Below are 48,011 nucleotides of genomic sequence, written 5' to 3'. Positions count from 1 at the left end.
ATAGCTTCGTAGAAGGCCGGCCGGCAAAATCTACCGGACCTTCCGTCGATGAAGATGCCGCTGTGAAAGAGCACTGGCAGGTCGAAGCGCGCCGCAACCTCGTACACGCGATGGGCACAGTCGTCGTACGGGAACCAGCCGGTTGGCACCATCTTCAGGCCACGAATCCCCGGCAGCCCGGCGGCTTCTTCAAGATCCTCGGCGGCCTGGGGGTGAAGCGGGTTCACGACAGCGAACCCCAGCAACCGATCGGAATGACCCTCGATGAGCCGCGACAGATACTTGTTTCCCTCCTTCAGGGAGTTCCGGTCGTCGAGCGAATATGGATCAGTCAGAAACGGCGCTAAAAGAAATGCAATATCCACGCCGGCATCATCGAGGGCTTGCAAAACCTCCCGGGACTTTTCCCTCCCGGACGTGTGAAGATGGGCGTCGATGATCATTGTCAGCTCTCCGTCTGCGCGACAACTTGCGCATTCGGAGACCGTTCCATGGTTGGGTCGCAAACCTGGAATAAAGCCCAGCCCGGAAGCACTATTCGGAAAGCTGCGAGCCTTCCACGACGTACAAGAGGCCATGCATCATGGGTCGGCTGAAATCACACTTCAGAGGCAAGGGTGTCGGCAAAGGCAACCCAAGGGTTGCAGGTCAGCCTCCAGATGGTGCATGCGAGGCGACCAAGGGGGCAGGCTCGCTCGATCCGACAGCGGGATGATTTCCGGCCGTGGCTTTACGCAATCTCGATTGGATAGGTGTTGATACCATCGGATGTCCATGCGGCTGGGCAAAGAACCAGCCTATCACGTATCGATGCTCGTCCTTGTAGCTTTGCGATCAGTGACCTTGGGTAAGCTTGTTATTGTGCAGTGCAGCAACGATTTTGCTTCCAGTGCATTGTGCTCAGGCTTCCGCCATTCCGGCGGTCTAGGATCTCGATTTGCGCAACATCTCAGATACGATCGCTCGTCTTTCGGCCCTGCGGAGCCGACCGGCATTTTCCCAACCGGGCCATCTCGACAGCCTGTCCGACCTCGCCGCGTTCGGGTCCAATCCAGGCGCCTTGCGGGCACGCTTCTTTGTTCCTGAAAACTTGCCGCGCGGAGCAGCGCTGGTGGTCGTCCTGCACGGCTGCACGCAGACGGCGGCCGGTTATGATCACGGGTCTGGCTGGTCGCGTCTGGCAGAAGAGGAAGGATTTGCGGTATTGCTGCCGGAACAGCGGCGCACCAACAATGCCAACCTTTGCTTCAACTGGTTCGTGCCCGAGGATGTCACCCGCGATCGCGGTGAGGCGCTCTCCATTCGCCAGATGATCGAAGCCATGGTCACAAAACATGGCCTGGACCGACGGCGCGTTTTCGTCACCGGCCTTTCCGCCGGTGGCGCCATGGCAGCAGTAATGTTGGCAACATATCCAGAGGTGTTCGCCGGCGGCGCGGTCATTGCCGGTCTTGCCTATGGCAGCGCATCGACAATCCCGGAAGCCTTCGATCGCATGCGTGGCCATGGCGGCCCCTCCGAGCCGGAACTCCAGCGACGCCTGGCGCAGGCGTCGCTGCGCAAGGGGCCTTGGCCGAAGATTTCGATCTGGCAAGGCACGGCCGACCATACGGTGGCGCCTGAAAATGCGGACGCCCTTGTTGCCCAATGGCAGGGCGTTCATCGCATCGCAGCAAGCCCGGCTCGAAAAGAGACCATCGATGGCCAAACGCGGCAGGTCTGGCGCGACGCCGATGGCCATGCGGTGATCGAGAAATACACCATTGCCGGCATGGGCCATGGCATCCCTGTGAAGACCGTCGGTGATGACGCCCTGGGGCATGCCGCGCCGTTCATGCTCGACGCCGGAATATCGTCGACACGCCGCATTGCGGCCTTTTGGGATCTAATAAGCCGGGATGCTGAGAATCGGGCGAAGTCTGAGCCCGCCTTTGCCCATCCCGCTTCAGACACCGCTTTGCGCACATATGTTTCGCAGGAAAAGTCGAGGCCAGTACGTGGCGAAGCTGCGGAACAATCGCATCCTGATGGCTCACGCGCCTCTGCGACAGGCATTGGCAAGGTGATTGAAGATGCACTCCGCGCAGCCGGCTTGATGCGCTAACCGGTGAACTCGAACTCCTCGGGAGAGGACCCCGCTGCCTGTCGCAGCGAGGCCCCTGTCGATCAGACCCGGTTCACATACCGAGGGCCATCGCGGTCCGTTTGGTTCGGGCGGTAATCCTCCGCGTCGGCGTCAAAGCCCGTCCAGCCGTCAGCCTCGTATTCGCCGCGCCGCTGTTCCAGGTTCACGGAGGTGGTCCGGCCAAGGATCCTTTCGGCCTCCGGCACCAGCTGGTCGTCGACCTTTGCCGTGACAAGCGTTCCGCCGCGGCGCACACCCTCCGCGTAGACGTGTGCATCGGTTTCAGACACACCGGACTCGGTAAGCGCGCCGACGATGCCGCCAGCGGCGCCGCCGACCACGGCACCACCCACGGCGCCGACCGCGGTGGCTGCTAGCCACCCGGCAGCCACGACGGGGCCGACGCCGGGGATGGCCATCAGGCCAAGTCCAGTCAGCAGCCCACCGGCTCCGCCGACGACGGCACCGAGACCGGCGCCACCAGCGGCATCTTCCGCAACCTTGGAGCTGTCAACGTCGTGCCTGTTATCGGCGTTGTTGGCGACAATGCTGATGTCGGAATGCGGAATACCAGAGGCTTCCAGTTCGCCAACGGCATCGGAAGCGTCGTTATAATTGTCGAATAGTCCGGTTACGGTTTTCATGTGTAATCTCCTTGATCGCGGTTGATTAGTTGGTGCCGGCAACAACGTTGCCCTGATAATCCAGAGCGACCGAAATGGTCTTTCCGGCCTTGGTTGCCTGACCGCGCCAGATGCCCTGGTCGTCCTTGGTCAGCTTCGACACATCGGCGAAGCCCGCGTCCTGAATGCGGCTCTTGGCCTGGTCCTCGGTGAAGCTGTTGGCGCCGGGGACGGGAGCCGACGGGGTCGTGCTGTCGGTGGTGGCCACGGCAGGTGTGGTCGAGGTCGTGGTGGCCGACTGGTCATTCGTTGTGGAAGCGATCTTCTCGACCATTTCCTGATGCATCTTGAGTATCGGCAGGGTCTCTTGCGCGAACGTCTTCAACCGCGCATTGTCGCCGTCCTTGGCATAGCTTTCAAACAACTTGACCGCCTCGGAATGGGCATCGCGCTGCATCTGGACGTAGGGCGCGTCGATCGGATCCTTGCCGTTCTGCAAGCTGTCGACATCGCCCTTGTGCTTGGCGTCCAATTCCTTGGGAACCGTCAGCTTCTGCTCGCCCGCGATCATCACCAGCTTGGCGTTGGCAGCGCCATGATCGTCGATCATCTTGTGAGCGAAATCCTTGATGCTCTGATCCTGCACCTTGGCTTCGGCGACCTTGCTCGAATCGACCTCGAACATGCCGCCGGCTGCGGCCTTGTTGACGAAGTCCTGCGCGCTGTCGGCGGCGAGTGCAGGCAGGGCAAAAGTCATGGCTGTGGCTGCGGCGAGTGAGGCTAGTAATAGGCGGGTTCTCATAGGGATGGTCCTTTCCATGCACACATGTGCTGTGGACCTAATCTGCGCCCGCGGTCTTTGTTCCTGACGATTTGCAATAAAGCGATATCGCCAATAACGACAAATGGAAGGTCGTTTCCGTACGTTGCCGAGGATGGACGAACTTCGCCGTCATGGTGAATTTGCTGACCAGATGCTGGTTCTGAACCCGGCGATCAAAGTCCACTTTACCGAGAGTCGAAATGTCACGAATTGGAATTATCGAGTCAGGGCTATGCCGTGCTTTTGCGTGGCAAGCGACATCAGGCGGCATTGGTGGAAATCAAGGAAGCCTCGGCTGCGGCCGCGCCGTCGCGGCGACGGGCGACTATGCCTCGCCGTCATGGCGATCGCGTGGTGGCAGGCGCGAGGGCCTTGTCGCAACATCTCGGCGATCGAATGGTGTCGTCGAGCCTGTTGGGGAGATCCGTCTTTGTCCGCGAAGTCATGCCACAAGATCTTAAGATCGAGATCGAGCAGCTCACGGCTTTTGAGACGGAGCCTATCGCGCGTTATCTCGGCGGTGTGCTGGGGATCGCGCATGGCCGCCAAATGCAGGCCTCGACCTGGAATACGTGGCGAGCCGAGCTTTTGAGAGCACGTCATGGAGATTTGAATGCGCCATCCTGGCTCTGGTCGAGCGTGGTCGAGCTGCTCTCCGTTCACGAGCTTGCCTATCTCGAGCATTGTCGACGGTACGCAATGCAGAAGCCACGGGGCTGAGAGTACCGGTTCATGGCGAAAATTCCATCGGCCGCCGATGCGGCATTGACCGAAGCGCAAACCGTGGTGTGGCGGTGCTGTGCGCCATGAGGGAATGTTGAATGTTTGCCCTACGCTACGTCGCTGGTTTCCTCGAAACCATACCAAACGTTGGAGCGGTTTGCCTCGGGCAGCGGAGCCACTTCGTATTGATTGCCTGGCCGGGTTCGCAAGATTTCAAATGCACCGCGCTGACCATCAATGACCAGATCAAGAACTGCATTCGCCACCTCGACAGCGGGACACCGCTGGGCATACCGCAGCTGCAAATCACCACCATCCGGAAACCGGCAGAGGATGGTCGCTGACGAGCCTCCACGATCTGATGGAGCAACTCGAATTGTCGCCCAAGCTTGATCGTCGATCGCGGACGGCCGATTTGCATGCGGCGGTGCCGAACGGGTCGCCAACCGGCGGCTGGCACAACACTCCTGCATTGCCGAGATCATACGTCCGAATCCCAACAGCAGCAGATGCCTCCCGCGCTCGCAAAGAACGCGATCATCCCGCCACCAGCCTGGACGATCCAACATAGGATGATCGACGCGCCCGGTCCTGACCAGATCTGCGATCGCATGCGCAACCGCCGTTGGCCGGGGTATTCCGGCCCGTGTGTCATACGCTCCGCTTTCGTAATACCCATCTTGTGCCGACAGCATTGAGTTCCAGTCGACAGCGCCGAACAACGACCATGCCGTGACGGCGCGCACGTCGACACCATCGTCTCTGGCTGCTTGCGCGGACCGCCAGCCTTCGACCAGCCAGCGCACCTGCTCGTCGCGCGTCGAACCATTATGCAATTCTGTAACGACGATCGGCAGGTGATAGCGGTTCCAGACTTCGTTGATCCTGTCGAACAGGCCTGAATCGCGTTGGTCCATGGACCGTGCGGCAGCGCTATCGATGTAGGTGTCTATGCCGTTCCCACCGGCCTTTTCATTCGGGTAGCGGTCGATCCGCTCGTCGAGCATCCGGTCGCTGGTGAGGTAGTAGTCAACACCGATGATATCCGGCGGGCAGGGCTCAGCCTGCAACTCTGCGAGATGCACCTTGGCAATCCCTGCACCCAGTAACCGATCGTGAAATGGGTGTCGGGTGTCGACGCGCCCTGCGAGAAGATCCAGTGCCAACCAGCGGCGTTCGTTTTCATGATCCGCCTGATAGGCGAGGCGCTCGGTCGCAAAGGCCCGTCCGACGTCTTCCGTCTGCACCAAATGGGCTGACGGAACGTGCGCGCGAATTGCCTTCATCGCCACCGCTGTCGCCCGACATTGCGCTACTGTCAGTCGAAGACAGGTCGCCTCGTCGGCGCCGTGTGGATACCACAATCCGTAAAGACCGCTGATGCGGGCCGTTGTCAGCGGCTCGTTGATGGGTGTGTAGAGCTCGATCCAGGGATAGCGTTGCGCGACCAACCCCGCATACCGCGCGAACAGCGCCGGGAAATCAGGATCGAGGATCTGGGACCATGACGGCCCGCTGCCATGATGCATCAGGCCGGCAATCGGTCGAATTCCCAATTCTTTGATGCGCTGCAAACGAGCATCCGTCCAGGTCCAGTCGCAAGCGCCAGCTGAGCGTTCGACCGTTTCCCAAAGCACGGGATATCGAAGCGTTTGGATGCCGAGTCCTGCAATCAAATCAAGATCGCCGATCCGATTCAGGTGACCGGTCTCTTCCAACTGGTCGCGCACCGTCGTGTGAATGCGGACATGGCTACATTCCACGCCGCCCCACATCTCTAGCGCGTCGTTCATTCGGCGGCCTCGTTCTCAATCGAAGCGGCGACCGGCAAGCTCTTCTGCATGCGGGCAAACGTTGCCAATGCCTGACCCACGACCTGGTCCATGTTGTAGTAGCGATAGGTAGCCAGTCGCCCGACAAACCAGACATCTGGAACGTCTGAGGCCAGTGCTTCGTAGCGCTTGTAGAGCGCTTCGTTTTCGGCCCGCGGCACGGGATAATAGGGGTCGCCCACATCGGTCGGATACTCGTAAGTGAGGCTGGTCCGCAGGCTCTGCTGACCAGTGAGGTGTTTGTATTCCGTGATGCGGGTATAGTCTTCCGTCTGCGGGTAGTTGACGACGGCTACCGGCTGGAACTGCTCGCAATCAAGCGTCACGTGCTCGAACCGCAGTGATCGGTAGGGCAGGCGGCCAAGGGACCATTCGAAATACTCGTCGACCGGCCCGGTGTAGATCATGCGGCGGAACGGTATGCTGGCCTGGATGTCCCGGTAATCTGTCTGCAGCATGATCTTGATGTTTGGATTGTCGAGCATGCGCTGGAACATCCTTGTGTAGCCGCCAGCCGGCATCTTCTGAAAGCTGTCGCCGAAATAACGATCATCGCGATCCGTGCGGGTTGGGACGCGTGCGGTTACGGATTTGTTCAGCAGCGACGGATCGACCCCCCACTGCTTGCGGGTGTAACCGCGAAAGAATTTTTCATAGAGCTCGCGGCCGACGGTGCTGACCACCACATCCTCGGCGGTGCGGATCTCATCCACCGTTTCGCGGCGAGAGGCGAAGAACCGCTCCAGCTCTTCGGATGTCAGATCGAGGCCGTAAAGCTTGTTGATCGTGTCGAGGTTGATGGGGATCGGCAGCAACTGGCCGTCCACCTATGAGAGCACCCGGTGCTCATAGTCGCGCCACGCGGTGAACTGTGAGAGATATTCAACGATCGATTGAGCGTTGGTGTGAAAGATGTGCGGCCCATACCGATGGATCAGGATTCCGGCTTCGTTGTAGCAGTCATAGGCGTTGCCGCCTATGTGGCTGCGCCTGTCAATGAGCAGGACACTTTCATTGCGCTGTGAAGCGATGCGTTCCGCGAGCACGCTGCCGGCAAAGCCGGCACCGACAATCAGCCAGTCGAACATGTTTACGCACTCCGCCGGAACTGCACGACATTTTTGGTCGACCGCACGCGCTGGATATGGCCCGCCATGGCGGTCCAGGTGTTTTCCCAGGACATGTCCACGAGATAGGCGTCTACTGCCTTGAGCAGACTGTCGCGGGGGTGAACCAGAAGTGCTCGAAGCTTGGCCTCGGCATCCTCGGCGTCGATGATGTCGACGAGGCCCTCCGCTCCATAGGTGCGTACGACGTCGACGATCGCGGTTGAAACAAGAGGAACGCCGGCGGCCAGGAATTCCGGCGTCTTGGTCGGACTGATGTAGCGTGTGGCGGCATTGAGCGCGAACGGCATCCATCCGGCGTCCCAGTGCCTGAGGTAGGACGGAAGCTCCGCGTAGCTCTTTGCGCCCAGCCAATGAAGGTTGTCAGCCTGGGGAAGACCGGCGGGATCGATCTTGACCACTGGCCCGATCATGACGAAATGGACGTCCGGCATGCTGCGCGCCATGCGTGCCACCAGGGATACATCCAGCCGCTCATCGATGACGCCGAAATAGCCCACTCTGGGGTGGGGTATCAATTGCTGGTCGGCCGGGTCGTGCCCTAGCCCCCTGGCTTGGTGAAAGTGTGTGAAATCGATGCTGCTGGGGAACGGGAACATCGACCCATGCATAGCTTTTTTGGCCTCATAGAGGCTTTGTCCCCCGGTGAATACGACATCAGCGCGTTCCAACAACCGCCTTTCCATCTCCACCAGTTCGGCCGGCGCGTTCTTGAAGGCGGAAAGCTCGTCCATGCAGTCGTAGACGCACACATCGCAAAGAATGTGGTCGCTGAACCGCAATGCCATCGGCGTGTAGTACCAGGTGGTCAACAGGTTTTGCGGCGTCGAGGCAACGAGAAGGTCGAGGAACCTGCGTTGCGTTTGATCGGCATCGGCTGCACCAGTTCCAATCGTGAGTACGGGCGTGATGACCTTGATGGACGGTGAGACGTCGTTTATGCGCATGAAGGCTTGCTGGACGTCTCCGAAAACCGGCTCTTCAAAATAGATAACCTGCTTCGACCGCGACGCCAGCGTTAGAATGTGTTGGGGGCGTTGGTAGACGAACTCCCATCGCAGGTGGGAGAAACACAAAAGCGTCGAAGGTTCTTCTATCGGGCGCCTCTGATTGGACTGGCTCATCACGCTTTCCATTAAACAATCCTTTGAGTTAGATCCCGGATAGGGGTGTACAACAAATGTTAATCCCAGCATTGAGATGTGATTATTTGCTATCGGGCTAACTTGCGTGTGCCTGACTCGTTCCGCGAAGAGCCAATCATTCGCCAGCACACAATTGTCCCCGGCGCTGATTGAGCAGAAACGGGCGCAGGCGGTTCGCTTGACCGCCCTCCCGGGAGCGGCTGGCGACGTTAAGCGGGTGTTCATCCGCAGTGCTACAAAGCTAATGATCGGTGAAACGATTCGGTGCCTCGCAGGACTGGCCCGCGAATTTTTGTCCGACCTTTGATTGAGTGAAGCGATGTCGATCAAGTTCGAAACGAACGTTTTCCCGCTGTTTGACCCCAAGTCCGTTGATGATGTGAAGGATCCATGCCCTGTGTTCGATGGGCAGCTCTGGCACATGTTCGGATCAAGCGGCACAGTCACCAGCGAAACCTGGAGCATCCTGCACGCCACCGCGGCTGATCTCTTTGGACCGTGGACGGAGCACGACGCAATTGTCCTGCCCGTGGGAGGGTCAGGTGTGGCTGCACCCGGGGTGATTTATGATGGCGGCGTCTTTCACATGTTCATCCAGACAGAGTTCATGAAATCAGGCGGCCGCTGTGAGCACGTCGTTTCGGACGACGGGTTCCATTGGGTGGTTTTGAAGGCGGCGCTTGTGGCGCTGCCCGACACGGATGAAGATGGGATCTACGATCCGCACCCCGCGATCATCGGCGGACAGCGGTACATCGCCTATTCGGGCATGCCAAAATTCACGAGGGTGCCGCAGGCCGACATTTATCTTGCACGCAGCCAATCGGACTCATGGTTTGGACCATGGAAACGTGTGGGCAAGATCCTCGATCATGCCGATCTGCCTCACCACAACTCGCGCCAGCATCCGGACTATGAATGGGGGATCGAAGGGGCGCAGCTCGTTGAACTGCCGGACGGCCGCATCCTGTTGAATGCGACCTGTTTTCTTCCCGATGGTCCTCGCGGCAGCCGGCAGCGTGTCTTTTTCGCGGTTGCGGACCGGGTCGAAGGGCCATATCGAACCGTGGGGCCCGTGCTCGACCCGGACGGGCCGGGTGAAAACGGCCATTCGACGGTGATGATCGAAGGCGGCCAATTACTGCTTTTCTACCAGTCTCGCCGCGCAGCCACGAACCACCGCTGGCGTTATGGGGTGGCCAGCTGCGACTTGTCCAAAGTTGCGTAGCAACCCAGGTTTCAGTTGGCTGATTTCTTCTTTGCGGCCGCCGGGTTCTGACCCGTAGCAGCAGAGGTTTTTGCATCCTTTGAGTGGACGGCGATGGCAGGGCCTGCGCCGGTAGCCTTTCGCATGTCACCACTTTGCTGCTTGTCGGCCGGTTCTTTCCGACCGATGCCGGAGAAGTACTTCCCAAAAAAGCCCATAGCTCTAATTCCTTGCGCATTCCCATCCAAGGGCGATTCATAATGTGTGGCGTGAGGCGAGCCCTGGTGTGACCACCAGGGCTCGATTGCCAATAGCGACTATTCAGCCGCTTCCGCAGCCACGTTCACGGCCGATTCAGCCAGCTTGGTCAGAGCCACGTCGGTCTTCTTCTCTTCCGCAAGCGTCAGGTCCAGAAGCTGAACCGCCTCGGTCAAACCAAGTTCCGACGCCCAGGTCCGCATGGTTCCGTAGCGTGAAATCTCGTAGTGCTCGACCGCCTGCGCGGCGGCCAGAAGGCCAGCGTCCAGGGCAGGGCTGTCTTTGTACTCCTCCATGATCTCGGCGCCCTCCTCGGTGATGCCCATGATGGCGGCACAGGTCTTGGCGGCCGGCTTTTTGCCGATGACCTCGAACACCTCTTCGAGGCGCGCGACATGCTCCTGCGTCTCCGTGTGATGCTTCTCGAAAGCGGCCTTCAGGTCCGGGCTGTGGGCTGCCATTGCCATCTTCGGCAGTGTGGCGAGGATCTTCTTCTCGGCGAAGTAGATGTCTTTGAGGGTATCGTGGAACAGGCCGTCGAGACCCTTGGGTGTTTTGTTGGTAGCCATTCGTCTATTCCTTCTCATTCAGTGTTATCGCCCGAATTGGAGGCATCGGTTGGACGTCACCCGGAGTGTCATTCCGGGCGAAGGTCTTTCGGTTACGCGTCGTGCAGTTGAACTTCGTCGTAGGAACAAGTCGCAACGATATCACCGCTGGAGTTACGAGCCCTGACCGCCCAGCCAACCGGGGCGACGGCGTTGTCGAGCGCATCCCTCCACAGATCTTCGGCTGACCGCCGCACTTCCTGTTGAACGGCATGCAAGTCGGGAAGCGAGATGCCCAGCATGACCCGGACGACGCCCCTGTCCTGATATTCAAACGTGTAGAGCTCGGCGCTTTCCTCGCCCCTGCCGGTATCTTGCCGATCGAATGCGATGAGCTGGGCCATCATCTGCTTAGCAGTCTCGATCAGCTCTGCGTCTTCTTTTCCGTTGGCAGAAAGAGAAACACTGATTGCTTCGCCGCCTTCACCAACAAATTCGACCACGTTCACAACGGTGTTGCGATGGACCGTCGTTTCTATGAGTTGCATCCGGATTCTCCTGCATTGTGACGAACCAATTTCCCGCTCGACGCGACGTTCCCGAGCAAAACAAAGAAACTCGTTTGTGGCACCCTGCTATGCCGCGATTAGTCGAGCCGTGAACGGGAGATGAGGTCTGCGGCCATTGACTGCCGGGCGTCAGCGTTCAACCGTCTCTCACGTGCTTGATCGCTAGAGTGCAATCGGCTTGGACGCCACGGATTGAGAGCTTGTCTCAAGCACATTGAATCTTCAGCCTATGCTGGGGCGCTATGCATTCGCGCGCTTTCGCGACCCAGTTGTTGCAAGTGGAGAACCCCCACCACGTTGGCCGCGGTTCTAAGTTTTGTACCGGTATTGCGACTTGAGCTAGCCTAGATTCCGGGTGTGTAATAAAACTGGGCCGGCAACCAACCTCTCCGTCGCAAGTTGAACTTCGCTGGCTGATCCCAGCACCCTGGCCCGCTGCCATGACCTCTCCGGCAGCGGGCTTTTTTACCGGACAAGATCTCCCGGCGCAGTTCACCTGAGGAAACGAGGACAACTCCATGAATAAAACATATGAAAAGCCGGTTTTGACCAAGAGGGATCGCCTCTCCCGGGTGGTTGCCGGGCCGTCGGCGCCGCCCGTCAACAACACCTGACGTCTACTGGACAGCTCGCTGGCTCACGCCAGAGGGCTTTCTTGTTTTTTGGGCCACCCATTCATAAGTCTTCGACCGGTGGAACCGCGGCACCACGCGAGGATTGTAGTGGTGAACTGTTCTCCTCAGACAGAGCTCCCCAAGCTAGCCCACTGCTTTCTCAGGAATGGGGCCTTCTTCGACCAAGGTTCAAACGCCGGGAAATCTGTGCTCGCCAAGAAGCGCGCTCCCATCAACGCCCGAGAAACCATGTCTTATATCGTGACGATTTGCGCCCCCCGTTCCGCCGCATTGCGACCGCACGGGACGATCGATGGGATTTCAGACCTTTAAGGGAGACCTTACATGAGCTTTCAAAAAGCCATAGCCGCCGTGCTGATGACAGCGGCACTTGCCGGCTGCGCGCAGACCGAGAGCCAGCAGAGAGCCGGAACAGGAGCGCTGATCGGCGGCGCCGGCGGCGCCCTTGTTGGCCAGGCGATCGGCGGCAACACCCAAAGCACGCTCATCGGCGCCGGTGCCGGCGCCCTGCTGGGCGCGGTTGTCGGCAGTTCGACCACGCCGCAGCCGCGTGGCGAACAGATGTGCCGCTACCAGGAGCGCAGCGGCCGCATCTACACCGCGCCTTGCGACGACCGGTATTACAACGGCAATTATTGATCGTTAGCCGCTTCTCCCCGTTCGCGGGGAGAAGATCCCGGCAGGGGGACGAGGGGCGCAACCAGGGTTAGGAATGCTGGCACGACCCTCAGCGCCTCCGCCCATTCCTTTTCTTCGTCGGTCTCCTCGTGATTCATCGCCGCCGCCGACAGACCATGCCATTTTTCCGACTGAGGAATGATCAGGCTTTCGAGCCCGGTGGCGAGGCGATTGGCGGCCGAGTTGATGGTGTTGGCGTAGACGCGTGAGCCCCGCCGCTCCTGCCGCTCAACCTGGGAATCCGGACCGCCGGTTCGGCGCCCGCTCCCAGATTTCAGGCGCATCGAGGTCGCAAAACTCCACCACCTGCTCCGCAACATCAGAATTTTGGTAAGGCCGCGTTCGTCGGCGACCGTCACGGAATGGATGCCCGGGTCAAGGCGGAGGATGACAAACCGAGAGGCGACCCACCCCTTGAGCGGTTCAAAGGTCGTGCTCAGTCTAGGCTTTTGGCTTCGCCTTCCTGACTTCCTCGATGGCCATGTTTAACGCCGTTTCAAAGGCGTGCCTTAAGCCAGAAATCTTGTCTTTCCTCAGCGCAGCGGTCTGTTTTGAAATAGGCGCGAGCTCCCGAATGAGCGCGTTGCCTGTCTCCAGCAGGTGAGCCAGAGCTACATCCGTTGCCTGGCTGGTTTCCAAAAGGTCGCGCGACTTCCCAATGTTCATCTGCAAATGACGCGTAATGCCTTTCACGTTGCCCGCTTCCGCATGGATCGCCTCCCTGCGCAACTTATGCAGGTACTCCACCGCTTCTCCAATTGGCACTTGTTCCTCCCTTGCCGTCGAACTCTAACGGATCATCGTACACCTCATTCTGAAAGAGGCCGCGCGATATCGTGGGTTTGCCGACTTGGGCGAAACCAACCAGGTCCGAAACTCAAGAATGTTGGTAATTCGCTGGTCGAGCTGGCAATCGATCTCGGAGCGGTTTTCCTGGCGTAGCCTGGTCCTCGTCCTCAGTTGGCTGATCGTCTTGCGGAAAGCCTCTTATATCGCACCCTTCTAACGCGAACAGGGCCTTCGCGCCTTGCAAAGCCGTAATGCCGGCCAGCGCTGCCGCAACACCGCGTGCCAGTTCTTCCGGCGTTGCACCTTCAATGTTCAAGCGAAGTTCCATTGTTCGCCTCCAGTGACCATTGCCAATAGTGAATAAAATAAAAACCGTTAAATCAATAAGCCTTGACGGTTTAGGGAGATATTCCTATTTTGGGATGGTTCGGGGGGTCGGCCCAGCTTAGTGCGATGTTGGTGTGTGTTGGAGGCCTCCGCTCCAAAGCCACGGATTAGTTAGGCGCAGATGTTTTGTCCAGTTGATCGAACGAAGCTGTTCGCCTACCGGGGCATATGGCTGGTCGGGCTGGAAATGGGCGAGTTGCTACACATTGAGGGGCTGAAGCGATGCAAGACCTCATCGATTTCTTCCAGACCAACTCTGTGGTGGTGCTGGCCAATCCCATGGTGTTTGCTTCGTCTGCCGTGCTTTTTGGCAGCAGCGGTTTCATGGTGGGACGCTATTTTTTAGCCGAGCGTATCGCCAACCTGGAGAGCCGTATCGCGCGGCGCGATGAAGAGATCAAGGAACTGAAATCTCGTCCTTTAACGACGAACGTGGAACCGCCGCTGATCCCCATCATAGGAACCTCCGCGATCGGCGAAAATGTCTGGACGCCCAGGCAGAATGGAGAGCCGGCGTCTTATGCGATAAAACGTCGGGGAGCTTTTGAGATCACGCTCGGCGTGGGTCAAAAACAGGACCACAAAGAGAATCAGCAAGGCAGAGACGATTCCGGTGACCATCGGCATTGGACGCTCGTTGAAAGTCGAACTTCGTCTTGAACGTGATGCTGAATCGAACGGCGCCGAATGCCTTTAGCCTGATCGCATGACGCCCGGCTCTTCGGTGGGGAGATCGCTGATCGCCGGCTGTTGGGAACTGTCGAGCATCACGTCTGAAAAATTGACAGTGGCGACCAGATAGCCTGTCTCATCATAGACCCTCGTGACGGACCCGGATTGATCGAGACCGGTGGGCGCGCCCGCAAGCAGCGCCTCGTGAGCCTTTTCGATTGCTCGCGCGCTGGCTAAATCCGGGCTCGCCAACGCCTCCTGCGAGATGGTGGTCTGGTCGAACTCGGTGGTCTCGAAGCGGAATTTCGGCATGGACATCTCCTGTTTCCAAGCAATGTCCATGAAGGCGTTGTGTTCCAACAAGCGGCTGGCCGCGGCTGCGGTAGATCAAATTGTCATACCATCTTGAATGACGGCCAGGCCGGCTGATGGCGGGTATCCATTCGTCTGGTCACTTTTCGAGGGGCCAGATGCCGTCCAAGGCTTTGAGCCGTGGCCAGCGCGGTATGCCGGTGAAGACAAATGCCTGAATGCCCGCGCTGGCCTTGGCGGCAGTTGGGGTTGCCGCCAATGGCAATTTAGGGATATCTAAAATGTATGAAATGGCGCGATCGCGGAACCTTCACCCGTCGCACGGTGGCGATCCATCAACCATATGGACCGCTGCGGACGGGGACAGTCGGTCCGCGTCCCGTCCTGCCGCCGGCGCTATGCTGACGCTCCTACGGCTGTCCTGTTAACCGCCCGCGGCGGGGGCGAATTTCCTCCATCCCGCGCGCGGCAATGTCCGCATTGCGGACGCGCGCTGGACTGCGGTTTATGCGCCGTTTTTCATTTCGGCGCCGGCAGTCGCCGGCACGCTATCGTAGCCTTCGACCGTTTCGTCCGTCGGCAAAATGAACCCATCGATGCCACCAGGGCTGCCGCGCGACAGACATGTCTTCCGCAGCGCCACCTCGGCATGCCATTGACTCTTTATTAGAAAGAGAACAAATGAGGAACATGCTATCAGCATTTCGCGTTCAGGGGACAGATGAGTGCATCGACGCCAAACGCTGCTATTTCCGATCTCCGAGATCGCATTGCGCGTCTCGAGGGCGGCAATGCGCGCGAACGAGTGGTGCTCCCTTTCGGTATTGCCTCTATCGACAGCCACCTGCCCGGGGGCGGTGTGGCGCTTGGCGCTCTCCATGAGGTTGCCGGTGGTGGCAATGGTGCAATCGACGGCGCCGCCGCGTCGCTCTTTGCGGCGGGTATTGCGGCCAGAACGCAAGGCAAGGTCCTGTGGTGCGTGACACGCCAGGATCTGTTTGCACCCGCAATTGCCCATGTCGGACTGCACCCCGACCGGGTGATCTATGTCGAAGCCGGTGACGACAAATCCTTGCTTGGCTGCTTCGAGGAAGGTCTGCGGCACGCGGGATTGGGGGCCGTGGTTGCCGAGGTTGCCCGTCTGTCGATGACCGCTTCGCGACGCTTGCAGCTTGCATCGGAAGGCTCCGGCGCGATGGGCATCGCCATCCGTCGCTGGCGCCGCCAGACCGAGGCTGCCGATTTCGGGCAGCCAACGGCTTCGGTCTCGCGCTGGCGGATTTCTGTGCTGCCGTCGCGGCCGCTGCCTGTGCCAGGCGTTGGCCGGGCGCGATGGCAACTTGAACTGATCCGGTCTCGTGGAGGGGAAACGCTCGATATCGAAGTGGAGGCTTGTGATGCCAAGGGTCGTCTCGCTCTTCCTTCCAAGCTGGTCGACCGACCGGCTCAGAAGGAAATTGGGCGACGTCTCGCCGCCACCGGATAAGCCGTTGGTGCTGGTCGGGCGGCAAGGCAACCGCCGCCTTGTGACCGCGGCCGATCGCGCGGCACTGGAATTCGGCTTGCGCATCGGAATGCCGGCGACGCAGGCGCAGGCCCTGGTAAAGGGGCTGGCGGTTATGGACGCCGAGCCCGAGGCCGACACGGAGGCATTGGAGCGGCTGGCGCTATGGGCATTGCGCCGCTACGCGCCGATCGTTGCCGTGGATCCTCCCGACGGACTGGTCATCGATACCACCGGCGCCGATCACCTTCACGGCGGCGAGAAGGTGATGCTGGCCGATATGGTCGAGCGTCTCGGCGAGGCCGGCATCACGGCGCGGGCAGCGGTTGCCGACAGCTGGGGTGCCGCCCACGCTGTCGCGCGCTACGTCAGGCAGAGCGTCGGCGTGGTCGCCGTCAACGCAAGCCGTGATGCGGTTCTTCCTCTACCCGTCGCGGCACTGCGTTTGCCCGATGCGATCGTCAGCGGTTTGCGGGTTTTGGGCTTCGGCACGGTAGGCGAACTTCTCAAGCAGCCGCGCGCGCCACTGACGCTGCGCTTCGGGCCGGAACTCGGGCGCCGTCTCGACCAGGCTTCTGGACGACTTGCCGAACCGATAGAACCGGTGCGGCCAGCCGATGTGCTCGAGGTAAAACGGACCTTTGGCGAACCCATCGGTGCGGCCGAGACGATCGCGCGTTACGTCGGCAAGCTCGTGCAATCGCTGTGTGCCGAACTGGAGACCAAAGGCCTCGGCGCCCGTCGGCTCGACCTGCTGCTCTGCCGCGTCGACAACAGGATGGAAGCCATTCGCGTCGGCACGGCCTTGCCGGTCCGCGATGTGAAGCGGCTGACGCGTCTGCTCTGCGACAAGATCGAGACGGTCGATCCGGGCTTCGGCATCGAGCTGATGCGGTTGTCCGTCGCGCTGGCCGAACCATTGATACCGAGGCAGACCATTTCGTCGCTTGTCGAGCAACCGGACGCGGAGATCTCCGACCTGATCGACATACTCGGCAATCGCGTCGGTGAGGAAAGGCTGTATCGCTTTGCCCCAGTGGCCAGCGACGTGCCGGAGCGATCGTTTCGACGTGTGGCGCCGGCTGCGATGGAGACCGGCGACGCTTGGCCGGACCATTGGCCGCGCCCGGCCCGTTTGTTTGCCGTGCCGGAGCGGATTGAGGCCATAGCCTTGTTGCCGGATCATCCGCCGGCAAGCTTTACCTGGAGAGGCATCCGTCGACGGGTCAAGCGCGCCGATGGTCCTGAGCGGGTCTTTGGCGAGTGGTGGAAGCGTGACGTCGAGCTTGCCGCCGTGCGTGACTATTTCCAGGTCGAGGATGAATCCGGCGAGCGGTTCTGGCTCTATCGCGCCGGCGATGGCGAGGATGCCGCGACCGGTTCGCATCGCTGGTTCCTGCACGGCATCTTCGGATGACTGCACCTTACGTCGAGTTGCAATGCACCTCGCATTTTTCCTTCCTGCGCGGCGCCAGCTCCTGCGAGGAATTGTTTGCGCAGGCCGCCATCATGGACATGCCCGCACTTGCCATCTGCGATCGCAACAGCCTGGCTGGCATTGTCCGAGCGCACGAGGCAGCAAAGGCGACCGGTGTCAGGCCGATCGTCGGCTGCCGGCTGGACCTGGTAGAAGAGATTTCCATCCTGGTCTACCCGACCGATCGTGCGGCCTACTCCCGACTTTGCCGCTTGCTGTCGCTGGGCAAGAAGCGTGGCGGCAAGGCGAAATGCGTGCTGCATTGGGCCGACCTTGTCGCCTATGGCGAGGGCGTCGTTGCGGTGTTCGTGCCGGGCCAGGCAGACGATACATGCTCACTCTGGCTGCGGCGGGTCCGCGAGGCATTTGGCGATCGGGCTTACGTGGCGCTGACGCTGCGGCGCCGTCCCAATGACGCGCTGCGGCTGCACGATCTGTCCAACCTTGCCGGACAGGCAGGCGTGCCAACGGTCGTCACCAACGATGTCCTCTTCCACGAACCATCGCGGCGGATCCTGCAGGACGTTGTCACCTGCATCCGGCACAATGTCACCATCGACGATGCCGGGTTTCGGCGCGAGCGGCACGCCGACCGCTACCTGAAACCCTCCGATGAAATGGCCCGCCTGTTTGGTCGCTATCCCGAGGCGATCGCTAGGACGGTTGAAATCGCCGAGCGCTGCCGGTTTTCGCTGGACGAACTTGCCTATCAATATCCCGAGGAGCGGATGCTGCCAGGTCTGACACCGCAGCAGGCCCTAGAGAAACTCACGTGGGAAGGCGCGACGGAGCGCTTTCGCGAGGGCGTGCCGGACAAGGTCGTTGGCACGCTCAAGCATGAATTGCAGCTCATCGAGAAGCTGCAATACGCGCCGTACTTTCTGACGGTCAATGCGATCGTTCGCTTTGCGCGCAGTCAGGACATTCTCTGCCAGGGCAGGGGGTCGGCCGCCAACAGCGCCGTCTGCTATGTCCTGGGCATCACCTCGATCGATCCCGACCGCAACGATCTGCTTTTTGAGCGCTTTGTCTCGGAGGAGCGCCGCGAGCCGCCTGACATCGATGTCGACTTTGAACATGAGCGGCGTGAAATCGTCATGCAATGGGTTTTCGACACTTATGGCCGTGAGCACGCTGCCCTTTGCTCGACCGTTATCCGGTATCGCTCCAAGGGCGCCATGCGCGATGTCGGCAAGGCGCTCGGTCTGCCCGAAGATCTCATCAAGATGCTGTCGTCGCAGGTCTGGGGCTGGTCGGACGAGGGCGTCCAGCCCAAGCACGCCGAGGAACTGAACCTCAATCTCGGCGACCGTCGCCTGCGTCTGGCGCTCGACCTGGCCAGGCAATTGCTAGGGGCGCCGCGTCACCTCTCGCAGCATCCGGGCGGCTTCGTGCTGACCCGCGACAGGCTGGATGACCTGGTGCCGATCGAACCGGCCGCCATGAAGGATCGCCATGTGATCGAATGGGACAAAGATGACATCGACGCGCTGAAGTTCATGAAGGTGGATGTGCTGGCGCTGGGCATGCTGTCGTGCATGAAACGCGGCTTCGATCTCCTGGCTGAGCACAAGGGTATCACGCTCGATCTCGCAACGATCCCGGCCGAAGATCCGCGCACCTATGCGATGATCCGCAAGGCCGACACGCTGGGGACTTTCCAGATTGAATCCCGCGCCCAGATGTCGATGCTGCCGCGCATCAAGCCGCGCACTTTCTATGATCTGGTCATCGAGGTGGCGATCGTCCGACCAGGACCGATCCAGGGCGACATGGTGCACCCCTATCTGCGCCGGCGCGAAGGCAAGGAAGACGTCGTCTATCCCAAACCCGAGCTCGAAAAGGTGCTGGGAAAAACGCTGGGCGTGCCGCTGTTCCAGGAGCAGGCGATGCGGGTGGCGATAGAATGCGCCGGCTTCACCCCAGGCGAGGCCGACCAGCTGCGCCGCGCCATGGCGACGTTCAAACACACAGGCGGTGTCTCCAGCTTCGGCGCCAAGCTGATCGGCGGCATGGTGAAGAACGGCTATGAGCGCGAATTCGCCGAAAAGACCTTCAAGCAGCTGGAGGGCTTCGGCAGCTATGGCTTTCCCGAAAGCCATGCGGCAAGCTTCGCGCTGATCGCGTACGCCTCCTCCTGGCTGAAATGCCATCACCCCGATGTCTTTTGCGCTGCCCTCCTGAACGCCCAGCCGATGGGGTTCTACGCGCCGGCGCAGATCGTTCGCGACGCGCGTGACCATGGTGTCGAGGTGCGGCCGGTCTGCGTCAACGCATCACGCTGGGATTGTACGCTCGAGCCCACTGCGGATGAGGCTCGTTTCGCCGTTCGCCTCGGCCTGCGCATGGTCCATGGTCTGGCCAATGCCGACGCTGCGACCATCATCACCGCACGTGCCGACCAGCCCTTTACTACGGTCGACGACCTCTGGCATCGCGCTGGTGTTCCCGCTGCCTCGCTGGTCGAGCTTGCTCAGGCTGACGCATTCCAACCATCCCTATCGCTGGCGCGGCGTGAGGCGCTGTGGGCGATCAAGGCGCTGCGCGACGAACCCCTGCCGCTGTTTGCCGCCGCTTCCGCTCGTGAACATCGGTCGGTGCCAGAGATCCACGAGCCCATCGTTACGCTGCGTGCCATGACATCAGGGAGCGAGGTTGTTGAAGACTACGGGCATGTTGGGCTGACCCTGCGCGATCACCCTGTTTCCTTCCTGCGGGCCGATTTGCGCCGCAAGCGCATCGTCTCGTGCCGTGAGGCCATGCAGGCGAGCGATGGCCAATGGCTGGAAGCGGCCGGCCTCGTATTGGTGCGGCAACGGCCCGGCTCGGCCAAGGGCGTCATGTTCATCACGCTGGAAGACGAGACCGGGATCGCCAACCTCGTGGTGTGGGTGAAGGTCTTTGAGAAATATCGCAGGGTCGTGCTCGGCGCCGGCATGATCGGCGCCTATGGGCGCATCCAGCGCGAAGGTGACGTGGTCCATCTCGTCGCTCATCGTTTGAGCGATCTCTCAGCGAATCTGGCCAGCGTTGGCGATCGCGACGCTGCCTTCCCCCTGCCGCACGGCCGCGGTGACGAGTTCCACCGCGGCAGCCCGACGCCGGACCCGCGCGGCCTGCCTAAAGGGCCGCGGCCGCGCGATATCATCGATCCCTATCTGCACATCGATCAGCTCAAGGTAAAAACGCGGGATTTCAAATAGGTTCGGGTCTCCGCATTGCGGGAAATGCGGACGCTGGTCCGGGTCGCTCGGCATGCTGCAAAGCAGAGGGGGCCGACCGAAGACTGATGGAGCAACCATGCGGCAGCGCGCACGTTGGACGCACGCATCGGCAGCGTCATTCTTTGGAGAGAAAAAATAGATGAAGACGTCAGCGACGGACGATCATGTCGGCGATAAACAGCCTGCAGATGACAACAACGATCAAGCGATTCCACCAGACTTGGTTTTGGATACGGGTTCCGATGAGGACACCATTGCCGACCTTGTCGGGCGTACAGAGCGCATCGCTTTAGTCGTCGTTGTAGGGATGGCGGTTGACCTCATCTTTTTACCGATCGTCTGTCTTGCAATGTCGTACGGAATATAGCCAAAGCCTGCTCGGTGCGACGGGCCAACAGATCGACGAGGCTGCGCCTAGGCAAGCATAAGTGCTTTCCTATTTCTCTCGTCGGAATTTTATAATCTTCGCTTCAAGTTCCCGCCCAGCGGCTCGTGCTCCCGTTCCTCATGATACAACAAGTGGCGGCAGCGGCGCTGCCCTTATACGTTCGAACGGGGAAGGCCGTGCTTGGAGTTTAGATCGAGAAGCTAAAGTTGCTCCCGTCTACTTCGACCATTACGGCTCTTCGCGCATTTGCATTGTGATCCGACGGTTCGTGCGGCATTCAGGTCGGTCTCCGAATGATAAGCGTCAGCGTGTCGTCGTCATCGCTCATATGCCTGTTCCGCCTCCGGCATAGAGACCGGCAGCCGGCTTTTCTCAACCAAGGCGCCAAGCCTGCCTCACAAAAAAGGAGACGTGGCCGATGGAACATTAGGAGGCGCTAAGTGTTCATTGTCGCGGTCCGGAAATTCGTCCGACGCCAAACCCGTGAGGTCAGGATCCTCTGGGCTGAAATTCTGAGGAGAATGATTCATGAATAGCATTATCTATATTGTTGGACTCGTCGTCGTTGTCCTCGCAGTATTGAGCTTTTTTGGACTCCGGAGATAGGCGCCGTGGTGCTCCGGGCGACCGCGTGATCTCAATATCGAGATCACGCGGCCCGATGCTTCAATACCCGTCAGGGCAGCTCGCAACGTAGACATTTCCGTGGCGATCCCGGTAGCGGCATTTACCGGCTTCGCTGGCATGCCCGATGACCGCACCAGCAATCGCCCCTGCTGCGCCGCCCACGATGGCGCCTTGCACGGGGTTCCCGGCCACAGCCGCTCCAATCGCCGCTCCGCCCAGACCGCCGACTGCAGCGCCCTGCTCCGTGCGTGAGCACGCCGCAACGGGAATCAGAAGGCTCAATATGATCAGTGTCTTCTTCACGATTTGTCCTCCAGCAGCTCGAAATGAGCCGGGCATTAAATGCGCGGGATGCGATTTCGATCCATCCATTGGCTAGATTAGATATTGCTGATGTTCTTGAAACCTTTTGGTTGGTAAGCCGTTGTGGGCCGAATGCCGCAAGCCAAATCAAAATCGAAATCGGCCGCTAGAGCCAATCCACGCACTGCGATCAAATCGCGCTTGGAAAAGGCGACGGTGGAGGTTGTGTCTGAGGCGGCGGATGGAGTTGCGCCGCCACCGGAACTCCTCGACCCCAAGGCCAAGCACACGCCCGAGCAGGTCGAGCAGGCCCGCAAGAAATACCTGCTGAAGCGCTTCTGGATCAGCGCGCGCGCCTACTGGAGCCGCAACGGCGACAGGCTCGCCTGGCCATGTACGCTTGCGCTGTTGGCGCTGATCAGCATCAATGTTGGCTTCCAGTACGGCATCAATGTCTGGAACCGCTCGATTTTCGACGCCATTGAAAAGCGCGATGCCCACACCGTCTATTTTCTCAGTGTCGTTTTTCTGCCGCTCGTAGCCGGAAACGCAGGGCTCGTCGTTGCACAGGTCTTCGTTCGCATGACAATGCAGCGGCGCTGGCGTTCCTGGCTTACCACTTCCGTGATTGGGCGCTGGCTGGCTAACGGTCGCTATTACCAGTTGAACCTGGTGAGTGGCGACCATCAGAATCCGGAGGCCCGCATCGCCGAGGATTTGCGGATTGCCACGGAGTCGCCCGTCGATTTCGTCGCCGGCGTCATCTCCGCTTTTTTTGCGGCGGCCACCTTTATTGTGGTCCTCTGGACGATCGGTGGCGCTCTCACCCTGTCGATCGGTAGTTCGACATTCACCATTCCAGGCTTTCTCGTCATCACCGCAGTGATCTACGCCGCCATCACCTCGACCTCGATGGTGTTCATCGGCCGCCATTTCGTCGAACTCTCCGAGGAGAAAAACCAGGCGGAAGCCGAATTCCGTTACACGCTGACCCGGGTGCGCGAAAACGGCGAGAGCATCGCATTGCTCGGCGGTGAGGAGGAGGAGCGCAGTGGCATAGACAGCAGGTTCGTCCGTGTCCTCAAGCAATGGGCGCTCCTGACGGGCCAGCACATGCGCACAGCTTTGGTATCGCAGGGATCAAGCCTGTTTGCGCCCGTGGTGCCGGTTCTGCTTTGCGCACCAAAATTTCTTGAGGGCAGCATGTCGCTTGGACAGGTCATGCAGGCTGCCTCCGCCTTCGCCATCGTCCAAGGCGCGTTCGGATGGCTGGTCGACAATTACCCACGCCTTGCCGACTGGAATGCCTCTGCCCGGCGTATCGCCTCGCTGATGATGTCGCTCGATGGGCTCGAACGTGCGGAGCAGAGCGAGGCCTTGGGGCGCATCAATCGTGGCGAAACGGACGGCGATGCGGTGCTCAGCCTGAACGATCTCTCCGTGTCGCTTGATGATGGTACCGCCGTGGTCAAGGAAACCGAGGTCGCGATCGGGCCGGGCGAGCGAGTGCTGGTCGCCGGCGAATCCGGTTCAGGCAAAAGCACGCTGGTGCGGGCGATCGCGGGGTTGTGGCCGTGGGGTGGTGGCAGCGTCAATTTCCACCCGGACAAGCGAATGTTCATGTTGCCGCAGCGTCCTTACATCCCCTCCGGAACGCTTCGCCGCGCAGCGGCCTATCCAGGCGCTGCCGACCGATGGACGGTGAAAGAGATCAGGGCCGCCCTCGACAAGGTGGGACTCGGGCATTTGGGTGATCGGATCGATGAGGATGCGCCGTGGGACCAGACCCTGTCTGGCGGCGAAAAGCAGCGCCTGGCATTTGCGCGCCTGCTCCTGCACGCTCCCGATATCATTGTGTTGGATGAAGCCACCGCCGCGCTCGACTCGAAGAGCCAGGACACCATGATGGAGGCCATCATCCATGAACTGCCAAAGGTGACCATCATCAGCGTTGCGCACCGGGTCGAGTTGGAGGCCTACCATAGCCGAAAGATCACCCTGGAGCGGCGTAAGGGTGGCGCAAAGCTTGTCAGCGATATCGATCTGATCCCACGCAAAGGCGGGCGGAAACTGCTTGCGAGCCTTCTCAGGCGCCGACGCTCCGGCTGAGGCTGTGTGGGGCTTCACCGCCTAGCTCCGTCAAAGGACAATATATCCGAATGAAAGGGATGGAATTCCAATACCCTAGTACTCCAGACACTCGCCCGCCGCTTTTTCGATCTGACTGAGAAACTTTTTCCGACAAATGAAGTTGCTTCAACAAGCTGCCGCCCTTGGCAGCCTCAACCGGAGGAATTTCCCATGAACTTCAAGACGCTCACCATGGGCGCAGTGGCGCTTGCAATGATGACTGGCTCAGCTTTGGCCGGCGCGGCAAATGGAACGTCGGCGCTTGATGATCCGGCGAAGATGCAGCCCTTCTACACCGATTCCGGCATGAAGACGATGCAGTCGGATGACGCGTTCAAGAAGGCCTGGCTCGCCTTGACCGATGACGATCGGGCGTCGATTACCAAGGACTGCGGCGACAACGTTATCGCCAAGTCGCATGACAACTACTGCGCAAAGACGAAGCAGCTCGGCGGCGCAAACTAGCTGGAGCCACGCTATTTGCTGAATGAACGTGGCGCATGGCCCGCTGCTGAAAGGTGGCGGGCTTTCGCGTTAGGAGTTCTTACGCCCGGTCGCAAAGCCGCGTAGCTGAAGGGCTTTGATGGCGAGCCCTCGCCTGTGCGAGTCGATTGGCGACGCGAGGGGAACGACAGTCGTCGAAGCCGCGTCACCGGCGTGCTGACAATCGATATACATTGATACGCAAATTTCTCTTTTTCACGCTCTCACCGACCCAACCCGACTTCGCATCGTCAACGCGATGAAGACCGGGGAGTGCGCAGTAGGCGACATCGTCGAGAGCATGGACATCCACCAGTCTGATGTCTCTCGGCACCTGCGCATTCTGTGGAAGGCAGGGATCGTGCAGATGCGCCCGGACGGACACAAGCGCCTCTACTCACTGCGCAAGGAAGCGTTCGAGCAGCTTGACGCCTGCGTGGCGGAGTATCGACGCCACTGGGAGGCGCGGCTCGACAGGTTCGGCGTCGCACTCGAGAAGCGACCGACGGCTATTGATCCAGACTCCCAGGAGAATTCGTAATGACCACGTCGCCGGCACGAGCTCGATTCTCAATCGAGCGTGCCTATGCCACCTCAATAGATGACGCCTGGGCCCTTTGGACCACAAAGGACGGTATTGAATCCTGGTGGGGACCAGAATGGTTCGACGTCACCGTTAGCTCGCTCGACCTGCGGCCCGGCGGCGAGCTGGTCTATCAGATGACCGCCACGGGGCCGCAACAGATAGCCTTCATGAAGCAAGCCGGCATGCCGTGTCACCACGCAGTGCCGGGTCACCTACACGGAAGTGTCGCCGCCCGGTCGGTTGGCGTACAAAACGTTGACCGATTTTGTGCCTGACATAACACCATAAGAAGTGGCCACGGTCGTTGACCTGCGGGCCACGGCCGATGGCGTGAAGGTCACCATCTTCTTCGATGCCATGCACAACGACATCAGGACCGAGCGAGCCCGCGCCGGCCACGAAAGCCAGATGCGCAAGCTCGACGCACTGCTCTCGGCCCAAAGCAACACGGTGCACGAATGAGATCCTGGCTCGCCGGTGCAGGCGCTATCGTCGCCGGCTTCGTCGTTACGGCTGCCGCGTCGACTGCGATGGACGCGGTGATGCAGGCCGCCGGGATATTTCCGAGCGCGCCCCAGCTCATGGCCGCTCCGATATTTGCTTTGGCCTCTGCTTACCGCGCGGCCTTCACTGTCGCTGGCGGCTATACCACAGCCCGCCTGGCGCCCAACCGACCCATGCGCCATACTTGGATACTGGCATGGATCGGCCTCGTCGTAGGCATGGCCGGGCTCATCGCCTGTTACATGATCGGTGGGGAAAAACTCGGCCCGGCCTGGTACGCGATCTCTATTCCGCTCGAGGCCGTCCACTGCGTTTGGCTGGGTGCTTGGTTGGCTCTCAGCCTGCGACGACGGGGGACAATGACATGACGCTTAAGCGGCGCCGTCCCTGGAGTAGAATTGTCTGCGCTAATCAAGCATGCGCCATCCGTCTGGGCCATGCCGAAAGGAATATCTCGCCGAGGTTTCGAACCCGCCTCGAGGAGACCGCCAGCTTCGACATTCCAGGGATATTTCCGGACGATGGATGCAAATAATGTTGAACGAATTTGCGGCCTCGCGACGTCTCGAAGACACCGCCGTTCCCGCCTGAATAAGCAATGCCGCATAGCCGTCGATAAGGTAACGCCTGGCGCTCGAACCGGCGCGATGAAGATGCTGATGGCCAGACAATATGATGTCAACGCCGCTACGCGAGAAGGCGTTCATTGCAAGACTTGCCCGACCGACGATACCATCGTCGCCTTCGAAATCCAGTCCCTCGAATGGATGATGGGTGATTACGATCCGGGTAATGTCATCGGACAAATGTGCGAATTTTTCAGCCGCGGCCTCAAGCTGACGGACATTGATCCTGCCGTCCTTGATTGTCAGGGATCGCGCAGTGTTAATACCGACAACGGCGATTTCGGCATCGGCATAGAATGGATCCGTGTCCGCCGCGATGTAACGCTTGTAGCGAGCCAGTGGCGTTAAGGCACGGGCGAAGACATTCCAGAGCGGTACATCATGGTTGCCGGGCACCACAAGGCGAGGGCCGGCGAATGAATCGAGGAACGCGCGTGCCTGCAGGAACTCATCTTTGCGAGCACGTTGCGTCAAGTCTCCGGACACGACGAGCAAATCGGGACCTATGGCGCGAACCTCAGACGCAATGGCTTCCACGACCTGGCTATCCGTTTTTCCGAAATGCAAATCCGAGAGATGGACGAGGGTCTTCACCAAATTGCTCCGGCTACGGGGCTGGCCATCAATCCGAATCCGTTTCGGCGGTTGCCAGGACCTGCAAGGCCGCCGGTCGAATCCGAAAATTCAGGGGCATGTCCATACTGATGGCTTCGCCATCCAGCGAAACCAGCATTGCTGCGCGATGCGACGTGATCTGGAGGTTTTTTGTTCGATACGACTCCACGTCTCGCGTCGAGTCGACGAGACCAAACGCGATCTTGAACGGGAGCAACGCCAGTCCAAACCATGACTGCTGTTTGACGACATAGGCGCAGAGCTCATGTGAGGACAGGCTCTTGCGGCGGCCAAGATCGGCGATGTCGTAGAAGTTGTTTCCGACAAACACGCAGGGCGTCAGCAGCCGTTTGCGGTTACCTTGAGCCGCAACATGGACAGCCTGCCAGGACGCGGACGTCACTGTTCTTGCAAGAGCAGGACCGATGGCTGCAAGTTTTCCCAACCCGCGCCGGTCCTGCTCGGCGGAGCGCTTTGCAACAAAGAAGGGATAGATGCCAATCGACGAGTTGTTGAGGAAAACGCGACCGTTCACCTCGGCCACATCGACTGCCACGGGCTTGTTCGCTGCGATCCCATCCATTGCCGCATCGAGTTCGATCGGCAGGCCAAGATCCTTGGCGAAGTGGTTGAGTGTGCCTAGGGGCAGGACGCCCAGCGCTACCTTGGTACCGGCGAGCGCCGACGCCGCGCTCCCAAGCGTGCCATCGCCACCACCTACCACCAACACTCTTCGATCGCCGGATTTCGGGCCCTCAGAGACAAACCTTTGGGCGATGTCGCCGATCTGGTGCCCAGCCAGCAACTTCACGTCCGCGTCGATGCCGCGTTTCTTCAACCCATCACGGACGAGTTTTTCGATGTCGCCGCTACGCGCGGCGGCGCCAGCGCCTCTATTGATGATCGCCAAAGCCCTCAAGGCTTTAGCTCCTGCTTAACGCTGGGCCCCTCGAACCACGACGCAACCGTCCAACACAGGATTGCCCAGCCGCAACCTATGCACCATCCCGCGAGCACATCCGTGGGATAGTGGACCGCGAGATAGACGCGGCTCACGCCAACCACCATGGTGAAGAATACAGCAAGCCCCATGAAATAGCGTTTTAGGCGCGGGTCCTCGTTTGCGCGCGCAAGCAGGGCGCCCACTGTGAGGAAGGTGATCGCTGAAAGCATTGCGTGTCCGCTCGGGAAGCTTGCGGTGAACACCTGTGTGACGTGCGGGATGTCGGGCCTGGGCCGGTCAAAGCTCTTCTTCAGGATCGTGCTGAGCATTTCGCCGCCGACCACCGAAACAGCCATCAAGATCGCGAGAGCACGCTTATGGATCAAAAGAAGATAGCCGACCCCTGCCAATAGCACGAATCCAAGAAACACCACGCTGCCGATGGATGTTACATCCCGGGCGGCTTCGTGAAGCCACGGCGGTCCAATCGGTTTGGCAGGGTCGGCTGCGCTGCGGAAAACCGAAAGAACGGCAAGATCGAACGCGGTGGTGTCGCCGTCTAGGACTTCTTCAGCAAGCGCGCCGAACACGAGAATGAGGGCTGCAACAACCAAGCCTGCAGCAACCGACAAAGTCACGCCAGGCCAAGCCGCGCGCGATAGCGGACCCAGGCCGCTACGCCCAAAGGATTTGCGCTCGTTTGTTGGGGCTAATTCACGCAAGCGCATGACCTCATCTCCGAGGCCACAACGGGATTGTGAGGGCGAAGTTCCCTTGTCGTCGGTGCGCTAATAGGACACGAGTTCGGAGCGGCTGCGCGCCCGTGCTCCGCGGCACATCGAGGACATGCTCCAACGCGACCTGCCGACCGTCTGGAGAGACCACGATGCGCACGAACTTGCCGAGACAGGCAGCGCGGCGCCGGGAAGGCCGCGCTGACGCGCGCCGGCAAGGGCAGGCAGCGAAAGATCCGACAAAGACGAAGGGAGATTGGCAAAGTTTGAGGATGGGAGGCGTTCGAGGATCAGGGGTTGCCGCCAGGCCGCGGCAACCGCTCGATCCTTCAGATGGCGCCTGTGCCGCCATTGGCTCCAAAAACGCTGCCATCGGTGTAGGTGATTTCGCCTGAAGCCAGCAGGACAAAAAGCGGCGCAAGTTCTGCCGGCTGGCCGGCACGACCGATGGGTGTATCTTGGCCAAATTCGTTTAACTTGCCTGGCAACTGACCTCCGGCAACCTGCAGCGGCGTCCAGACTGGCCCGGGGGCAACGGCGTTGACACGGATGCCTTTCTTGGCCAACTGCTTGGCCAAGCCTTTTGTGAAGATCGCAATGCCGCCCTTCGTCGTGGCATAATCGAGCAATTCCTCGCCAGGGTTGAACGAGTTGACCGAGGCCGTGTTGATGATAGCTGCTCCAGGCTTCATCAGAGGGAGAGCCGTTTTGGTAATCCAGAACATCGCGTAGAGATTGGTTTTCAGCGTGCGGTCGAATTGTTCGAAGCTGATATCCGCAATCGACACCTTGGATTGCTGGTAGGCCGCGTTGTTGACGAGAATGTCGATGCCGCCAAGTTCGCGGTGCGCCCGCTCCACGAGGTCAAGGCAGAACTGTTGGTCCGTCAAGTCTCCAGGAATCAGGATGGCCTTGCGCCCCGCGGCACGGACAAGCTCGGCCACATCCTGCGCATCGGGCTCCTCGCTCGGAAAGTAATTGATCGCCACATCCGCGCCTTCGCGCGCGAAGGCGATTACCGCCGCGCGTCCGATCCCCGAGTCCCCGCCGGTCACAAGGGCCTTGCGGCCGGCCAGCCGGTTTGAGCCGCGATAGCTTTTCTCACCGCAGTCAGGAACGGGATCCATGTTGCGCTGGAGAGCCGGCCATTCCTGGCGCTGCTCCTTGAAGGGCTCGCTGGTGTATTTCGTCGTGGGATTGGTCATGTGCTTCTCCGCCGGCCTGGCGCTTGCCGGCTCTCTCAAAGATCGACTTTTGCGTTATCGCCCACGTTCGGCTTGGAGCCGGTGACGGCCGCGAACACCATTTTCGCGGTCGCGACGACCAGTCCCGGGCTGTCCCACAATTCGCCTTGGTCCGGTTTCACCGTTATCAGACGAATTTTTGGATCGTCAGCGTTGTCCCACCATGCTGCGTCAGTCTTCTCCCAGAGTTCTGCTATCTTTTTCCTGTCATTTGTCACCGAGGCCGGGCCGGAGATCGTGACGTATTTGTAGTGGCTGCTGTCACTCCAGGCCAATGTGACCTTCGGGTATTTCGACAGCTGCTTGTTCTTGGCGCTATCATCATTGACGAGGAAATAGAAAGCGTTTTCGTCGCGGAAGACCCGCGCGGAGAGCGGCCGAGCGCGATTGTATTCGCCGTCCCATGTCACGAACATGCAGACGTCGATTTCCTTGGCGAGTCCCCAGATGCGATTTGTGGCCTCGGCTGGTGTGAGGTCCGTCTTTTTCTCTCGACGCTTGGCCATAAAATGTTCTCCATGGAGTGGATTGCGCTCGTACAACTTGTGAGGGGCTCCGACGTTCCAAGTGGATGCGCTTAGCTGTAGCGCGGATGTGACGGGATCCATCCGCGCCAATCCTCAATGGAAATCGAGGGAGCCTTCGGCAGCCAAAGGCCCTGCAATGCTCAGCCGGTCAAGCAGCGGCAACCGCTTTCTCAATCTCCTGCGCCGAATGCCCGGTAAGATCCTTGGCGATCTCGCCAACAAGCACGGCCGGAAGTTTCTAGTGATAGTGCTTGCGAAGCTCCCCAAGCGTCCGAGGGGCGGCGATGATGATCAGGTTGGCGATTTGACCGCCGAGGACCTGTCGATTGAGCAGGTCCGCTGTGCCGGCCGCGAAACTGTCTTCCTCGATCTGGCTGCTATCAGGGTTGGCTGAACTGCTCTGGTGACGGGCGCCGGACCCCTTGTTGTCGTTCGTGACGTCGTCAACCATTGACGCCGTCAACTTTGGATTGGCTTCGTGTCCAGTGTTGCGAAAAACGGGTAGTGTCTCATTTTGAAATTTGCGGCTGGGCTGGCTTACGGGCAAGAGCGCGACGTCAAGCAAACGCTACCGGCACGCCCAGCCCTTCCATAGGCTTGTGCAATGCCACGGTGACGGCTGCTAGGCGATCTTCCGGTTTGTCTCGCGTACCGACCTTCTGAAAGCCTCGCGGATGATATCAAAGGAGAATGCCGAACAGTGTCCGTCCTCATGGCTCTGGTCCATGATCTAGCTCCCGAGTACGCCGTCGAAGAGAACTTTGGCGCGGATGTGGCGCACATGATCGATATGGTCGCCCAGCGAAGCAAGTAATACGGCTGCGGTCTGCATCTGAACTTTGCACGCAATCTTCTCTTCGCCGCAGGGTTCAACGGGAATCGCCTGTACGTTTTTACCAAGGGAAATGAGCTACTGCCGGATCGTAGAAGGCGAGCCTTCGCTGGCATCACGATTTTCCAGTTCCCGATAGACAAGGATACGCATCAACATTTCGGCGCTGCCGGCAGCACGTCGCACGCTGAACGGTGAACGCCACCAGCTCACCATGCGATGCAGATGCGCCGCTTTACGCGCCTGACCAACGCGTTCTCGAAGAAGTTCGAAAATCACATGCACATGCTGGCGCTGTAACCTGTGGCAAATCCAGTTCCGTCTGACGAGTGGGAATGTCGAGCGCCAACGATTGCATCATCCGGCAATATTCGGCCCAGGCGATATGCTGCTCGTAGTCATTGCACATAGCTGCCCCATGTTCGGTCAGTTGCAGAGTTATGCCAAATAGCGCGGTCGGGCCGATAGGCCCCGCCGCAGGTTCTCTGCTCACGCCCCAAAATCTTGCGCGACCCGTTCGAGAACTTTGCGGGGCTGCTTGGTGATGACGTCGCCATGGCTGACGATGATGCATCCAAGATCCGGTTCATCAGACCATTTGCGGAAAGCGGCACCCATCGCCTTGCCGTCCTTTACAAAAAACCATCTTGCAGCACGGGGCATCCTGGGCCGGTCGACGCCAAAGCCAAGCACGTGCGCCATGATGTGAGCGCCAATCCCATGCGGGTGGCGCACATTGGCAAGGATGTCATTGACGATGAGGGTGGTACCGCCGTCACGGCGCACGAACAACGCAGCCTCCTTTTCCGCCACACCCGGCACCGTCTCCATCCGAACGGAAGGGTCCTCGAAGATATCCGCAGTCGAATCGACTTTGACAATCTTCTCCACCGCCTCCCGCGCGCCCGGCGGGCAGACAATTTTCGCACGGGGATAGCGGAGTTTCCAAGGCTTGATGTCGAGCCGGTGGCCGGCGCCTGGCACGATGAGAAAGGCTGGATCACCGAGCGCTTCGATTTCCTGCATCTGCGGCTCCGCAAGGGGAATGCAGCTCCAGATCGCGGTGCGGTTTCCGCCCAGGCCGATCACAGTCATACGACGGGGAAAATGGCCAAGCGGCATCTGAATCTCGCCGCTGACCGTCAAGAGACCGTCAGCGATCGATTGCAAACGGCCGTGCGGCTCGACTTGCCATGTCTCGTGGACCTTTGCCATGAAAATACCCACGCGTGGTTTGCATCGATAATTGCGGTGGGGGATTTTCGTTCCAGGCGCGCAAGGTGGTCGAGCACCGATCAGAGCCAAACATTGGTGAACACCGCCGATCCAGCCACTCGCGAGTTCCACTACCGGGCGACGTTGGTCCTGAAGCCCCGCCATGCGGGTCTTCGCCCTTCCGATTTTCATCCCTGACGCGAAATAGATTGAAGCCGCCATGCCCCGCGGTCGAATGCGAGGTGATGCCCTCGGCATAGACCGTACCGCCCTGAGAGCAGCCCCATGGGGTGTGCACGCCGCCGGGAATGTCGTGAGGCCACGCATTGGACCGCCCCGCCGCATCGCGTGAACCGTGACCTCAGCCGTTACGCCAAAGATCGCACCGAGCGGGCACGCGAGGAGCTCATCGCCGAGCTCGGTAGCTGTTTCCTCTGCGCCGATCTTGGCATTGCACCGGAACTTGAGCCACGTTCCGATCACGCAAGCTACATCGGCTCCTGGCTGAAAGTCCTCGGGGACGACAAGCGGGCGATCTTCGCCGCTGCAGCACACGCCCAGCGTGCCGCGGGATTTCTACATGGTCTCCAGCCGACGGCCGCGCAAGTCAGCGAGGCCGCTTGATGACGGCGCTGGCGAAATCGGCCCTATTCCAGATTGCGCTATCCTCGCCGGCGCTGCGGGGCTCCAACCTTGCCCGCCTTGATCACCGGGTGCGTTCATCGGGAAGTCAGAGGTCCGCTTCCCCTTGTCATGATGTTGTTGCGTCAGATCTTGCCGGTGCTGCAGATCGGACGCGAGCACTGCAAGCACCTTCCCGGTGTGGCCGCTCGAGTGGCCCTGGAGACTGATTCCAACCGCAATGGCCTCTGCGCTCGCTTGGCCGGGGGCACGAGTTCGGGTCAGCACCGCCACGGACGTCGAGGGCTGGCCGGAAGGCCAAGGCCTATTCCTTCCACACTTGCGACAGGCCGACCCATCGGCGGCTCGATAAGGCACGTCTGACCGGAAACCGGCTTCGCCTCGATCGTTCTCCCGCAACGCCCGTCCTCAGCTTTCTTCCCCTGCCGGCTGCGCCGTCATTCCTCGCGCTAGCCAAGAAAGCCGCGCCCGGCCGCCCTCCACGCTGTTTCGGCCCCATTGGGGTGCGGTCCGATCGTCTCCGGTCTGTCGACTGCTATCGAGGCCGCGAAGGGCGCGGCCCGAGAACAAGGAAAGGAATATCACCATGGCCACCATCGGCACCTTCACCACCACCCCCAACGGCTTCACTGGCACGATCAAGACCCTCAACCTCAACGTCAAGGCGCGCATCGAGCGGGTCGACAATCCCTCCGACAAGGGCCCGCGCTTCCGCCTCTACTCGGGCGCAGTTGAACTGGGCGCCGCCTGGCAGAAGACCGCCAAGGAAACCGAGCGCGACTACCTCTCGGTCAAGCTGGACGATCCGAGCTTCCCAGCGCCGATCTACGCGACGTTGATCGAAGTGGACGGCCAGGAAGGTCTCCAGCTCATCTGGTCCCGGTCCACCCGCGACTGAGGGGCACCGCAGCGGCCCCGTCTACCAGGCGGGGCCGCTTTGCATGTCGCGCTGCAGGCCTGGGGCGATAGCCGCGCATCCTCTTGGCTCTCAGGAGATCAAGAAACAGCTCGACAGCTTCACGCTCATCATCGAACGAATGCTGGACAATGCGGCCGCGCGTACCAATCCTGCCCCAACGCCGGACAAGGCAGACCTGACCGAATAATGTCTCTTCGATCGACAGAGCATAGAAACGGGCCATATTCTGGTCCGCGTCCTTGCGTTCAAAATAGAGGCGATAGTTCTGCGCGATCATGCCGACAGAATCGCGCAGTCGGCGTCAGGCGTCCAATGACAGGTTTGAATCCTGCGACCCCAATCGATTCATTCCGGTGATGGATCGCTGTCGAAGCGTCTGCCCGAAGGGCCGCCGCTGGCGTTTGCCGGCGGCGATGCGGAGGGCTGAACGCGCCATCCAAACTGCGCCGAAGAGAAGCCCGGGAGCCACCTCAAGGACGGAAGGTCATGGCCGGCTTGGTCATGTCATTTCTTCTTCGGGCCGAACCTGTTCGCGCCAGCGATTGCGACCATCTCCTTGCGCCGGAAATAGATCGCGCGGCCACAACGCAGGGGCCGATTGCCGGCGGTGAAGACGATCTGTTCGTCGCTGCGCATTTGCAGGACTTCGTGTGGAAGGATCAGTGGGCGTCGGGCGAGTTGCTTCGAGCGGGTTCTCGACGTTCCGTTCATCCGCGATGACGTGCTTGTCTGTCCGACCTCGACCGTCGTGTCACCGCAACGCTTCGAGATGTATTCGGCTGTTTCGGGATCATTGATCGCTGCGAATGATATCCACGAGGCGGACTCGAACCATTTTGAGGAGGCGTCGCGGCCGCCATAGGCTTCGCGCATCTGGCCGAGCGACTGGAACAGCAGCAGGAGACTGATGCCGTATTTGCGGCCGGCGTCGCGGGCGGTTTCGAGAATGCGCATGAAGCCGAGGCGTGCCACCTCGTCCAGCAGGAAGAGGGTGCGGTCTTCGAAATCCCCATTGCGATTGTAGAGGGCATTCATCAGCGAGCCGATGATGACGCGAGCAAGGCCTGGATGGTTTTCCAGCGTCTTCAGATCGAGGTTGATGAAGATGTCGGCTTTACCCGCCGCGACCTCGTCGGTCGCAAAACTTCTGCCTGAGACAAGCGCGGCGTAATTCTCGTAGGACAGCCAGTGCGTTTCCTTCGACGCGGCGCCGTAGATTCCGGAAAATGTCTCCGGCGTCATGTTGATGAACGGTGCCACATTCTCGCGGACGAATGCGCTTTGCGATGAGTCGTAGATTTCCTGCAGCCGGGTTCGCAATTTTGGCTCCGGTTCGGCAAGATTGGTGCGGACCTGGCGCAGCGTCTGGTTACCATATGGCGTATGCCCGGAGAGGCAGACGTCCGCGATCAGGGCCGTTACCAACTGCTGCGCCGACCCGCGAAAGAAGTCGTTTCGCCCGGCATCGAGGCGCGGATTGTCGGTCATGATCCAGGATGCCACAGCGCTGACATCCTCCTCCTTCGTGCCTCCGAATTTCCCTAACCAGTCGAGCGCGTTGAAGCCCGTGCCGTCGCGCGCCGGATCGATCACATGGACTTGGCGGTTGTGCGATCTGCGATGCGCAGCGACCATCGGTGCGACCTCATTTGAGGGGTCAAGGACGACGAGCCCACCCTTCCATTGAAGTGCAGTCGGTATGGTTGACGACGTCGTTTTGAAGCCGCCAGACCCGGCGAAGACAATCGCGTGGCCCGATCCGAAGTCGCCGTCAAAGCAGAGCAGGGGCGCGCGCCCTCCGCTTCCCCAGCTTTGCGGATCGCTCACCTTGAACCGAGAGGCGGCAACTGTGTCGCGATCGACGCGGTAACGCTCGCCAACGACGATGCCACCCTCTTTCGCAAACAGTTTTGCGGCTTGGCCCAACGGCATCCAATCAGCGTCCCCATGGATGGCGCGCTTACCGACGATGCGTTTTGGCGATCGGGACGCGAAGGCCCTGTTGCCATGCAATGCAACACGGAGAGCGAAGATACCGACGAACAGCGTGATGGTCGCGCCGCTGATCATGAATGGGTCGGCATAGGATAGCAGGGTTCCCTTAGCGACCCGATCCGCGAATGAACGGAGCCGGGCGGCTTCGTTCATGGCGGCGATCCCGACCACGACTATCGCGCCGAGAAACGCGCCGAAGCCAACCGACCTGATCGATCGCGAGCCAGCCGCGGCAAACAGAAAGATCAGCCCAACGACGCCAGACGCCGTATACGGAAACGCCAGTCCAAGCTTGCCAAGAAGCAGATGGGCCGCGTGTGATGTTGCGAGGCCAGCTAGCCAGCCCTCACTCCCGATCAGACTCCACAATGTTGCGAGCATAAGTGCTGCCGGCGCGATCACGAGCCCGAGTCTCTTCCATGTCATGGTCGAAAGCAGCCTTTCCGATTGTGCGCAGGCGCGCCCATTCCGTCTGGTTGTCAGTGCGTCGCGCCAGCTCGACGAGAGCGCCCAGGATCACGGCGCGGTCGGCCATGCGAAGGCCGGCCTTTACGACCAGACCGCCTAGCTGAATTTTCTCGCGAGTGTCGCGCTTGCGCTCCTCCAATGACTGTCGGCGCTTCACGTTCATCACCCGCTTAAGCATCGCTTTCAGCAGGCCGAGCCGACTTCGGCGCGGCCGGCCGACGCTTCTCGCTTCCTGCTTGAAATCGTCCTGCAAGCTCGGCGAAAAGCTCGCCGAGCCTCGCCTCGTCAATGTCGAGATCCCCCAGACCGGCCTTGACCGCGATGCGTCCGATCCGCTCGGCTTCCTTGGCCTCGGCAGCCTTCAGTTGATCGTGCAGGCGCTCGATCTCCCCGCGGATCTTCGACGATGATTTTCTCATGGTGTTTGCGCTTTCTCATGACGCTCGTTTTCAGAAGCCCGATGATGGTGGTAATGCGGGGCACCAGCACCTGTGGATTTCCGAAGATGTCGTGTGGCAAGCACTGACGCAGTATCCCGCCGAACGAAGAGAGAATTGAAGGGCGCACTTATACGTCGCTTGCGCGACGTTGGTGCTCCCGGCGGGAGCCGGAGAGCCGGATGGCGATCTACCACTTGCATGCGCAGATCATCGGACGGGGAGAAGGCCGTAGCGCAGTGGCGTCGGCAGCGTACCGGCATTGCGCGCGTATGGAGATCGAGGCCGAGGCACGGATCGCCGACTATTCGAACAAGAAGGGTCTTACCCATTCCGAGTTCGCGTTGCCGGAAGAAACGCCGGCATGGCTGCGCGTCCTTGTCGACGGTCGTGACGCAGTAGGGGCTTCCGCTGCTCTGTGGAATTCCGTCGAGGCTTTCGAGAAGCGATCCGATGCGCAGTTCATGCGCGAGATGGATCTGGCGCTTCCCGTCGAGTTTTCACGTGAGAAGAACATCGAATTGGCGCGCGCGTTCGTGGCGGAACAGATCCTTCCGCGGGGCATGGTGGCGGACTGGGCCTATCACGATAGTCCCGGCAATCCGCATATCCATCTGATGACCACGCTGAGACCGCTCACCGAGAACGGGTTCGGACCGAAACGGATCGCGGTGCTCGGCAGCGATGGTAAGCCGCTGCGTATAAAATCGAAGCTGCATCCTCATGGTAAGATCTTCTATCGGCTATGGGCCGGCGACGAGAAGATGCTGAACGAATGGCGCGAAGCCTGGGCGGCTCTACAAAACCGGCATCTCTCCAAACAAGGGCTCGACATTCGCGTCGATCATCGCTCGTTCGAGGAGCAGGGCATAGACCTCGTGCCGACCGCCAAGATTGGCGTTGGCGCGACGCACATTGCGCGTGAGGCTGAATCCCGAGAGCGCGAGGTGGCGCTCGAACGGCTCCGTCTCTTTGAGGAGCAACGACAGGAATCGGCCAGGCGTATCGACCGCCGACCGGAGATCATTCTCGAGATGATCGCGCGTGAGCGCAGCGTCTTTGCCGAGCGTGACCTGGCAAAGCTGGTGCATCGCTATGTCGATGATCCCCGCACGTTCTCGAATGTTATGGCGCGGCTCATGGCGAGCCCTGGATTGGTGCGTCTGCAAGGCGACACGTTGGACTTCGAGACCGGCGAGCGAATTCCGGAAAAGTTTGCAACCAGAAAAATGATCCGCATCGAAGCGGACATGGCGCGGCAGGCGCTGCATCTGTCTGGGCGGGAGACTTTTGCCATCTCGCACGACGCGCTTACGGCCACGTTCCAGAAACACTCCTATCTGCATGACGAGCAACGCGCGGTGGTCGAATATGTGACTGGTGCGTCCCGTATAGCAGCGATCGTTGGCCTGGCAGGCGCGGGAAAAACCACCGCGCTGAAAGCGGCGCGTGAAGCTTGGGAACGCGAAGGTTTTCGTGTCGTCGGTGGCGCGCTCGCCGGCAAGGCGGCCGAAGGCCTGGAGAAGGAGGCGGCGATCGCGGCGCGCACACTGGCGTCATGGGAGCTTCGCTGGGGCAGGGGCACCGACCTTCTCGACGCGAAGGCTGTTTTCGTCATGGACGAAGCCGGCATGGTTGCGTCGAGACAAATGGCGCTGTTCGTCGACGTGGTCGCCCGTGCCGGCGCCAAGCTCGTCCTGGTCGGCGATGGCGAGCAGCTTCAGCCGATAGAGGCAGGCGCCGCATTTCGCGCGATTCATGACCGCGTCGGCTATGTCGTGCTCGAAAACGTCCGCCGCCAAAAACAAAACTGGATGCGTAGGGCAAGCGTGGATTTCGCGCGCGGCAGGACGGCTGATGCGATCGGCGCGTATCAAGCTCGTGGCAAAGTCCTCGGCAGCCAGACCAAGGCGGAAGCGATCCAGGCGCTGATCGCCGACTGGATCCGCGATCACGATCCGCAAGAATCGTCGATCATTCTGGCCCATCTTCGCCGCGACGTGAGGATGTTGAATGAGCAAGCGCGCGCCGCACTCGTTGAGCGCGGCGCGATTGGCGAGGGGTTTGGATTCCAGACGGAACAGGGGCCGAGAAACTTCGCCGCTGGCGACCAGATTGTTTTTCTGCGCAATGAGAATTCTCTCGGAGTGAAGAATGGCATGATCGGCCGTGTCGCCGAGTCGAAGCCGGGTCGCATCGTTGTCGAAATTGCCGGCAACACACGCCGGGTCGAGATCACGCAGGCTTTCTACCGGGATGTCGATCATGGCTATGCGACGACGATCCACAAGTCGCAAGGCACGACCGTCGATCGGGTGAAAGTGCTCGCCTCGCTCTCGCTCGATAAGCATCTTTCCTATGTTGCCATGACGCGCCATCGCGAGGATGTCGCGCTCTACTACGGGCGTCGTTCCTTCGAAAAGGCGGGCGGCCTGATTCCACTGCTGTCACGACGGACGGCAAAGGAAACGACACTCGACTACGCGGGCTCGCGGGCGTATCTCGAGGCGCTCCGCTATGCGACGACCCGTGGCCTTCATGCCTTCCGGGTCGTGAGAGCGTTGCTTGACGACCAGCTACGATTCATCGCGCGCGCCAAGGAGAAGGTCGCAAGGCTCGGCTGGAAGCTTGCCGCAACTGCCTCGATCAGCGGTCTGCGATCGGCAAAACAGGCTCAGGTTTCGAGGACTGCACGGTCGTCGTTGAAGCCTATCTCCACCGCCAACGCGTCCATCGAAGTAGCCGACCCACTGCTGCGCGGTGTGACGCAATGGGTGCGGTCGATCACCGACATTGTGAAGGAGAATGCCTTGTCCGAACCTTCAGCGAAGCAGCAATGGCGTTTGGTGTCGGACCGCTTTGCTCAAATCTACCAGTACCCACATGCGGCCGCAAACGCCATGAAGATCGACATGGTCGTGGACACGTCTGATCGCTCTCGCGCCGTGCTCGATCAGCTGGCAACCAACCCGGAAATCTTTGGCCAACTGCGCGGCAAAGTCGGTCTGTTCGCCTCGAAAGCCGAAAAGCACGAACGGCAGCTGGCGATCGAAGGGGGCGCCGATCTCAAGGTCGAGATCGAGCGCTACATCCGCGTTCGGTCTGAGGCATCAGCCCGGCTCCAGGCGAAGGAAGCGGAGAAACGGCAGCGCGCGTCGATCGACATACCGGCATTATCTCCGTCGGCAACCGTCGTCATGGAGCGCGTGCGCGATGCGATCGACCGCAACGATCTCTCGGCCGCGCTCGGCTTCGTCCTCGCCGACCGTACGGTCAAGGCCGAGATCGATCGGCTGAATGCCGCGCTGTGCCAGCGTTTTGGCGAGCGTGCGTTGATCGGACTGGATGCACACAAGATCGATGGCCCGGCTTATAAAGCGCTGGCGGCGAGCATGCCCGCTACCCAGAAGCTGAACCTTGCGGAAGCCTGGCCAGTGTTGCGCGCGGCGCAGCAGCTCGCCGCGCACGAGCGGACCGTGCAGGCGCTGAAGCATACAGAAACCACAGATCTCATTCAGCGACATACCCTTGTGCCTGGACGGTGATGATGCGGAATCAACGTCGAAATGCTTTGAATATTGTTGGCGCAGGGGCCGCGCTGGTTTTGTCGATAGCTGCGTGCGGCGCTTGGGGCGGATACCGACTGAACATGACACGGAGCTATCCGCTCGGTCTTTGGCGGATCGAGACCTTGCATCGCGAGGTGGCGGTGGGCGACATCATCTTCATCTGTCCGCCCATCACACCCGCATTCAGCGTTGCGCTCGAACGCGGGTATATCCCACGCGGTCTCTGTCCAGGCGGGACGGGTCCTTTGATCAAGAGGGTCGCTGCACTCGCGAGACAACGTGTAACGATCGATAGCCGTGTGAATATCGACGGCCGCCGTCTCGACCAATCTGAAGTGCAGGCAGCCGACTCCCAGGGCAGGGCGCTTACGGCCTTCGCCGGTGGCGTGGTGCCACCAAGCCATGTCTTCCTTCACTCCAGATATTCAGGTTCCTATGACTCGCGCTATTTTGGACCGATTTCGGCCGCCGGCATTCTCGGCTTTGCGAGGCCCGTTTTCACGTTCGGGCCGTGACGCGGCACGTTCGATCGCATTCATCGCCGGTTCTATCGCCGTCGGCGCGATCGGCTGGAGCGGAAATCCGCTCACTCTTCCAGGGGCCATGGCCTTTCCTGCGTTGTGGGCCTTTTCGCCCTCACGCATGGTCGCCGTCTGCGTGTCGGCAGGGTACTTCCTGGCTGCGTCGCGCGGCCTGCCGCAGGGCGTCGTGAACTTCTATGGCTCGCAGTTCGCGCTCGGGATCGCGTTTTGGTTGGCCGCGTCGCTCGCCTTTGTCACTATCCATGTGGCTCTCTGGACGTCAAGCGCGGGTTGGGAACGGGCGTTGCGCTACGCGATCGTTGCGGTTGTGATGAGTGTTCCGCCATTCGGTATCGTCGGGTGGGCGCACCCGATCACGGCCTCCGGAATTCTGTTTCCAGGATGGGGTTGGTTCGGGGTGACCGCGGCCGCGATCCTGATGCTCGTCATGACGATGAGGCGATGGTCGATCGCGGCCGCGCTCCTGGGAGGTCTTTGGACCTGGTCCGCCGCAAGCTGGACACCGCCAAATCTGCCAGAAGGCTGGGTTGGTGTCGACACGCGATTTCGAGGTTCGGCCGGCCAGTATGCCGGTTATACCCAGCAGCTCCGGACTACTGCTCTGGCGAAGACAGAGGCCATGCGCGGCGCGCGCATTGCCGTTCTACCGGAAAGCGCTGCTGGTCTCTGGACGTCGACCGTCGAACGACTCTGGGCACGAGAACTGACTGGGAGCGGCGTGACTGTCATCGCCGGGGCCGCCGTGGTCGACCAGTATGGCTATGACAACGTCATGATGCGGATCTCGGCAAAGGGAAGCGAAATCCTCTATCGTGAGCGCATGCCGGTACCTGTCTCGATGTGGCAGCCGTGGCTCGCCTGGGTCGGGCAGCGAGGCGGGGCGAGAGCGCATGTCTTTGCCAATCCGGTCGTCGATGTCGAGGGCGTGAAGATTGCGCCGCTGATCTGTTATGAGCAGCTCATCGTCTGGCCGGTGCTTCAATCCATGCTCCATCGACCGGATGTCATCGTCGCGGCAGGAAATGGCTGGTGGACGTCGGGCGTTAGCATTGTCGCGATCCAAAAGGCGAGCGCGCAAGCCTGGGCGTCTCTGTTCGGCCTGCCGCTCGTCTTGGCGGTCAATCGCTGACGGTAGAAGAGAAAAGTGGATATCGAACTTGTCTTCAGTGCGCCGATGACAGCTTCGTTGAGGGGAAAGGAGTCTAGTCGCACCTTGCCACCACCATCACAACATATGGAAGGGCGATCCTTGATACCGGCTCCGCGAGCGCCGGCTCAAGCGGTCGAGGTCAGCCGGCTTCATGCCGGAAGCCTTCAACGACTCGATCGAGGCCTATCGAAGCGAATATTTCGAGGCGAGTATGTGTTCGCCAGGGCGATGCTTGCACTGTCGAGGCCCTGGAACCGGAAGCTCTATCACTGAAAAGGACTGTGATAGTCCGCGGGCCTGCCGTCGGCGCCAGGGTATGATCCAGACAAGGCTGAACGTCGGTCGATCTTGGGCGGAGAGGTGTCAGTACTGGATAAATAATTGGTTCAGCTACCTTTCAGCAATATATGCGAAAATTCGTGATGATTGCTGAAAAGACTACATGGCAAACGAAGCCTCCGCTGAGCCGGGCACCTCGAAGAGCGGTCTGGCCCTTTCCACGACGCTCTTGGGAAAGCTCTTGAGGACTTCGGGATCGAAGGGAAGATTGGGCATGTGGGTGGCGACAAGAGCCGCCACCCAACGGGCCTGAGCGGCATCGCGGTCCCGCTTCAAGGTATTCCTGTCAGGGCGTTCGGACAGCCAGTGCTTATGGACCACATAGGCACGGGGATCGGGCGCGACGATTCGCACGGGAAACCCTCTTGCGTCGATCGCCATTGCCTCGAACTGAGGCGCGTTTTCATGCCACGCGAGACCTATGATCTGGACGGCTTCGAGATCCGAAGGCTCGCCTGAAACCGAACTAGCCTCGACCTTCCACGGTGGATCGCGCATCGGCTTGATCAGATCAACAAGATATCCCTCGTCACTGACCGCCTGAAAGGTTCTGTCCGTTCTGCGGAATGATCGGTCAGCCTTTTTGAGGAGGCCCAAAAGCGTTCGCTCCGCGACATCCTCCTCTGCAGCAAGGCGCATGTGCGCACGGGCATCGAATAGGAGGTCGATGTCTTCCGTCGTCGTGATGTCAGATGGGAAACGGACGCCGGCAGAAGCCTCATAGGCGAAGAGCGCATTGGTGCCTACGACTTTCAGTCCCTTTCCCAGAAGATCGGCTCCATCGACGGCCCTAATGATCTTGGCCCCGATCTCTGGCACGCGCCCCATTACCAGTGCACGGTTGACCGCCGCCTGTCTCCGGAGGGTTTCCGTGGCTACCTTCAGTTGACGGGCAGCCTCTTCCTTTCCGCGCGTGAACTCTGCGAACACCTTTTCCGTGTGCTCGTCCCGGCGTCCTAGAGATCGTTGCCGTTTGACCCCTGATTTGGGATCGTAGTAATCGCGGAGCAGGTACTCCACACCATGTCGCGCGGCGAAAATCATCGAGCCTCGGTAGCCAGAATCTCGCCTCCGGGCGTCGAGATACGTCTGGAATCGCTGCTGCGTGTTGATGAATTCGCGGCCTTGGTCTCCGTTAAGTCTTTGAAATTCAATGTGTTCAGCAACCATCTTGGAAATCCACGTTTATTGCTGAAAAACAAAGCACGACTCATCGCAACACGCAAGCCAGAGATCGGGGTAGGTCGGGCGGAAAGCGCCAAGTAGAACTACAGACACGTAGCTGGTGTTGAAGAAGGTTCGCAACGCATGACAAACATGGTGATCATCGGCTGTGATGTCGCGCGCTTGTCATGGAGCGCCAGAGGGGTCGAACCCGCGTTCTCCGGGTAGAAGCCGGCTGTTCTGCCATTGAACTACTGACGCGCGCGACAGTGGCAACCGACCGCTAGCCGCAGGGGCAAGGGTGCTTTCCATAGCAGGGTGGGGGCGCTAGATTCTGAGAGGGTAGAAGCCGCGACGCATCGTCATCGACGGTGCGTTTTTTGTGAGCTGCAGTGACTGGCCTCTCTTGCGTCCGTGAATCTGGTGTTTGCTGAAGGGGTCAAGAGTCCGAACGCTCAGACGCTACCTGCTCTCTAAAGAAATCAATAAACTTCCGCGTCTTCAAAGGGAGGTAGGCGCGCGACGGATAGGCGACCCAGACGGCACTCTCCTGCGCACCAACGCTGACCTTCCAACTGGCGAGAAGCTGGACGAGCTTTCCGCTTTTGATGTCCTCATCCACCGACCATTCCGGCAGAAGCGAGATCCCGACGCCGTCGCGTGCCAACTGCCGAAGCGCCAGCGTGTTGCTGGTCCGGATCTTCGCTGGCACGACCAATTCGATGTTTTCGAGATCTCGCCTGAAGAGCCACAGCGGCGTTTGAGGTGAATTCGTGGTCGGCAAACAGACATGCGCATCAACGTCTTCAGGCCGATCGACCGGAGGCGCCGAGGACAGGTATTCCTTCGACGCCACCAAACGACGCTCGATCGTCTTTAACTTGGACACGACGAGCTCGCCCGTGGGACGCGGCCCGAGCCGCAAGGCCACGTCGACCTGCTGGGCAACGAGGTCCACCAGAGCATCCGAGAGCAGCAGATCGATCTCAATTCTCGGGTACCGCGCGCAGAACCCAGCCAGAAGCGGCGCGACAACCGCTTCACCGTAGGCGTTGGAGGCTGTGACCCGCAACAGGCCGCCCGGCTGTTCAACCGCCGCAACGGCTGCTTCGCGGGCCGCCGCAACCTCGTCCACTATCGGCAGGATTCGAGATAAGAAAATCGCGCCGGCCTCCGTCACCGATAGCTTCCGGGTCGTTCGCTGGAACAGCCGCATCCCAAGCTGTGCTTCCAGGGCAGCGATCCTGCGAGACACCGTCGATGCCTCACTGGCCTCGGCCCGCGCCGCAGCTGCAATGCTGCCGAGCTGAGCGACACGGCAGAAGGTTTTGAGATCGTCGATGTCCATTCGTGCAAAATTGGCACGAATGTCATGCCAACTACAAGCGTTACCTCTCAATCCTCATGGCTTATATCCAACCCATGCAAGGCACCCGGGCCTACCAAAGGAGAGATTCATGACGTCCGAAACGAAACATACCTTCCTCAGCTGGCAGCTGGCGATGACGGCGGTCGCTGCGCTTCTGCTCGCCCCCATGGCCACCGAAGCCGCGTCGACCAAGCCCACCATTGTTCTGGTTCACGGCGCGATGGCAGACAGCTCCTCCTGGGACGCGGTGATCCCAATTCTCTCTCGGGATGGCTACACGGTCGTGGCCGTAGCGGACCCGCTTCGCAGTGTCTCTGGCGATGCCGCTGCCGTCGCCAGCGTGATCGAAAACATCGACGGGCCTGTGGTGCTGGTCGGCCATTCCTATGGCGGGGCGGTCATTACAAACGCCGCCCTCACCAGCAAGAGTGTCAAGGCGCTGGTCTATGTCGCGGCATTCGCGCCCGACAAGGGCGAGAGCGCCTTCGCTCTGATCGGCAAGTTTCCAGGTAGCGAACTTGGGGCGGCTTTGGCAAAGCCCGTTACGCTTGCCGATGGTGGTCATCAGCTGAGCGTCGATCCGGCAAAATTTGCCGGACCCTTTGCGGCCGACCTGCCGAAAAAGCAGGTGGCCCTGATGGCTGTCACCCAAAGACCGGTCACCGAGGCCGCGCTGAAGGAAGCTTCAGGCGAGGCCGCCTGGAAAATCCTGCCCTCCTACTTCGTTTACGGCGCGGCCGACAAAAGCCTCCCCCCGGCTCTGCACGATTTCATGGCGAAGCGTGCGCACGCGCGCGATGTCATGGTTGTCCCGGGTGCATCGCATGTCGTCATGCTCTCGCATCCGGCAAAAGTCGCCGAAGTGATCGAAGAGGCGGCGCGGGCCGATTAAGCGGTCCTCTCAAGCCTCCCATTTACGGCGCGACCCTTAGCGTCATCCACAACATCAAGGACAGACACATGACCAACTTTCCCATGCACTCCATTGAAACAGCGCCCGAAGCCTCCAAGCCGTCACTGGAGGCCTTGAATTCGGCATTCGGCTTCATTCCAAATATCGCCGGGGCGATGGCCACGTCGCCTGTGCTTATCGGCAGCTTGACCGACCTCTTCGCTCGGGTCCATGGCGGGAACTTCAATGAAGCGGAGATTCAAATCCTGCTTTTGACGAATGCCGTCACCAACAATGCCGAGTGGGCTGTGGCATTTCACTCCTACCTGGCGATTGCCGAGGGGATCGATGCCGAAACTGTGACCAGCATCAGGGATGGTGCTCTGCCTGAGGATGCCAAGCATGCGGCGCTGTCAAAACTGACGCGTACGCTTATCGAGAAGCGCGGTGGTCTTGGCTCGGTGGAGAAGCGCGAATTCCTCGATGCGGGGTATGACGAGAGCCGTTTGCTGGAGGTGGTCGCCGTTCTTGCGGCATCTACGATCACCAACTACACGGCCAACATCACCCAACCGCCGCTCGAGACGACATTTCAGCCGCACGCCTGGCAGACAGGTAGACGCTGATCTGGACAGGCTCAGCCCTGCTCTTGCCTTCAGTTGCAAGAGACGACGGTGCGGGGAGGGCGTGGTAGATTGACGTCCGTTCGAATTCGGCCTCGTCGTGCGGCCGATCGAGCCGGGCAGTTCCGGACCCTCGACCTTTCACAATTGGGTGCGAAATTCTCCGCTATGCGGCTCGCTGCGGCACTGACATATTGGATCGCTCTCTCGCGACCTGCCAGACATCCGCGCCTCTGGTTGCGACACACCCATCGAAGGTCGATGGGCGAGCCGCTCCTTCCCTCGTCAGGGGAGCCGAACCGCCATTTCAATCTCGACCAGGATTTCAGGCGCCATGACCAGCTCGAACGCTTCACTGGTTGCATCGACGACACAGACGCGCATCATGACAATGTCCTGCGCGGACGCCTCCAGTTCTTCGTGGACGGCCGCAAGACTGGCTACTGCAAGCTTTGCTTGGCCAGCGAGGTCCTTAGGCGCGTCCTCACTGCCCGGCGCCGCTGCGATCTGGCCCGACAGGAAGGCGATACGGCCCGGTTCCGCTATGCTGATCTGCGAGTATCCGGCCGACGACATATCCCACATGGTGGGGATTGCGTCGGCTCACCGATGCGGCTGCACCGGTCGCCGCGCAAGATTCTGCTCAAAGACGCAGAGGAAGCGGCCGACTTGGTGCTGTTGCCGTCGCGGGGAAATGCGGCGCCAGAGGGTTGATGCTGGATGCGTGAAGGTTGCAGCAGGCAATCGCTGCGCTTCCACAAGGCTTCCTCGACTAGGGAGAGGCCGGTCGAAGCAGTTGATTTAACATAACGGATATTCTGAGAATCTAACCATTTGATATCGTTATATAATAGTGAGTTCCATAATTAAACTTATGCGACTTTCCCATGTAGCAGCTATTTAGTAATGCGACAGTTGGCCCCTTTCCGCCGGGTGCGCCTGTCAGATTCTACCTGTTCTCTACACCTGTCTCATGAGGCCAACCTGCCGATCGAGTGGTATTCGATGCCGTGGCGTGCCACGACCTTGGGGTCGTAGAGGTTGCGACCGTCGAAGATGACCGCCGTGGTCAGCGCATCCTTCAGCGCATCGAAGGACGGCGCGCGAAAACTCTTCCATTCGGTGGCGATGAGCAGCGCATCGGCGCCGCGCAATGCCGCTTCCTTGGTGCCGCACAGAAGCAGATCGTCGCGCAGGCCATAGATGGCCTGGCATTCCTGCATTGCCTCGGGGTCATAGGCCTGCACGGTCGCGCCGGCCTCCCAGAGCGCTTCCATCAGCACACGCGCCGGTGCTTCGCGCATGTCGTCGGTGTTGGGCTTGAAGGCCAGACCCCAGAGCGCAAAGGTCTTGCCNTTGAGACTGCCCTTGAAATAGCGGTTCACCTTGTCGAACAGGACAGATTTCTGGTCGTTGTTGCGCTCCTCGACGGCGCGCAGCAGCTTGGCGTCGAATTTGACGCCCTCGGCGGTCTTGATCAGGGCGCG

At 60.2% G+C, this 48,011-nt stretch carries 49 protein-coding genes, 1 tRNA gene and 5 pseudogenes; 22 read left to right on the top strand and 33 right to left on the bottom strand.

Going from position 1 to position 48,011, the window contains the following annotated elements; all coding sequences use genetic code 11:
• Positions 1-443, bottom strand: a 443-nt coding sequence (locus A3A9_RS0133195) for an amidohydrolase family protein (RefSeq protein WP_027062437.1), incomplete at its 3' end; no start/stop codon positions are given.
• Between the two features lie 494 nt (positions 444-937).
• Here A3A9_RS0133195 and A3A9_RS0133190 point away from each other — a divergent pair.
• Positions 938-2,104, top strand: coding sequence for an extracellular catalytic domain type 1 short-chain-length polyhydroxyalkanoate depolymerase (locus A3A9_RS0133190; protein WP_027062436.1), 1,167 nt, complete (start codon positions 938-940; stop codon positions 2,102-2,104).
• 62 nt (positions 2,105-2,166) lie between these two features.
• Here A3A9_RS0133190 and A3A9_RS0133185 read toward each other — a convergent pair whose 3' ends face one another.
• Positions 2,167-2,769: a general stress protein gene (locus A3A9_RS0133185; protein ID WP_027062435.1), complete on the bottom strand. Its 603-nt coding sequence runs from the start codon at positions 2,767-2,769 to the stop codon at positions 2,167-2,169.
• A 25-nt stretch (positions 2,770-2,794) separates the two neighbouring features.
• On the bottom strand, positions 2,795-3,550 hold the full coding sequence (locus A3A9_RS0133180) for a DUF4142 domain-containing protein (protein ID WP_027062434.1): 756 nt from the start codon (positions 3,548-3,550) through the stop codon (positions 2,795-2,797).
• A gap of 231 nt (positions 3,551-3,781) precedes the next feature.
• On the opposite strand from A3A9_RS0133180, the gene A3A9_RS43260 reads away from it, so the two are divergent.
• On the top strand, positions 3,782-4,291 hold the full coding sequence (locus A3A9_RS43260) for a DUF2252 family protein (RefSeq protein ID WP_082222335.1): 510 nt from the start codon (positions 3,782-3,784) through the stop codon (positions 4,289-4,291).
• Positions 4,292-4,401: 110 nt separating this feature from the next.
• Here A3A9_RS43260 and A3A9_RS40105 read toward each other — a convergent pair whose 3' ends face one another.
• The 3 genes and pseudogenes from A3A9_RS40105 to A3A9_RS0133160 all read right to left on the bottom strand — a co-directional run bounded on the left by A3A9_RS40105 (position 4,402) and on the right by A3A9_RS0133160 (position 8,389).
• Entirely contained in the window at positions 4,402-6,087 is a 1,686-nt protein-coding gene (locus A3A9_RS40105) for a family 1 glycosylhydrolase (RefSeq protein ID WP_063827817.1), read from the bottom strand.
• A pseudogene (gene glf, locus A3A9_RS41450) lies at positions 6,084-7,214 on the bottom strand (UDP-galactopyranose mutase). Before glf ends, A3A9_RS40105 begins: the two are co-directional and overlap by 4 nt.
• 2 nt (positions 7,215-7,216) lie before the next feature.
• A complete protein-coding gene (locus A3A9_RS0133160; protein ID WP_027062433.1) occupies positions 7,217-8,389 on the bottom strand; it encodes a glycosyltransferase in 1,173 nt (390 codons plus the stop codon).
• 328 nt (positions 8,390-8,717) lie between these two features.
• Between A3A9_RS0133160 and A3A9_RS0133150 the strand changes: the two genes are divergently transcribed.
• On the top strand, positions 8,718-9,626 hold the full coding sequence (locus A3A9_RS0133150) for a hypothetical protein (protein ID WP_027062431.1): 909 nt from the start codon (positions 8,718-8,720) through the stop codon (positions 9,624-9,626).
• 11 nt (positions 9,627-9,637) lie between these two features.
• Here A3A9_RS0133150 and A3A9_RS0133145 read toward each other — a convergent pair whose 3' ends face one another.
• From A3A9_RS0133145 to A3A9_RS0133135, 3 genes are all read right to left on the bottom strand, one after another.
• Positions 9,638-9,823, bottom strand: coding sequence for a hypothetical protein (locus A3A9_RS0133145; RefSeq protein ID WP_027062430.1), 186 nt, complete (start codon positions 9,821-9,823; stop codon positions 9,638-9,640).
• A 99-nt stretch (positions 9,824-9,922) separates the two neighbouring features.
• The gene (locus A3A9_RS0133140; RefSeq protein ID WP_027062429.1) at positions 9,923-10,432 is read right to left on the bottom strand and encodes a ferritin-like domain-containing protein; all 510 of its coding nucleotides are present in this window, start codon (positions 10,430-10,432) and stop codon (positions 9,923-9,925) included.
• Between the two features lie 92 nt (positions 10,433-10,524).
• Positions 10,525-10,959: a DUF6894 family protein gene (locus A3A9_RS0133135; RefSeq protein WP_027062428.1), complete on the bottom strand. Its 435-nt coding sequence runs from the start codon at positions 10,957-10,959 to the stop codon at positions 10,525-10,527.
• 980 nt (positions 10,960-11,939) lie between these two features.
• On the opposite strand from A3A9_RS0133135, the gene A3A9_RS0133130 reads away from it, so the two are divergent.
• The gene (locus A3A9_RS0133130) at positions 11,940-12,254 is read left to right on the top strand and encodes a YMGG-like glycine zipper-containing protein (protein WP_027062427.1); all 315 of its coding nucleotides are present in this window, start codon (positions 11,940-11,942) and stop codon (positions 12,252-12,254) included.
• On the opposite strand, the gene A3A9_RS0133125 is transcribed toward A3A9_RS0133130, so the two are convergent.
• From A3A9_RS0133125 to A3A9_RS45440, 3 genes are all read right to left on the bottom strand, one after another.
• Positions 12,248-12,652 (bottom strand): portal protein, encoded by a 405-nt coding sequence (locus A3A9_RS0133125; RefSeq protein ID WP_033838978.1) that lies wholly within the window; start codon positions 12,650-12,652, stop codon positions 12,248-12,250. The two genes, A3A9_RS0133130 and A3A9_RS0133125, sit on opposite strands and share 7 nt — an antisense overlap.
• Before the next feature lie 82 nt (positions 12,653-12,734).
• Positions 12,735-13,040, bottom strand: a complete 306-nt coding sequence (locus A3A9_RS0133120; RefSeq protein WP_033838977.1) for a hypothetical protein — start codon at positions 13,038-13,040, stop codon at positions 12,735-12,737.
• Between the two features lie 130 nt (positions 13,041-13,170).
• On the bottom strand, positions 13,171-13,410 hold the full coding sequence (locus A3A9_RS45440; RefSeq protein WP_082222334.1) for a hypothetical protein: 240 nt from the start codon (positions 13,408-13,410) through the stop codon (positions 13,171-13,173).
• Positions 13,411-13,691: 281 nt separating this feature from the next.
• Here A3A9_RS45440 and A3A9_RS40095 point away from each other — a divergent pair, with 281 nt between their 5' ends.
• Entirely contained in the window at positions 13,692-14,129 is a 438-nt protein-coding gene (locus A3A9_RS40095; protein WP_063827816.1) for a hypothetical protein, read from the top strand.
• Positions 14,130-14,162: 33 nt separating this feature from the next.
• Here the strand turns inward: A3A9_RS40095 and A3A9_RS0133110 are convergent, their stop codons facing one another.
• Positions 14,163-14,453 (bottom strand): hypothetical protein, encoded by a 291-nt coding sequence (locus A3A9_RS0133110; RefSeq protein ID WP_027062424.1) that lies wholly within the window; start codon positions 14,451-14,453, stop codon positions 14,163-14,165.
• Positions 14,454-15,174: 721 nt separating this feature from the next.
• Between A3A9_RS0133110 and A3A9_RS0133095 the strand changes: the two genes are divergently transcribed.
• The 4 genes from A3A9_RS0133095 (at position 15,175) to A3A9_RS40090 (ending at position 21,025) form a co-directional block, all read left to right on the top strand.
• Positions 15,175-15,939, top strand: coding sequence for an ImuA family protein (locus tag A3A9_RS0133095; RefSeq protein ID WP_027062423.1), 765 nt, complete (start codon positions 15,175-15,177; stop codon positions 15,937-15,939).
• Positions 15,851-17,374 (top strand): DUF6504 family protein, encoded by a 1,524-nt coding sequence (locus tag A3A9_RS0133090; RefSeq protein ID WP_027062422.1) that lies wholly within the window; start codon positions 15,851-15,853, stop codon positions 17,372-17,374. The genes A3A9_RS0133095 and A3A9_RS0133090 overlap by 89 nt, the downstream gene beginning before the upstream one ends.
• On the top strand, positions 17,371-20,637 hold the full coding sequence (locus A3A9_RS0133085; protein ID WP_027062421.1) for an error-prone DNA polymerase: 3,267 nt from the start codon (positions 17,371-17,373) through the stop codon (positions 20,635-20,637). Before A3A9_RS0133090 ends, A3A9_RS0133085 begins: the two co-directional genes overlap by 4 nt.
• A 160-nt stretch (positions 20,638-20,797) precedes the next feature.
• Entirely contained in the window at positions 20,798-21,025 is a 228-nt protein-coding gene (locus tag A3A9_RS40090; RefSeq protein ID WP_033838975.1) for a hypothetical protein, read from the top strand.
• A 687-nt stretch (positions 21,026-21,712) separates the two neighbouring features.
• Here the strand turns inward: A3A9_RS40090 and A3A9_RS45960 are convergent.
• Complete coding sequence (locus A3A9_RS45960; protein WP_027062420.1) at positions 21,713-21,976, bottom strand: YMGG-like glycine zipper-containing protein; 264 nt, start codon at positions 21,974-21,976, stop codon at positions 21,713-21,715.
• 132 nt (positions 21,977-22,108) lie between these two features.
• On the opposite strand from A3A9_RS45960, the gene A3A9_RS40085 reads away from it, so the two are divergent.
• From A3A9_RS40085 to A3A9_RS0133045, 6 genes are all read left to right on the top strand, one after another.
• Positions 22,109-24,085, top strand: a complete 1,977-nt coding sequence (locus A3A9_RS40085) for an ABC transporter ATP-binding protein/permease (RefSeq protein ID WP_033838974.1) — start codon at positions 22,109-22,111, stop codon at positions 24,083-24,085.
• A 192-nt stretch (positions 24,086-24,277) separates the two neighbouring features.
• A complete protein-coding gene (locus tag A3A9_RS0133065) occupies positions 24,278-24,571 on the top strand; it encodes a hypothetical protein (RefSeq protein WP_027062419.1) in 294 nt (97 codons plus the stop codon).
• 205 nt (positions 24,572-24,776) lie between these two features.
• On the top strand, positions 24,777-25,130 hold the full coding sequence (locus tag A3A9_RS0133055) for an ArsR/SmtB family transcription factor (RefSeq protein WP_343286144.1): 354 nt from the start codon (positions 24,777-24,779) through the stop codon (positions 25,128-25,130).
• Positions 25,130-25,450 (top strand): SRPBCC family protein, encoded by a 321-nt coding sequence (locus tag A3A9_RS45435; RefSeq protein ID WP_051371377.1) that lies wholly within the window; start codon positions 25,130-25,132, stop codon positions 25,448-25,450. The genes A3A9_RS0133055 and A3A9_RS45435 overlap by 1 nt, the downstream gene beginning before the upstream one ends.
• Positions 25,451-25,466: 16 nt before the next feature.
• Positions 25,467-25,637, top strand: coding sequence for a hypothetical protein (locus tag A3A9_RS45430; protein ID WP_202596432.1), 171 nt, complete (start codon positions 25,467-25,469; stop codon positions 25,635-25,637).
• Positions 25,634-26,047 carry a hypothetical protein gene (locus A3A9_RS0133045; protein ID WP_027062417.1) on the top strand — a complete coding sequence of 138 codons (414 nt, stop codon included), beginning with the start codon at positions 25,634-25,636 and terminating at the stop codon, positions 26,045-26,047. Before A3A9_RS45430 ends, A3A9_RS0133045 begins: the two co-directional genes overlap by 4 nt.
• A gap of 39 nt (positions 26,048-26,086) precedes the next feature.
• On the opposite strand, the gene A3A9_RS0133040 is transcribed toward A3A9_RS0133045, so the two are convergent.
• From A3A9_RS0133040 to A3A9_RS46590, 10 genes and pseudogenes are all read right to left on the bottom strand, one after another.
• Positions 26,087-26,899, bottom strand: a complete 813-nt coding sequence (locus A3A9_RS0133040; RefSeq protein ID WP_027062416.1) for a metallophosphoesterase family protein — start codon at positions 26,897-26,899, stop codon at positions 26,087-26,089.
• A 28-nt stretch (positions 26,900-26,927) separates the two neighbouring features.
• On the bottom strand, positions 26,928-27,839 hold the full coding sequence (locus A3A9_RS0133035; protein WP_027062415.1) for a diacylglycerol/lipid kinase family protein: 912 nt from the start codon (positions 27,837-27,839) through the stop codon (positions 26,928-26,930).
• Entirely contained in the window at positions 27,836-28,591 is a 756-nt protein-coding gene (locus A3A9_RS41440; RefSeq protein ID WP_027062414.1) for a phosphatase PAP2 family protein, read from the bottom strand. The genes A3A9_RS0133035 and A3A9_RS41440 overlap by 4 nt, the downstream gene beginning before the upstream one ends.
• 335 nt (positions 28,592-28,926) lie before the next feature.
• Positions 28,927-29,724, bottom strand: a complete 798-nt coding sequence (locus A3A9_RS40075) for an SDR family oxidoreductase (protein WP_430515905.1) — start codon at positions 29,722-29,724, stop codon at positions 28,927-28,929.
• 113 nt (positions 29,725-29,837) lie between these two features.
• Positions 29,838-30,347 carry a pyridoxamine 5'-phosphate oxidase family protein gene (locus tag A3A9_RS0133020; protein ID WP_051371375.1) on the bottom strand — a complete coding sequence of 170 codons (510 nt, stop codon included), beginning with the start codon at positions 30,345-30,347 and terminating at the stop codon, positions 29,838-29,840.
• A 169-nt stretch (positions 30,348-30,516) separates the two neighbouring features.
• Positions 30,517-30,915, bottom strand: a pseudogene (locus tag A3A9_RS43245) (host attachment family protein).
• 363 nt (positions 30,916-31,278) lie between these two features.
• Positions 31,279-31,479 carry a hypothetical protein gene (locus tag A3A9_RS45425; protein ID WP_202596431.1) on the bottom strand — a complete coding sequence of 67 codons (201 nt, stop codon included), beginning with the start codon at positions 31,477-31,479 and terminating at the stop codon, positions 31,279-31,281.
• A 22-nt stretch (positions 31,480-31,501) separates the two neighbouring features.
• Positions 31,502-31,609: pseudogene (locus tag A3A9_RS45955) on the bottom strand (SOS response-associated peptidase); the annotation flags it as partial.
• A gap of 80 nt (positions 31,610-31,689) precedes the next feature.
• A complete protein-coding gene (locus tag A3A9_RS0133000; RefSeq protein WP_202596430.1) occupies positions 31,690-32,637 on the bottom strand; it encodes a hypothetical protein in 948 nt (315 codons plus the stop codon).
• A pseudogene (locus tag A3A9_RS46590) lies at positions 32,594-32,716 on the bottom strand (DUF7007 domain-containing protein); the annotation flags it as partial. The pseudogene A3A9_RS46590 and the gene A3A9_RS0133000, both read right to left, overlap by 44 nt.
• Positions 32,717-32,730: 14 nt before the next feature.
• On the opposite strand from A3A9_RS46590, the pseudogene A3A9_RS0132995 reads away from it, so the two are divergent.
• A pseudogene (locus tag A3A9_RS0132995) lies at positions 32,731-33,039 on the top strand (zincin-like metallopeptidase domain-containing protein); the annotation flags it as partial.
• 604 nt (positions 33,040-33,643) lie between these two features.
• Complete coding sequence (locus A3A9_RS0132990) at positions 33,644-33,955, top strand: DUF736 domain-containing protein (RefSeq protein WP_027062409.1); 312 nt, start codon at positions 33,644-33,646, stop codon at positions 33,953-33,955.
• Here the strand turns inward: A3A9_RS0132990 and A3A9_RS43230 are convergent.
• The 4 genes from A3A9_RS43230 to A3A9_RS0132970 all read right to left on the bottom strand — a co-directional run bounded on the left by A3A9_RS43230 (position 33,927) and on the right by A3A9_RS0132970 (position 36,858).
• Positions 33,927-34,253, bottom strand: coding sequence for a WGR domain-containing protein (locus A3A9_RS43230; protein WP_082222329.1), 327 nt, complete (start codon positions 34,251-34,253; stop codon positions 33,927-33,929). The genes A3A9_RS0132990 and A3A9_RS43230 overlap by 29 nt on opposite strands.
• A 227-nt stretch (positions 34,254-34,480) precedes the next feature.
• The gene (gene traG / locus A3A9_RS0132980) at positions 34,481-36,397 is read right to left on the bottom strand and encodes a Ti-type conjugative transfer system protein TraG (RefSeq protein ID WP_027062408.1); all 1,917 of its coding nucleotides are present in this window, start codon (positions 36,395-36,397) and stop codon (positions 34,481-34,483) included.
• Positions 36,318-36,692, bottom strand: coding sequence for a conjugal transfer protein TraD (locus tag A3A9_RS40070; protein WP_430515904.1), 375 nt, complete (start codon positions 36,690-36,692; stop codon positions 36,318-36,320). The genes traG and A3A9_RS40070 overlap by 80 nt, the downstream gene beginning before the upstream one ends.
• Positions 36,610-36,858, bottom strand: a complete 249-nt coding sequence (locus A3A9_RS0132970) for a TraC family protein (RefSeq protein WP_027062407.1) — start codon at positions 36,856-36,858, stop codon at positions 36,610-36,612. Before A3A9_RS0132970 ends, A3A9_RS40070 begins: the two co-directional genes overlap by 83 nt.
• A 200-nt stretch (positions 36,859-37,058) precedes the next feature.
• Here A3A9_RS0132970 and traA point away from each other — a divergent pair, with 200 nt between their 5' ends.
• The 3 genes from traA to A3A9_RS0132955 are packed head-to-tail and all read left to right on the top strand — an operon-like array spanning position 37,059 to position 42,116.
• Complete coding sequence (gene traA / locus A3A9_RS0132965) at positions 37,059-40,421, top strand: Ti-type conjugative transfer relaxase TraA (RefSeq protein ID WP_027062406.1); 3,363 nt, start codon at positions 37,059-37,061, stop codon at positions 40,419-40,421.
• Positions 40,421-40,960, top strand: coding sequence for a conjugative transfer signal peptidase TraF (gene traF / locus A3A9_RS0132960; RefSeq protein ID WP_343286143.1), 540 nt, complete (start codon positions 40,421-40,423; stop codon positions 40,958-40,960). The genes traA and traF overlap by 1 nt, the downstream gene beginning before the upstream one ends.
• Positions 40,848-42,116, top strand: coding sequence for a conjugal transfer protein TraB (locus A3A9_RS0132955; RefSeq protein ID WP_245279183.1), 1,269 nt, complete (start codon positions 40,848-40,850; stop codon positions 42,114-42,116). The genes traF and A3A9_RS0132955 overlap by 113 nt, the downstream gene beginning before the upstream one ends.
• A gap of 459 nt (positions 42,117-42,575) precedes the next feature.
• Here A3A9_RS0132955 and A3A9_RS0132950 read toward each other — a convergent pair whose 3' ends face one another.
• The 3 genes from A3A9_RS0132950 to A3A9_RS0132940 all read right to left on the bottom strand — a co-directional run bounded on the left by A3A9_RS0132950 (position 42,576) and on the right by A3A9_RS0132940 (position 44,988).
• A complete protein-coding gene (locus A3A9_RS0132950) occupies positions 42,576-43,646 on the bottom strand; it encodes a GSU2403 family nucleotidyltransferase fold protein (protein WP_063827814.1) in 1,071 nt (356 codons plus the stop codon).
• A gap of 183 nt (positions 43,647-43,829) precedes the next feature.
• Positions 43,830-43,901: transfer RNA gene (locus A3A9_RS0132945), tRNA-Arg, on the bottom strand.
• A gap of 178 nt (positions 43,902-44,079) precedes the next feature.
• A complete protein-coding gene (locus A3A9_RS0132940; RefSeq protein ID WP_027062402.1) occupies positions 44,080-44,988 on the bottom strand; it encodes a LysR family transcriptional regulator in 909 nt (302 codons plus the stop codon).
• A 109-nt stretch (positions 44,989-45,097) separates the two neighbouring features.
• Between A3A9_RS0132940 and A3A9_RS0132935 the strand changes: the two genes are divergently transcribed.
• Both A3A9_RS0132935 and A3A9_RS0132930 read left to right on the top strand, forming a co-directional pair.
• Positions 45,098-45,901, top strand: coding sequence for an alpha/beta fold hydrolase (locus tag A3A9_RS0132935; protein ID WP_430515906.1), 804 nt, complete (start codon positions 45,098-45,100; stop codon positions 45,899-45,901).
• Positions 45,902-45,969: 68 nt separating this feature from the next.
• A complete protein-coding gene (locus A3A9_RS0132930) occupies positions 45,970-46,527 on the top strand; it encodes a carboxymuconolactone decarboxylase family protein (protein WP_027062400.1) in 558 nt (185 codons plus the stop codon).
• Between the two features lie 282 nt (positions 46,528-46,809).
• Here the strand turns inward: A3A9_RS0132930 and A3A9_RS40065 are convergent, their stop codons facing one another.
• Entirely contained in the window at positions 46,810-47,109 is a 300-nt protein-coding gene (locus A3A9_RS40065; RefSeq protein ID WP_051371373.1) for a RidA family protein, read from the bottom strand.
• A 386-nt stretch (positions 47,110-47,495) separates the two neighbouring features.
• A partial coding sequence (locus tag A3A9_RS0132915) for a UDP binding domain-containing protein (RefSeq protein ID WP_027062399.1) occupies positions 47,496-48,011 on the bottom strand: 516 nt, incomplete at its 5' end.

This window comes from Mesorhizobium loti CJ3sym (assembly GCF_000472785.1).
Taxonomy (GTDB): Bacteria; Pseudomonadota; Alphaproteobacteria; order Rhizobiales; family Rhizobiaceae; genus Mesorhizobium; species Mesorhizobium loti_E.
This window is presented reverse-complemented; position numbering and strand designations above follow the sequence as displayed.

Excerpts from the sequence above, each read along its gene's own strand:
- A3A9_RS41440 (WP_027062414.1), bottom strand. The coding sequence starts at position 28,591 with ATGCGCTTGCGTGAATTAGCCCCAACAAACGAGCGCAAATCCTTTGGG.
- A3A9_RS0132950 (WP_063827814.1), bottom strand. The coding sequence starts at position 43,646 with ATGGTTGCTGAACACATTGAATTTCAAAGACTTAACGGAGACCAAGGC.
- A3A9_RS0133045 (WP_027062417.1), top strand. The coding sequence starts at position 25,634 with ATGAGATCCTGGCTCGCCGGTGCAGGCGCTATCGTCGCCGGCTTCGTC.
- A3A9_RS40085 (WP_033838974.1), top strand. The coding sequence starts at position 22,109 with ATGCCGCAAGCCAAATCAAAATCGAAATCGGCCGCTAGAGCCAATCCA.
- A3A9_RS0133090 (WP_027062422.1), top strand. The coding sequence starts at position 15,851 with ATGCCAAGGGTCGTCTCGCTCTTCCTTCCAAGCTGGTCGACCGACCGG.
- A3A9_RS0132935 (WP_430515906.1), top strand. The coding sequence starts at position 45,098 with ATGACGTCCGAAACGAAACATACCTTCCTCAGCTGGCAGCTGGCGATG.
- A3A9_RS0133145 (WP_027062430.1), bottom strand. The coding sequence starts at position 9,823 with ATGGGCTTTTTTGGGAAGTACTTCTCCGGCATCGGTCGGAAAGAACCG.
- A3A9_RS0133020 (WP_051371375.1), bottom strand. The coding sequence starts at position 30,347 with ATGGCCAAGCGTCGAGAGAAAAAGACGGACCTCACACCAGCCGAGGCC.
- A3A9_RS40075 (WP_430515905.1), bottom strand. The coding sequence starts at position 29,724 with ATGGATCCCGTTCCTGACTGCGGTGAGAAAAGCTATCGCGGCTCAAAC.
- A3A9_RS0132930 (WP_027062400.1), top strand. The coding sequence starts at position 45,970 with ATGACCAACTTTCCCATGCACTCCATTGAAACAGCGCCCGAAGCCTCC.
- A3A9_RS0132970 (WP_027062407.1), bottom strand. The coding sequence starts at position 36,858 with ATGAGAAAATCATCGTCGAAGATCCGCGGGGAGATCGAGCGCCTGCAC.
- A3A9_RS0133160 (WP_027062433.1), bottom strand. The coding sequence starts at position 8,389 with ATGGAAAGCGTGATGAGCCAGTCCAATCAGAGGCGCCCGATAGAAGAA.
- A3A9_RS0133150 (WP_027062431.1), top strand. The coding sequence starts at position 8,718 with ATGTCGATCAAGTTCGAAACGAACGTTTTCCCGCTGTTTGACCCCAAG.
- A3A9_RS0133110 (WP_027062424.1), bottom strand. The coding sequence starts at position 14,453 with ATGCCGAAATTCCGCTTCGAGACCACCGAGTTCGACCAGACCACCATC.
- A3A9_RS0133095 (WP_027062423.1), top strand. The coding sequence starts at position 15,175 with ATGAGTGCATCGACGCCAAACGCTGCTATTTCCGATCTCCGAGATCGC.
- traG (WP_027062408.1), bottom strand. The coding sequence starts at position 36,397 with ATGACATGGAAGAGACTCGGGCTCGTGATCGCGCCGGCAGCACTTATG.
- traA (WP_027062406.1), top strand. The coding sequence starts at position 37,059 with ATGGCGATCTACCACTTGCATGCGCAGATCATCGGACGGGGAGAAGGC.
- A3A9_RS45440 (WP_082222334.1), bottom strand. The coding sequence starts at position 13,410 with ATGGAACTTCGCTTGAACATTGAAGGTGCAACGCCGGAAGAACTGGCA.
- A3A9_RS0133065 (WP_027062419.1), top strand. The coding sequence starts at position 24,278 with ATGAACTTCAAGACGCTCACCATGGGCGCAGTGGCGCTTGCAATGATG.
- A3A9_RS0133185 (WP_027062435.1), bottom strand. The coding sequence starts at position 2,769 with ATGAAAACCGTAACCGGACTATTCGACAATTATAACGACGCTTCCGAT.
- A3A9_RS0133130 (WP_027062427.1), top strand. The coding sequence starts at position 11,940 with ATGAGCTTTCAAAAAGCCATAGCCGCCGTGCTGATGACAGCGGCACTT.
- A3A9_RS0133000 (WP_202596430.1), bottom strand. The coding sequence starts at position 32,637 with ATGGCGGCTTCAATCTATTTCGCGTCAGGGATGAAAATCGGAAGGGCG.
- A3A9_RS40105 (WP_063827817.1), bottom strand. The coding sequence starts at position 6,087 with ATGAACGACGCGCTAGAGATGTGGGGCGGCGTGGAATGTAGCCATGTC.
- A3A9_RS45435 (WP_051371377.1), top strand. The coding sequence starts at position 25,130 with ATGACCACGTCGCCGGCACGAGCTCGATTCTCAATCGAGCGTGCCTAT.
- A3A9_RS0132955 (WP_245279183.1), top strand. The coding sequence starts at position 40,848 with ATGTCTTCCTTCACTCCAGATATTCAGGTTCCTATGACTCGCGCTATT.
- A3A9_RS40095 (WP_063827816.1), top strand. The coding sequence starts at position 13,692 with ATGCAAGACCTCATCGATTTCTTCCAGACCAACTCTGTGGTGGTGCTG.
- A3A9_RS0133180 (WP_027062434.1), bottom strand. The coding sequence starts at position 3,550 with ATGAGAACCCGCCTATTACTAGCCTCACTCGCCGCAGCCACAGCCATG.
- A3A9_RS0133140 (WP_027062429.1), bottom strand. The coding sequence starts at position 10,432 with ATGGCTACCAACAAAACACCCAAGGGTCTCGACGGCCTGTTCCACGAT.
- A3A9_RS0132940 (WP_027062402.1), bottom strand. The coding sequence starts at position 44,988 with ATGGACATCGACGATCTCAAAACCTTCTGCCGTGTCGCTCAGCTCGGC.
- A3A9_RS43230 (WP_082222329.1), bottom strand. The coding sequence starts at position 34,253 with ATGATCGCGCAGAACTATCGCCTCTATTTTGAACGCAAGGACGCGGAC.
- A3A9_RS40065 (WP_051371373.1), bottom strand. The coding sequence starts at position 47,109 with ATGTGGGATATGTCGTCGGCCGGATACTCGCAGATCAGCATAGCGGAA.
- A3A9_RS0133085 (WP_027062421.1), top strand. The coding sequence starts at position 17,371 with ATGACTGCACCTTACGTCGAGTTGCAATGCACCTCGCATTTTTCCTTC.
- A3A9_RS0132990 (WP_027062409.1), top strand. The coding sequence starts at position 33,644 with ATGGCCACCATCGGCACCTTCACCACCACCCCCAACGGCTTCACTGGC.
- A3A9_RS0133135 (WP_027062428.1), bottom strand. The coding sequence starts at position 10,959 with ATGCAACTCATAGAAACGACGGTCCATCGCAACACCGTTGTGAACGTG.
- traF (WP_343286143.1), top strand. The coding sequence starts at position 40,421 with ATGATGCGGAATCAACGTCGAAATGCTTTGAATATTGTTGGCGCAGGG.
- A3A9_RS40090 (WP_033838975.1), top strand. The coding sequence starts at position 20,798 with ATGAAGACGTCAGCGACGGACGATCATGTCGGCGATAAACAGCCTGCA.